Genomic DNA, 57671 nt, shown 5'->3' with positions numbered 1-57671 from the left:
AGTGACAATCTGCCCCGCTTCCGCCGAGGTGGTACCGCTCAGGGTCTGACCCGCCTGCTGCTCGGTGGTGTTGATGATGTCATCACCGGCGATGGTGTTAATGGTCAGCGTTGGCGCGACGGTATCGACAATCACCGAAGTGTTTGCAGAGACCGGATTGCCCGCCACGTCGGTGGTGCTGGCGGTGACCGTCAGCGTGCCGTCCGTCAGGGCTGCCACGTCATCTGCCGGGAGATTCACCGTCCAGGTGCCGTTGGCATTCACGGTGGTGGTGTAGGTTTCATTGTTCAGCGTAACGCTGACCGTCTGACCAGCCTGTGCGGTAGAGGTCCCGCTCAGCGTCAGGGGTTGCCCCAGTTCGGCCGCATTCAGCATGCCGCTGGCCGTTACCGGATTGATCAGCAGTGCAGGCGCGGTGGCATCCACCACCACGTTATGCGTCGCGCTGGCCGGATTGCCTGCCGCATCATTCGCACTGGCGGTCACGGTGTAATTACCGTCCGCGATCGCCGCCAGATCGGTGGCCGGTACGCTCAGCGTCCAGTCTCCGTTCGCGTTCACATCTGCGGTGTAACTTTTCCCGTTCAGCACTACCGTCACTTCGGTGCCGGTCGCCAGCATGTCGCTGCCGCCGGAAATCGTCAGGCTGGTGCCTTTTTCCGCCGCATTGATGATGTCGTCCTGCGCAATCGTGTCGATGCTCAGGCTGACCGCATCGGTATTCACGGTGATCAGATGATCGCTGCTGCCGGTGTTACCCGCGCTGTCGGTGATGCTGACAGAAATCGTGTTCTCGCCGGAGGCCAGTCCCTTAATCACATCCGCCGGAACGCCGACGCTCCAGTTACCGCTGGCATCCACTACTGTGGAATAGGTGACTCCGCCAATCACCAGCGTCACCAGATTGCCCGGCTGGGTGCCGGTGCTGCCACCGGTGATGACCTGCGCCTGCGAATGTTCCGCCGCGTTGATCACATCGTCGCCCGCCACCGTATTCACGCTGACCACCGGCGCAGTGATATCCACCAGCACAGAGCCGGTCGCGCTGCTGCTGTTGCCCGCCACATCCTGCACAGTTGCGCTGACGGAATAGGTGCCGTCAGTCAGTGCCGCCGCGTCTGCTGCCGGAACAGACGTGCTCCAGCTGCCGTCGGTGCCGACCGTGGCGGTGTAATCGTTGCCGTTTACCGTCACGGTCACAACCTGACCCGCTTCGGCAGTAGATGTGCCGCTCAGGAGCACGTCCGCGCCCGCTTCCGCGCTGTTCAGCACATTGTCACCGGCGATGGTGTTGATAGTGATAGCCGGTGCCGATGCATCCACTTCCGCCGTATTCGCCGCGCTCGCGCTGTTGCCTGCGACGTTGGTGACGCTGGCGGTTGCGGTGACGTCGCCGTCTTTCAGCGCAGTCATATCGCCCGCCGGAACGGTGACGCTCCAGCTACCGCCGGATTGCACGGTTGTGGTGTACGTGTGACCTGCAAAGTTTACGGTCACCGTCTGACCGGCTTCGACGTTTTGTGTTGAACCCGTCAGCGTCAGGTCTGCCGCTTTTTCAGCCGCGTTAATCATGTCGTCCACCGCGATGGTGTCGACAGAGATCGCCACGCTGCTCAGATCCACGGTCACGTTATTCGAAATGGTTACGCTGTTCCCCGAGGTATCAGAACCGGTCACGCTAATCGCAAGCTGACCCGCAGGCCAGTTCGCCACATCCGCTGACGGGATCGCTGCTGACCATGCGCCGTTCGCGCCAACCGTCGCCTGATAATCCACGCCATTGACGGTAACCGTCACGCTGCTGCCTGCCGCGATATCGGTGCTGGTGCCGCTGATGATCTGGTTCTGCTGGATCTCGATGCTGTTGACAATATCGTCGCCCGCCACCGTATCGATACGCAGACCCGGCAGACCGGCGTCGATCGCGATGTCACGATCGGCGCTGCCGGTGTTGCCGTGCTGATTAGTTACGCTGGCGGAAATCGTCAGGTCGCCATCGCCGAAGCCTTTCAGATCCGCAGAAGGCACGCTGACGCTCCAGCTCAGGTCGTCCTGAACGGTGGCGGTATAGGTATTGCCGCCCAGCGTAATAGTGACAACGTCACCGGCTGCCGCATTGGTGACTTTGCCGCCAATCAGCTGATCCGTATTGATTTCAGTGGCGTTGATGACGTTATCGGTCGCTACCGGGTTGATAGTTACGGAAGGCAACGCACTGTCAACCAGAACAACATGCGAGGTATTGCCGGTGTTACCCGCCGCGTCGGTGCTGCTGGCAGTCAGGGTGTAATCTGCCTCGCCAAGTTTCGCGACGTCTGTTGCCGGAACGTCCAGCGTCCACGCGCCGTTGCTGACGGTTGCGGTGTAGTTCTGGCCGTTGAAGTTCAGCGTCACGGTGCTGCCGTCCGCGCCGTCACTGGTGCCACTGACGGTCAGGGCTTCGCCTTTTTCAATGGCGTTGATCACATCGTCGGCGGCCACGGTGTTGATGGTGAGCACCGGAGACACGGTATCAACCGTCACATCATGCGTCACCGAACCGTCGTTGCCTGCGGCATCTTTCACGGTTGCGCTGACAGTGTAAGAACCGTCAGTCAGCGTGCTGACCACGTCTGCCGGAACGCCGACGCTCCAGTTGCCGTTCGCATCCACTGCTGCGGTGTAGCTGTTGCCGTCGATGTCGACAGTCACTAATCCGCCCGCTGGCACGCCGGTGCTCGAACCGGTGATCATCAGGTTCTGCCGGAGTTCCTGCGCGTTGATCACGTCGTCTGCTGCGAGGGTGTTGATGGTCAGCGTTGGCGGCGTCACATCCACCAGCAAATCATTGCTGACCGACGCACTGTTGCCCGCCACGTCGCTGACGGATGCGGTAATGGTAAAGGTGCCGTCTGAGAGTGCGCCTGCATCTGCGGCCGGAACCGTCACGCTCCAGGTGCCGTCATCCGCCACTATCGCCTCGTAATTCCCGACCTTCACAATCTGACCAGGTTCTGCCGTGGTGGTGCCGCTGATGATCACATCCGCGCTGGCTTCGGCCAGATTCAGCACATTGTCACCGGCAATGGTGTTGAGGGTAATGGTTGGCGCAACGGTATCCACCGTCACATCCTGTGCCGCACTGGCGCTGTTACCGGCAGTATTGGTGACCGAAACACGAATTTCTGCGTCGCCGTCTTTCAGGTTGCTCATGTCGGCAGCCGGAACCGTCAGGCTCCATGCGCCGCCGGTTTGCACCTGCGCGGTGTAGCTGTGACCGGCAAAGATCACCGTCACCGTCTGGCCCGCTTCGACGTTTTGCGTGGTGCCGCTCAGGGTAAGATCTGCCGCCTTCTCCGCCGCATTCAGCATGTTGTCCGTGGACACCGTGTCGATGGCAATGCTGACACTGCTCAGATCGACCGTGATGTCATGACTGATCGTCACGCTGTTACCGGCGGAACTGGTGCCGCTCACAGACACCGTCAGCTCACCGGCAGGCCAGTTCGCCACGTCAGCCGCAGGAACTGCCGCAGACCACTTGCCGCCTGCGCCGACGGTCGCCGCATAATCGACGCCGTTAATGGTCACGGTGACGCTGCTGCCCGCTGCCAGACCGGTGCTGGTACCGCTGACAATCTGGTTCTGCTGAATTTCGATGCTGTTAACGATATCGTCACCGGCAATGGTGTCGATACGCAGCCCCGGGATCGCCGCATCAATCGTGATATCGCGCTCACCGGAACCGCTGTTGCCGCTGGTGTTGGTTACGCTGGCGGCAATGTTCAGGCTACCGTCGCCCATGGCAACCAGATCGGCGGCCGGAACGGTCAGGCTCCATGAGAGATCGTTTTGTACTTCTGCGGTGTAGGTTTTACCGCCCACCGTCACGGTGACGGTCTGACCCGCTTCCGCATGGGTGACGGTGCCGCTGATCACCTGATCTTGTGTGATTTCAGTGGCGTTGATGATGTCATCACCGGCGACCGTATTAATGGTCACTGCCGGGCTGTCGGAGGACGTTTGCAGCGTTTTAGCGGAAGACCCGTTGTTGCCGTAAACGTCGGTACCGCTGACGCTGACCTGATACAGCGCCTGTCCCAGATTCGCCAGATCGCTGGCCGGAATATCCGCACTCCATACGCCACCGCTGACGGTGCCCTGATAGTTCAGGCCGTTAAGCGTCACGATAACCGTCGCGCCATCTGCCAGCCCCGTCACCGTACCGGTGACAGTCAGCGTGGTCTGCGCCTCGGCGGCGTTAAGAATGTTATCCCCACCCGCCATATCATTGATGACAAAGACCGGCGCAGTGGTTTCCACCGTCACATCGCGGTTCGCGGAACCGGTATTTCCGGCCGTGTCCGTGACCTGCGCGGTGAGGGTGTAACTGCCGTCGTTCAGGCCGCTGACCACATTCGCCGGAACCCCGACGCTCCAGTTACCGGAGCCATCGCTGACCGCGCGGTAATCGACATTATTGATGGTCACCGTGACCACAGAGCCTGCATCGACACCGGTCACGGTGCCGCTGATGACCTGCGCCTGCCCGTGCTCAGTACTGTTGATCACGTCATCGCCCGCCACGGTATTGATCGTGACGACCGGTGCGGTCAGATCCACCTGCGCGGTACCGGTGGCTGTCGCCGGATTGCCCGCGATATCGCTGACACTGGCGGTGAGAGTGTAAGACCCGTCGCCCAGACCGGAGAACACGTTGTTCGGTACGCCGGTTGTCCAGGTGCCATCGGCCGCCACGGTTGCTGTGTAGGTTTCGCTGCCCAGCGTGATGGTGACGGTCTGACCCGCCTGCGCGGTGCTGGTGCCGCTGAGTGTGACCTCAGTACCCGCATTAATGGCGTTCAGCACATCGCTGGCGCTGATAGTTTGAATGGTTACTGTCGGCGCAGAAGCATCCACTTCCGCCGTATTCGCCGCGCTCGCGCTGTTGCCTGCGACGTTGGTGACGCTGGCCGTCGCGGTCACGTCGCCGTCTTTCAGCGCAGTCATATCGCCTGCCGGAACGGTGACGCTCCAGCTACCATTAGCCTGAACAGTTGTGGTGTACGTGTGACCTGCAAAGTTCACGGTCACCGTCTGACCGGCTTCCACATTCTGCGTGGTACCGGTCAGCGTCAGGTCTGCCGCTTTTTCGGCAGCGTTAATCATGTCGTCCGTTGCGATGGTGTCGACAGAGATCGCCACGCTGCTCAGATCCACGGTCACGTTATTGGAAATGGTGACAGAGTTACCCGAGGTATCAGAGCCGGTCACGCTAATCGCAAGCTGACCCGCTGGCCAGTTCGCCACGTCCGCTGCCGGAACCGCCGCAGACCACGCGCCGTTCGCGCCCACGGTGGCCTGATAATCCACGCCGTTAACGGTAACCGTCACGCTGCTGCCTGCCGCGATATCGGTGCTGGTGCCGCTGATGATCTGGTTCTGCTGGATCTCGATGCTGTTGACGATATCGTCGCCCGCCACCGTGTCGATACGCAGCCCCGGCAGACCGGCATCGATGTTGATATCGCGATCGTTGGTGCCGGTGTTGCCGTGCTGATTAGTTACGCTGGCGGAAATCGTCAGGTCGCCATCGCCAAAACCTTTCAGGTCCGCAGAAGGCACGCTGACGCTCCAGCTCAGGTCATCCTGAACTGTGGCCGTATAGGTATTGCCGCCCAGCGTAATGGTGACAACGTCACCGGCTGCCGCGTTGGTCACGGTGCCGCCAATCAGCTGATCGGCATTGATTTCAGTCGAATTGATGACGTTGTCAGTCGCCACCGGGCTGATGCTGACGGTTGGCAGCGCACTGTCAACCAGAACGGTATGCGAGGTGCTACCGGTGTTACCCGCCGCGTCGGTGCTGCTGGCGGTCAGGGTGTAAGTTGCCTCACCCAGTTTCGCCACATCGGTTGCCGGAACGTCCAGCGTCCACGCGCCGTTGCTGACAGTGGCGGTGTAGTTTGTGCCGTTGAAGTTCAGCGTGACAATGCTGCCGTCGGTACCGTCGCTGGTGCCGCTGACGGTGAGGGCTTCGCCTTTTTCGATGGTGTTGATCACGTCGTCGGCGGCTACAGTGTTGATGGTCAGCACCGGAGAAACGGTGTCGACAGTGACGTCGTGTGTAACAGAACCGTTGTTACCTGCGGCGTCTTTGACAGAAGCCGTCACGGTGTACGAACCGTCAGTCAGCGTGCTGACCACGTCTGCCGGAACGCCAACACTCCAGTTGCCGTTCGCATCCACCGCTGCGGTGTAGTTGTTGCCGTCGATGTCGACGGTTACCAGTCCGCCCGCTGGCACGCCAGTGCTCGAACCGGAAATCATCAGGTTCTGCTGATGCTCCTGCGCGTTGATCACGTCGTCAGTGGAAACGGCATTGATGCTTAACGTTGGCGCAGTGACGTCAACCAGTAATGAACCGGTCGCGCTGCTGCTGTTACCGGCCACATCCTTAACCGTGGCAGTGACAGAATAGGTGCCATCAGCCAGCGTCGCCGCATCTGCTGCCGGAACAGACGTGCTCCAGGTGCCGTCGTTACCCACCGTTGCGGTGTAATCGTTGCCGTTTACCGTCACGGTCACAATCTGACCGGCTTCCGCAGTAGATGTACCGCTCAGGACCACGTCTGCGCCCGCTTCCGCGCTGTTCAGCACATTGTCACCGGCGATAGTGTTGATAGTGATAGCCGGTGCCGACGCATCCACTTCCGCCGTATTCGCTGCGCTGGCGCTGTTGCCTGCCACATTGGTGACGCTGGCGGTTGCGGTGACGTCGCCATCTTTCAGCGCAGTCATATCGCCTGCCGGAACGGTGACGCTCCAGCTACCGCCGGATTGTACGGTTGTGGTGTAGGTGTGCCCTGCAAAGTTCACGGTCACCGTCTGACCCACTTCGACATTTTGTGTCGAACCCGTCAACGTCAGGTCTGCCGCTTTTTCAACAGCGTTAATCATGTCGTCCGCTGCGATGGTGTCGACAGAAATCGCCACGCTGCTCAGATCTACGGTGACGTTATTAGAGATAGTCACGCTGTTACCGGAGGTATCCGAGCCAGTCACGCTAATCGCAAGCTGACCCGCTGGCCAGTTCGCCACGTCCGCTGACGGGATCGCTGCTGACCATGCGCCGTTCGCGCCCACGGTGGCCTGATAATCCACGCCGTTAACGGTAACCGTCACGCTGCTGCCTGCCGCGATATCGGTGCTGGTGCCGCTGATGATCTGGTTCTGCTGGATCTCGATGCTGTTGACGATATCGTCGCCCGCCACCGTGTCGATACGCAGACCCGGCAGACCGGCGTCGATCGCGATGTCACGATCGGCGCTGCCGGTGTTGCCGTGCTGGTTGGTTACGCTGGCAGAGACGGTTAAATCACCGTCGCCGAACCCTTTCAGATCCGCAGACGGCACGCTGACGCTCCAGCTCAGGTCATCCTGAACCGTAGCCGTATAGGTGTTGCCGCCCAGCGTAATGGTAACGGTATCGCCCGCTGCCGCATTGGTGACTTTGCCGCCAATCAGCTGATCCGCATTGATTTCAGTCGCGTTGATGACGTTGTCGGTCGCCACCGGGCTGATGCTGACGGTTGGCAGCGCACTGTCAACCAGAACAACATGCGAGGTGTTACCGGTGTTGCCCGCCGCGTCGGTGCTGCTGGCGGTCAGGGTGTAATCTGCCTCGCCAAGTTTCGCCACATCGGTTGCCGGAACGTCAAGCGTCCACGTGCCGTTGCTGACAGTGGCGGTGTAGTTTGTGCCGTTGAAGTTCAGCGTCACGGTGCTGCCGTCGGTACCGTCGCTGGTGCCGCTGACAGTCAGCGCTTCGCCTTTTTCGATGGCGTTGATCACGTCGTCGGCGGCCACGGTGTTGATGCTCAGCACCGGAGAAACGGTGTCTACCGTGACGTCGTGCGTCACCGAACCGTCGTTGCCTGCGGCATCTTTGACAGAAGCTGTCACAGTGTACGAACCGTCAGTCAGCGTGCTGACCACGTCTGCCGGAACGCCGACGCTCCAGTTGCCGTTCGCGTCAACCGCTGCGGTGTAGGTGTGGCCGTCGATGTCGACGGTTACCAGCCCGCCCGCTGGCACGCCGGTTGAACCGCCGGAGATCATCAGGTTCTGCTGGAGCTCCTGAGCATTGATCACGTCGTCAGTGGAAACGGTATTGATGTTTAACGTTGGCACAGTGACATCAACCAGCACAGAGCCGGTCGCGCTGCTGCTGTTACCGGCCACATCCTGGACAGTTGCAGTGACAGAATAGGTGCCGTCAGCCAGCGCCGCCGCGTCTGCTGCCGGAACAGACGTGCTCCAGGTGCCGTCGGTGCCGACCGTTGCGGTGTAATCGTTGCCGTTTACCGTCACGGTCACAACCTGACCCGCTTCCGCCGTCGATGTGCCGCTCAGGACCACGTCTGCGCCCGCTTCCGCGCTGTTCAGCACGTTGTCACCGGCGATGGTGTTGATGGTGATAGTCGGTGCCGACGCATCCACTTCCGCCGTATTCGCCGCTGTTGCGCTGTTGCCTGCGACGTTGGTGACGCTGGCCGTCGCAGTCACGTCGCCGTCTTTCAGGCTGGTCATATCGCCCGCCGGAACGGTGACGCTCCAGCTACCGCCGGATTGCACGGTTGTGGTGTAGGTGTGACCTGCAAAGTTCACGGTCACCGTCTGACCGGCTTCGACATTTTGTGTCGAACCGCTCAGCGTCAGATCCGCCGCTTTTTCGGCAGCATTAATCATGTCGTCCACCGCGATGGTATCGACAGAGATCGCCACGCTGCTCAGATCCACGGTGACGTTATTGGAAATGGTGACAGAGTTACCCGAGGTATCCGAGCCGGTCACGCTAATCGCAAGCTGACCCGCAGGCCAGTTCGCCACGTCCGCTGCCGGAACCGCTGCTGACCATGCGCCGTTCGCCCCAACCGTTGCCTGATAATCCACACCATTAACGGTAACCGTCACGCTGCTGCCTGCCGCGATATCGGTGCTGGTGCCGCTGATGATCTGGTTCTGCTGGATCTCGATGCTGTTGACCACATCGTCGCCCGCCACCGTGTCGATACGCAGCCCCGGCAGACCGGCGTCGATCGCGATGTCACGATCGGCGCTGCCGGTGTTGCCGTGCTGATTAGTCACGCTGGCAGAGACGGTTAAATCACCGTCGCCGAAGCCTTTCAGATCCGCAGACGGCACGCTGACGCTCCAGCTCAGGTCATCCTGAACCGTAGCCGTATAGGTGTTGCCGCCCAGCGTAATAGTGACAACGTCACCGGCTGCCGCATTGGTGACTTTGCCGCCAATCAGCTGATCCGTATTGATTTCAATCGCGTTGATGACATTGTCAGTCGCCACAGGGCTGATGCTGACGGTTGGCAGCGCACTGTCGACCAGAACGCTGTGCGAGGTGCTACCGGTGTTGCCCGCTGCGTCGGTGCTGCTGGCGGTCAGGGTGTAATCCGCTTCGCCGAGTTTCGCCACGTCGGTTGCCGGAACGTCCAGCGTCCACGCGCCGTTGCTGACAGTGGCGGTGTAGTTTGTGCCGTTGAAGTTCAGCGTCACGGTGCTGCCGTCGGTACCGTCGCTGGTGCCGCTGACGGTCAGCGCTTCGCCTTTTTCGATGGCGTTGATCACGTCGTCGGCGGCCACGGTGTTGATGGTCAGCACCGGAGAAACGGTGTCGACAGTGACGTCGTGCGTCACCGAACCGTCGTTACCTGCGGCGTCTTTCACGGTTGCGCTGACGGTGTACGAACCGTCAGTCAGCGTGCTGACCACGTCTGCCGGAACGCCAACACTCCAGTTGCCGTTCGCATCCACTGCGGCGGTGTAGCTGTGGCCGCCGATCTCGACGGTGACTAATCCGCCCGCTGGCACGCCCGTGGAACCGCCGGAGATCATCAGGTTCTGCTGGAGCTCCTGAGCATTGATCACGTCGTCAGTGGAAACGGTATTGATGTTTAACGTTGGCGCAGTGACATCAACCAGCACAGAGCCGGTCGCGCTGCTGCTGTTACCGGCCACATCCTGGACAGTTGCAGTGACAGAATAGGTGCCATCAGCCAGCGTCGCTGCGTCTGCTGCCGGAACAGACGTGCTCCAGCTGCCGTCGGTACCCACCGTTGCGGTGTAATCGTTGCCGTTTACCGTCACGGTCACAACCTGACCCGCTTCCGCCGTCGATGTGCCGCTCAGGACTACGTCCGCGCCCGCTTCCGCGCTGTTCAGCACGTTATCACCGGCGATAGTGTTGATGGTGATAGCCGGTGCCGACGCATCGATTTCCGCCGTATTCGCCGCGCTCGCGCTGTTACCCGCCACGTTGGTGACGCTGGCGGTTGCGGTGACGTCGCCGTCTTTCAGGCTGGTCATATCGCCTGCCGGAACGGTGACGCTCCAGCCGCCATTGGCCTGAACAGTTGTGGTGTACGTGTGCCCTGCAAAGTTGACGGTGACCGTCTGACCCGCTTCCACGTTCTGCGTGGTACCGGTCAGCGTCAGATCCGCCGCTTTTTCGGCAGCGTTAATCATGTCGTCCGTTGCGATGGTGTCGACAGAGATCGCCACGCTGCTCAGATCCACGGTCACGTTATTGGAAATGGTGACAGAGTTACCCGAGGTATCGGAGCCGGTCACGCTAATCGCAAGCTGACCCGCAGGCCAGTTCGCCACGTCCGCTGCCGGAACCGCTGCTGACCAGGCGCCGTTCGCGCCAACCGTCGCCTGATAATCCACGCCGTTGACGGTGACTGTCACGCTGCTGCCTGCCGCGATATCCGTGCTGGTGCCGCTGATGATCTGGTTCTGCTGGATCTCGATGCTGTTGACGATATCGTCGCCCGCCACGGTGTCGATGCGCAGACCCGGCAGACCGGCGTCGATGTTGATCTCACGATCGGCGCTGCCGGTGTTGCCGTGCTGATTGGTAACTGACGCACTAATCGTCAGGTCGCCGTCGCCGAACCCTTTCAGATCCGCAGAAGGTACGCTGACGCTCCAGCTCAGATCGTCCTGAACTGTGGCGGTATAGGTATTGCCGCCCAGCGTAATAGTGACAACGTCACCGGCTGCCGCGTTGGTCACGGTGCCGCCAATCAGCTGATCCGCATTGATTTCAGTCGCGTTGATGACGTTGTCGGTTGCCACCGGGCTGATGCTGACGGTTGGCAGCGCACTGTCAACCAGAACAACATGCGAGGTATTGCCGGTGTTACCCGCCGCGTCGGTGCTGCTGGCGGTCAGGGTGTAATCTGCCTCGCCGAGTTTCGCGACGTCTGTTGCCGGAACGTCCAGCGTCCACGCGCCGTTGCTGACAGTGGCGGTATAGTTTTGACCGTTGAAGTTCAGCGTCACGGTGCTGCCGTCCGCACCGTCGCTGGTGCCGCTGACGGTCAGCGCTTCGCCTTTTTCGATGGCGTTGATCACGTCGTCGGCTGCGACAGTATTAATAGTCAGCACCGGCGACACGGTATCAACCGTGACGTCGTGCGTAACCGAACCGTCGTTGCCTGCGGCGTCTTTGACAGAAGCCGTCACGGTGTACGAACCGTCAGTCAGCGTGCTGACCACGTCTGCAGGAACGCCGACGCTCCAGTTACCGTTCGCGTCGACCGCTGCGGTATAACTGTTGCCGTCGATGTCGACGGTTACCAGTCCGCCCGCTGGCACGCCGGTTGAACCGCCGGAGATCATCAGGTTCTGCTGGAGTTCCTGCGCGTTGATCACGTCGTCAGTGGAAACGGTATTGATGCTTAACGTTGGTGCGGTGACGTCGACCAGTAATGAACCGGTCGCGCTGCTGCTGTTGCCCGCCACATCGCTGACAGTTGCGATGACAGGGTATGTGCCGTCAGCCAGCGCCGCTGCGTCTGCTGCCGGAACGGACGTGCTCCAGCTGCCGTCGGTGCCGACCGTTGCGGTGTAATCGTTGCCGTTTACCGTCACGGTCACGACCTGACCCGCTTCCGCCGTCGAGGTGCCGCTCAGGACTACGTCCGCGCCCGCTTCCGCACTGTTCAGCACGTTGTCACCGGCGATGGTGTTGATGGTGATAGTCGGTGCCGACGCATCCACTTCCGCCGTATTCGCCGCTGTTGCGCTGTTGCCTGCGACGTTGGTGACGCTGGCCGTTGCGGTCACGTCGCCGTCTTTCAGGCTGGTCATATCGCCCGCCGGAACGGTGACGCTCCAGCTACCATTAGCCTGAACAGTTGTGGTGTACGTGTGCCCTGCAAAGTTTACGGTCACCGTCTGACCGGCTTCGACGTTTTGTGTCGAACCGGTCAGCGTCAGATCCGCCGCTTTTTCGGCGGCATTGATCATGTCGTCCACCGCGATGGTGTCGACAGAGATCGCCACGCTGCTCAGATCCACGGTGACGTTATTAGAGATAGTCACGCTGTTACCCGAGGTATCGGAGCCGGTCACGCTAATCGCAAGCTGACCCGCAGGCCAGTTCGCCACGTCCGCTGCCGGAACCGCTGCTGACCATGCGCCGTTCGCCCCAACTGTCGCCTGATAATCGACGCCATTAACGGTGACAGTCACGCTGTTGCCTTCAGCGATATCGGTACTGGTGCCGCTGATGATCTGGTTCTGCTGGATCTCGATGCTGTTGACGATATCGTCGCCCGCCACCGTATCGATACGCAGACCCGGCAGACCGGCGTCGATCGCGATATCACGATCGGCGCTGCCAGTGTTGCCATGCTGATTGGTGACGCTGGCTGAGATGGTTAAATCGCCATCGCCGAAACCTTTCAGATCCGCAGACGGTACGCTGACGCTCCAGCTCAGGTCATCCTGAACCGTAGCCGTATAGGTGTTGCCGCCCAGCGTAATGGTAACGGTATCGCCCGCTGCCGCATTGGTGACTTTGCCGCCAATCAGCTGATCCGCATTGATTTCAGTCGCGTTGATGACATTGTCGGTCGCCACCGGGCTGATGCTGACGGTTGGCAGCGCACTGTCGACCAGAACGCTGTGCGAGGTGTTGCCGGTGTTGCCCGCCGCGTCGGTGCTGCTGGCGGTCAGGGTGTAATCCGCCTCGCCGAGTTTCGCCACGTCGGTAGCAGGAACGTCCAGCGTCCACGCGCCGTTGCTGACGGTTGCGGTGTAGTTTGTGCCGTTGAAGTTCAGCGTGACAATGCTGCCGTCGGTACCGTCGCTGGTGCCGCTGACGGTCAGGGCTTCGCCTTTTTCGATGGCGTTGATCACGTCGTCGGCTGCGACAGTATTAATAGTCAGAACCGGAGAAACGGTATCAACCGTGACGTCGTGTGTAACAGAACCGTCGTTACCTGCAGCGTCTTTGACAGAAGCCGTCACAGTGTAGCCGCCATCGGTCAGCGTGCTGACCACGTCAGACGGAACGCCGACGCTCCAGTTGCCGTTCGCATCCACTGCTGCGGTGTAGCTGTGGCCGTCGATGTCGACGGTGACTAATCCGCCCGCTGGCACGCCGGTGCTCGAACCGGTGATCATCAGGTTCTGCTGAAGTTCCTGCGCGTTGATCACGTCGTCTGCTGCAAGGGTGTTGATGCTTAACGTTGGTGCGGTGACATCAACCAGCACAGAGCCGGTCGCGCTGCTGCTGTTACCGGCCACATCCTGGACAGTTGCAATGACAGAATACGTGCCGTCAGTCAGTGCCGCCGCGTCTGCTGCCGGAACAGACGTGCTCCAGGTGCCGTCGGTGCCGACCGTTGCGGTGTAATCGTTGCCGTTTACCGTCACGGTCACAACCTGACCCGCTTCCGCCGTCGAGGTACCGCTCAGGATCACGCCTGCGCCCGCTTCCGCCAGATTCAGAACGTTGTCACCGGCGATAGTGTTGATAGTGATAGCCGGTGCCGACGCATCCACTTCCGCCGTATTCGCCGCGCTCGCGCTGTTGCCTGCCACGTTGGTGACGCTGGCCGTCGCAGTCACGTCGCCGTCTTTCAGGCTGGTCATATCGCCCGCCGGAACGGTGACGCTCCAGCTACCATTAGCCTGAACAGTTGTGGTGTACGTGTGCCCTGCAAAGTTTACGGTCACCGTCTGACCGGCTTCGACGTTTTGTGTCGAACCGGTCAGCGTCAGATCCGCCGCTTTTTCGGCCGCGTTAATCATGTCGTCCGCTGCGATGGTGTCGACAGAGATCGCCACGCTGCTCAGATCCACGGTGACGTTGTTCGAGATGGTTACGCTGTTACCGGAGGTATCAGAGCCGGTCACGCTGATATTCAACGCACCCGCTGGCCAGTTCGCCACGTCCGCTGCCGGAACCGCTGCTGACCATGCGCCGTTCGCCCCAACTGTCGCCTGATAATCGACGCCATTAACGGTGACAGTCACGCTGTTGCCTTCAGCGATATCGGTACTGGTGCCGCTGATGATCTGGTTCTGCTGGATCTCGATGCTGTTGACGATATCGTCGCCCGCCACCGTATCGATACGCAGACCCGGCAGACCGGCGTCGATCGCGATATCACGATCGGCGCTGCCAGTGTTGCCATGCTGATTGGTGACGCTGGCTGAGATGGTTAAATCGCCATCGCCGAAACCTTTCAGATCCGCAGAAGGTACGCTGACGCTCCAGCTCAGATCGTCCTGAACCGTAGTGGTGTAGATATTGCCGCCCACCGTGACAGTGACCACATCTCCGGCGGCGGCGTTGGCCACTTTACCGCTGAGGGTCTGGTCGGTGTCAATTTCGGTAGCGTTAATGATGTTGTCGCCTGCCGTCACTGCGATGCTGACGGTCGGCAGAACGGAGTCAACCACCACGTTGTGGGTGGCCGCACCGCTGTTGCCTTCGGCATCTGTGCTGCTGGCGGAAAGGGTATAGGTCGCTTCACCGAGTTTTGAAACCTCGCTGGCAGGGACGGTGACAGACCAGTGGCCGCCGCTGACGGTGCCGCTGTAAGTCACGCCGTTCAGCGTCAGCGATACTGGCGTGCCATCGGCGCTGTTGCTGGTCCCGCTGATTACCAGCGCGTTGCCCTTCTCAATGGCATTGATGATGTCGTCGGTTGCCACAGTGTTGATGGCCAGTTCCGGCACTTCTGAAGAGATCAGCACTGTCGTTGACTGCGAGCCGGTGTTTCCGGCTTTGTCGGTAATGCTGACGCTGACAGTGTAGCGGCCATCCGCCACGGAACTGAACACGGACGCCGGTAAACCGATGCTCCATGAGCCATCGGCGGTGAGTGTCGTGGTGTACGTCTGTCCGTTAACTAACAGGGTGACCGTGTCGCCCGCTTCCCCGCCGGTACTGGTGCCGCTGACGATTTGCGCCTGGGTTTGTTCCGCGCTGTTGAGGATATTGTCACCGGCGATGGTATCGATGGTGACGACCGGAACGGTGGTGTCGACGCGCAAGTCATGGGTGGTGGAGGTGCTGTTGCCCGCTGCATCGCTGACGGATGCGCTGATCGTGACATTGCCGTCCGCCAGTGCGCCTGCCTGTGCCGCAGGAACGGTCGCCGACCAGTTGCCGTCCGCACCCACTGTCGCGGTGTACGTCTGGCCGTTCAGGTTCAGGGTGACGACTCGTCCGGCACCAGCATCCGAGGTGCCGCTGAGCGTCAGGTCTTTGCCCGCTTCGGCCGCATTAAGCATGTCATCGCCCGCCAGAGTGGCGATGGTCAGCGACGGAGGGTGCGTATCAACCGCCAAAGAAGAGCTGGAGGTAATGGTGTTGCCCGCGCGATCCACACCGCTGACCTGTACGGTATACACGCCATCGGCCAGTGCCTGCGCGTCTGCCGCCGGCACCTTCACCGACCAGGCGCCATCAGCGCCCACGGTGGTTTGCCAGCTTGCGCCATTGAGAGAGACCGTCACCGTGGTGCCTGCGGCCAGATTGTCGCTTTTACCGGAAATCGCGACATCGCTGCCGGCTTCGGCGGCGTTCAGGACGTTATCGCCCGCCATCGTATCGATGCTCAGGACGGCTTTGGCGGTGACGACGGTCAGGGTGATGGAACCCGCGCTGGTGGTCGAACCGTTGCTTTCCTGCACCACAATGTAGGTATGCGAACCGGCCGCCTGCGGCGCCAGCTGGGCGGTCCATTGTCCGTTGCTGTCGACCAGGGCGGTGGCAATGATATTGCCGCTGGCATCGACGATGGCGATATCCGCGCCCGGATAACCGGTGCCGGTAAAGGTCGGACGGGTGTCGTCTGTGACCGCCTGATTGGCCAGAATGCCCTGACTGTCGCCCTGTGTATCGGTCACTAGGAACGTTGGCTGCGCCACTTCAACCGCTTTGGTGTTATCAATGACTTTCGTTTTTTCGTCCGATCCCCCGCCGTGCGCCAGCAGTGCACCCACTGCGCCGACGCCCAGCGCGCCACCCAGCAGGTACGGCCATTCCAACGTGACTTCCGTGGTGCTGAGCAACAGCGATTCGATGCCAGCCAGCGGGGTTTCAACCGCATGGAGGGCAAACACAGGTGCGTCATGAGCAACGGCAGCGTCCGTGAAGGTGACTTCCGTCAGCTCCTGCTTGCCATCCTGAAAGACCAGTTTATTTTCGTCTTTCTCACCCATATTCTCGAAATATCCTACACAGCGAATGACTGAGCCATCCTGCATATGAATAATCAGGTCATTGCCGCTGCGTTCATAACTGGCGACATTTTTCACCGAGTCATGAATAACCACAATGCCCGATTCATTCATGGCAACAGCCGTATTTCCCTGTGCAGTGAATTCATTTTTCAACGATGTTTTACGAGAGATAATATCCATGGTTTTGCGCATGCTATCTTCCTTAATCCTTGTTATACCTGTGGGGCGTTATTCCAATACCGTTGCCAGTGATTGGATTTATTGTTAAATGCAGATTACTTAAGGTCAGGTAATGGCTGACCTGCTCCCTGACTGATCCCAAGCTGGGGTAATAAATCGTTAATCGCTGTGGCATAATTGACCAGCGAATAACGGCTGTCGTATTTCGCGCTGATTTGCGAAAACTTTGCCTGAAACACGTCTTGTTCGACACTCAGCAAGTCATTCAATGTGCGCTGACTGAGTTTATATTCACTTTTGTACACATCGCGCGAACGTATGGAATCCTGTAACTGGTCAGCACTGGCCTGTGCCTGACCTTCCGCACCAGCCCAGTTGGCGTAGGCCACCGAAGCTTTTTGCAGAACGTCGAGCTTGGCCTGATCCACCACCGTGCCCGCGATGTTTTTGCGTCCTTCGGCCTGCCTGACTCTGGCGGAAACCGCCCCTCCCTGATACAGCGGCGCATTGACTTGAAACTGGATTTGGTTATTCCAGTACGGATCGTTTTTGGTTTCATAACGCGTCCGGTTCGCCTGCAAACTCAGCGTCGGCAAATAATCGGATTTGGCTTTATTCACGTCAAATGACGCAGATTGTTGTTGCGCCTGCGCATATAACACCGTCGGTATTGTCGAATAATCGATATTATCCGGCGCAACCGGCGTGTCGAATTTATCTGTCATGAAAGGTTTATAATTAGTCGCCCTCACACCGGTCAGTGACGTTAACTGCGCCTTCGCCGCCGCTAAGTTCGCCTGATATTGTTTCAGTGTCGATCGCATACCGGAAATACGTGACTGAGCCTGTAATACATCGGATTGCGTCGTTAATCCGGCATCGGAACGTAAGGACGACATTCTTCTCACGTCTTCCAGTGCGCGAATATTTTCTTCCACTGCTGCCGTCAGATCCTGATATTTCAATACATCCAGATACGCCGTGGCAGTTTGCTCTGCGACGTCCGACAGGGTTGCCAGTAATTTATAGCGATAACTTTCCTGGGCAGATTTCTGCTGGCTGATGCTGGCATTGGTTTTGCCGAAATCATAAATCAGCTGTGACAACGTCAGGCCGTAAGCCGCCGCGTTGTTCATGCTGTTGGAGAAATCCTGTTGCGTCGAGCTGCCGGTATTGGCAGTCAGCCCGATCTGCGGAAACCACGCACTTTGCGCCTCGCGGATCTGCGCCTGGCCGATCCCCATCTGATACGCCTGCTGGGTGACCGACGGGCTGCGTGAAAACGCCTGCAGGATGGCGGTTTTCAGATCCACTGAGTCCAGCCCTTTCATCGAAGGTGCTGCGGCCCAGTCCCCGTCACTTTTTGTTACATCTGCATGACCGGCAAGGGGCAGCGCCAGACACACTGTCAAAATACTTAACTTACCTGCGACTTTTCTCAGCGTTTTTTTCATCTGACACTCCTGTCATTATCCTTACCGGAAACGTCCTCGCGCCATGCTGACGCAGTTTCCAGAACCCACATTCCTTCTGACTTGCAGGGGTATTATTACAACCTTCTGTCCTGTGCAAAAGTGGCCCACAGAGAGGGGCACGGTTTGAAATACATTGATTTAAGGCGAAATATCCTATTAAAAACATTGATGGCGTGAATGGAAAAATCTTAAAAATCAGGCCGTTGTTTTGTTGCCAGAAAGGAAAAATCTGATCACCCGGAAGGCGGAAATGAAGACAATTTGATTACAACAGACCCATTAGCCTTACAAAAGTCAGTCACTTCCTAGGGAAATTTGCAAAATCCTTACAAAGAAATGCGGGGTAATTTGCGTTTTTGTGGCTTTTTACAGGGCGGGATGAACGCACGGGGTGAGATTATTCTGAGACAAATTCCCGGAACTTTCACCTGAAAGACTTCAGGCGAAAGTGAAAAAACAGCAGGGCAAGGGAGAGATAAACAGTTAAGAGAATTTTATGCTTAACACGGGATCACAGTTCAGCGTTACCCGGATTATCAAATCCGACGCGTCCGACAAACGGCAACCGCAAAGCCGGATCCTTCACATCAATGCCCAGATTCAGCCCTAACACATTGACCTCTACCCCTTCTTCGACGCCCAGCGTCACGCCAAGCAACCCGAGCACGGAAATTTGCACGCCGCGCCCTGAGGGTGGCAACCCCACCGGATGGGTGATTGCCCGGTAATCTTTCCCGAGGGCATTGGATGGCAAATCGAGATGTAAATCAGGCACTTCACGCCCTATATGGGCGATAAAGGTATTGCTGTTCGGCCCCGGCCACGCGTGATAAGTGTGCGGATAGGGATAGCTTTTGATCGCCGCAGTGAGCTGCGGGATCATCGCCTGCGCCGCTGCACCACGGTGATCCACCAGCACCCGCGGCCGCGAGCCAAACCAGTAACCGTCCGGGACGGTGTAATTACGCCTGACCACATTGGTGCTGCCCCAGCTGATGACGTCATAACGGGTAAATTCCGTTTCACCTTCACGTTTGAAAATAATCCACGGATGCACGGCCACCAGCCCGCGCCAGCCATAGGTCGGGGCGGCATAGATCTGGATAATCGCGGTGTTTTTGAATTTAACCGGATCCGGCGCAATACCGGCGGAATCCCGCCGTGCCGTGGACCAGCTCTCTCCGGCGGGTTCTTCCCGGGTCTGCGTAGCTTTGGCGTAGCTGTATCCGAAAGACAGTAAGAGTACGAGAACAAATCCGAGACTTATCCATTTAAAGGCGAGCATGCTTTTCTTCTCCTTTGAAAGATTTTTGGACAACGAGCCGTGGCAAATTACCGGCGGCATGAACGAAAGCCCGGCTTGTCTGTACACCGGATGCACCGCCACCAGAGGGTTATACAGCACACCGGAAACGCTTATCGACGTTTTTCAGGCTGTGGAACACAATAATTTTGTTGGTCAGCGCCAGAGGGGGCATATAACACAAGGTGTAACCAAACAGCAGCGTGATCAGCAAGGTGCCGTTGTCATTGATTATCCCCTGCCCCATGACAAATTTACGAGTCCGGTCACGATGATTTTTTCAACAAAAAGCCCGGCTGGGAAAATCAGACTCCAGCCCATTGTTGCTGGCGTCCGGCTGTCACATACTGCGGTTAACCATGAAATACGTTTCACCGGTTTGATAAAAATAACGAACTGAAGTTAACGCATTGATTAAAAAGGATGAATATGACTGACTCTAAGAAAGCATTGATCATCGGCGCATCACGCGGTATCGGTTTGGGTGTGGTGAAAACGCTCGCGGAACGCGGCTGGAAGGTCACGGCCACCACGCGTGACGCGGTTCCCGCAGGCGCTTCGGGTTCTGCCGACTGGCTGAAACTGGATATCAACGAAGCGGAACAGCGCGAAGCGGTTAAAGACGCGCTTTCAGAAAGCCGTTTTGACCTGATTTTTGTCAACGCCGGGGCGTTCGGGCCGGATCATCAGGATCTGCATCAGGCCAGCGATAAAGAAATTGTTCAGCTGTTTATGACCAATACCATCTCCCCTGTGCGCATTGCCTCTGCGTTGCTGCCGCTGTTAAATCACCGCACCGGTGTGCTGGCATTAATGACCTCTGAACTGTCCAGCCTGAATGAGAACGAAGTGGCGACTTATCCGCTTTATTCCGCCAGTAAAGCGGCACTGAACATGCTGACCCGTGGCTTGCTGGAGCAGACAGAGAAGCAGGAACTGACGCTGCTTTCCGTGCATCCGGGCTGGGTACAGACGGATATGGGCGGCGAGAATGCCACCCTGACCGTGACGGAAAGTGCCACCGGGATTGTCGATCAGTTCGATGCCTGGCGTGGCAAAGGCGGCCATCACTTTGTGGAATATTCCGGTCGCGAACTGCGCTGGTAAACCCGCCGTGATTTGACAAACGGCTTGATCCGTTTCTGTGTTAATGCCACCATTAGGAAATTAACGTTTCCTAATGGTGGCATTTTTATGACATCCGCTTCACCTAAAGATCGCGGCCGTCCGCGTGAATTCGATACCGGACTTGCGCTGGATAACGCCATGACGGTGTTTCGGGAAAAAGGCTTCCATGCCGCCTCCGTCAGTGACCTGAGTCAGGCGATGAACCTGACCGCAGGCAGTATTTACAAAGCTTTCACCGATAAACGCACCCTGTTTCTTCACGTATTTGAACGCTATACGTCGCTGCGTAATGCCCAGTTGCGCCAGCAGATTGAGCGCGTCACTACCGGCCGTGAACGTATCGCCGAACTGCTGCGTTTTTACCTCACCTCTTCCCATGAAATCGAAGGCCGTCGCGGCTGTCTGGTGGTTGTCGGCGCCGTCGAATTACTCACGCTGGACGAGGAACTCGCCACACTGGTTCGTCAGGCCATTATGCGCAACAAGTCCCTGCTCACGGGCCTGATTGAACAGGGTCAGCGCGACGGTTCAATATCGCCCAACCTCGACGCTGCCGCCGCCACCTCGCTGCTGCTGTGCATTGCACTGGGCATGCGGGTTGCCGGTAAAGTGGAAAACAATCAGGACATGGAGGCGACATTGCAACTGGCCCTGAAAATGCTCGATTAAAAATTTTTTCCCATTTAGGAAACAAATATTTCCTAATTATCCTTTTTACGGAGACTGACTATGACTGATAAAACGCGCTCTTCTGTGGTGTCTGCCGACCCTTTCGCCGTGGCTGACCCCTCATTGCCCGGCTTTACCCATCGCTATGCCAGCGTCGAAGGCGTGCGCCTGCATTACGTCAGCGGCGGCAATCCTGAAGGTAAAGTGTTGTTATTGCTGGCTGGTTTTCCGCAAACCTGGTATGCGTGGCGCGGCGTGATGCAGGCACTGGCGAACGATTTCTGGCTGATCGCGCCGGATCTTCCCGGTCAGGGGGATTCTGACCGGCCGGAAAGCGGCTACGACACGCAAAATCTGGCGCAGAAAATTCACGGCCTGATGCAGCTTCTCGGGCATTCACATTATTCGCTGGCGGCACACGATGTCGGCGCATGGGTGGCTTATCCGTATGCGGCGATGTATGGCGATGAAGTCCGGCGGCTGGCGCTGCTGGATGCCGGGATCCCCGGAATTACCTTGCCGGATGCCCTGCCGGTGACGCCGGATACCTCGTGGAAAACCTGGCATTTCGCCTTCCATACGCTGCCTGATTTGCCGGAGGCGCTGATCACCGGCAACGAACGGGTGTATCTCGACTGGTTTTTACGCCGTAAAACCGCCGCGCCGGATGCGTTCAGCGAGGACGATATCAGCGAGTATCTGCGTGTTTTCCTCAAAAGCGGCGGTCTGCGCGCCGGGCTGGCGTATTACCGCTCGGTGACGAAATCCGCTGAACAGAACCGCGAGCTGAACCGGCGGGGAAAACTGCCAATGCCGCTGCTGGCGGTCAGCGCCAGTCAGGGATCGATTCCGGATATGGCTCTTCCCCTGCGCGCTTTCGCTGAAAACGTCACCGGCATTATCATTGCTCACAGCGGCCACTTTATCCCCGAAGAACAGCCTGTGGTCTTAGCCCGCGAGCTGCACAATTTCTTCACAATGTGAGATGAAGATTTGCTGAACTTTTTATGATAAAAAGACGACTCAGATTGTTTGTTAATTATTTGTATACACAATAATTGCCGCGCTAACGAGTCGTCACTGACCGCAGACACGGCATCTTTCATTTTTCAGGGATTTGTCATGTCTGCTCCTGCCGTCGGTCCGGATTCACTGTTACAGCACCGCTCGTTTGTCGCTTTCTGGATCGCCCGCGCCGCATCCAGTTTTGGTTTCCAGATGCTTTCCATTGTGGTGAGCTGGCAGATTTATTCGATAACAGGCCGCGCGTTTGATCTCGGGCTTATCGGGCTGGTGCAGTTTTTACCTTCCGTGTTGCTGGCATTAGTCGCCGGACACGTGGCCGATCAGTTTGACCGCCGCCGCGTGGTACTGCTCGGGCAAATCGCTGAATGGGTGGCGATTGCCGCACTGGCTTATCTGACGCTGACGCATCACGTTAATGAAGTGATTGTGCTCGGCCTGATCTTTGTGATTTCAACCGCTAAAGCGATGGAAGCGCCGTCGTTGCAGTCCATGTTGCCCGCGCTGGTGCCGCCGAATTTACTGGCACGCGCGATGGCCGCCAACAGTGTCTCCGGACAGGCGGCGGCCATGGTCGGTCCGGCGCTCGGCGGTTTTCTGTATGTCGCGGGCGCGGGAGTGGCTTACGCGGTATGCGCCTGTCTGTACCTGCTGTCGATCGTGATGGTCAGCCGTTTACGTTATGAGCAGACGCCGCCACGCCGCGTACCCGCCACCTTCAAAACATTATTCGCCGGTATTGGTTTTATTCGCGCCCGGCCGGACGTGCTGGGCGTTATTTCCCTCGATCTGTTCGCGGTCCTGCTCGGCGGGGCTACCGCGCTGCTGCCAATTTTTGCCCATGATATTCTGCACACCGGTCCGTGGGGTCTGGGCTTATTGCGCGGCGCACCGGCGGTCGGCGGCCTGATTGTCGGGTTCTGGCTCAGCCATCGGGCACTCAACCGGAATGTCGGGAAAATCATGTTCGCCGCTGTCGCCGGGTTTGGTGCCGCCACGCTGGTATTCGCCTTTTCCACCTCGCTGTGGTTATCCATGCTGGCGTTATTTGCCCTCGGCGGTTTCGACATGATCAGCATGGTGATCCGTGGCGCGCTGGTGCAACTCGATACGCCGGACGACATGCGCGGCCGCGTCAGCGCCGTGAATTCCATCTTCATCAATACCTCGAATCAGCTCGGCGAATTTGAATCCGGCCTGCTGGCAGCCTGGGTTGGCGCAGTGCCTGCTGCGGCCATCGGCGGTGTCGGCACGCTGATCGTGGTGGGATTATGGATGACCTGGTTCCCCGGTCTGCGTAAACGGCAGAAACTGGAAAATGACATCGCCGCATCCTGATAATGTTGCGGGGATTTTCGGCACTGGAACAAATCGAAAATCCCCAATATAATCAGCTCATTCATTCACCAACGTTATATATAAGGAGGATTGCCATGCTGACCCGTGAAGTTTTTTTAATTTCACTCGTCCTTAGCGATCGTCACTGCTCAGGTGTTTCCGGCTCCGTGCCGCGATAACCTGCCTGAGCGAAGCTAACTGACATCCTGAGAACTTCCCTCCGGCTTACCGGTTATCGTCGGCTATTTTGACGATGGGCATTGCTATGCCTTAAACCTGAGTAAGCATCATGACGACATTGTTATCTGCACAATCCTTATCTTTCGATAATGCCTTCGGCCCTTTGCTGGCTGAGATTTCCTTCGGCCTGAAAAAAGGCGACCGCATCGGCCTGATCGGCCATAACGGCTGCGGTAAAAGTACCCTGCTGAAAATCCTCAGCGGTGAACTGGCGGCCACCGCCGGCACCGTCACGCTCGCGAATCACTGCCTGATGGCGCGTGTCGAGCAACATCTGCCCGCTGAACTCAATGACCACAGCCTGCTGGACGCGGTGTTCAGCCTTCTGCCCGACAGCCTGCATCAGCCGGAAGCCTGGCAGGCGCAGGTGCTGCTTTCCAGCCTCGGGTTTGATGAACAGGCCCTGAAACTGACGGCCGGAACCCTCAGCGGCGGACAGCATACCCGTCTGCTGCTGGCACGCGCGCTGATCCGCCAGCCGGATGTGTTGCTGCTTGATGAACCCAGTAACCATCTGGATCTGACCACTCTGTTATGGCTGGAACAGTTTCTGAAAAACTGGAATGGCAGCTTTGTGCTGGTTTCCCATGACCGCCGTTTGCTCGACAGCGTGACCCACAGCACCTGGATCCTGCGCGATAAAACGCTGCAATTTATCCGTTTGCCATGCACGCAGGCGCGACAGGCGCTGGATGAAAAAGATATCGCCGACGCCCTGCGCCGTAAGTCCGAGCAAAAGGAAATTGACCGCGTCACGCGAAGCGCAAAACGGCTGGCCGTGTGGGGCAGCGTTTACGATAACGAAGGGCTGGCGCGCAAGGCCAAACAAATGGAAAAACAGGTCGGCCGGATGAAAGACGACCAGACGGAGGTCACGGCGGGAAATCAGTGGACGCTGCGGCTGAACGGCGAGGCGCTGGCGGCGGACCGTGTGCTGGCACTTTCCGGTTTGCAGATACGCCCGGCGGCAGAGGCGCCGGTGCTGTTTTCCCTCAATGACCTGCGGGTGAAAAGCGGTGATCGCATCGCGCTGGTCGGGCGTAACGGCTGCGGGAAATCGTCGCTTTTACAGGCTTTATGGCAGGCGTATAGCCAGCCGCAACCCGATGACGGAGGCATTATTTTTCACCCGCGCGTGCGGACCGGCTATTACGATCAGAACCAGCATCAGTTACAGGATGATGATTCGCTGACGGATGCGCTGTCGCCGTTTGCACCGCTGACGGAAGAACAGCGGAAAATGGCCCTGATCGGTGCCGGATTCCCGTTTATCCGTCATCAGCAAAAAGTCAGTACCCTCAGCGGCGGCGAGCGGTCGCGGTTGTTGTTTATCGGCCTGACGCTGGCGAATTATTCCCTGCTGCTGCTCGATGAGCCGACCAACCATCTGGATCTGGAAGGCAAAGAGGAACTGGCGCAGACGCTGAAAACCTTCAGCGGCGCGGTATTGCTGGTGTCGCATGACCGGACGCTGATCGAAGAAAGCTGCAACCGCTTCTGGCTGATCGACCAACAGCGTCTGGAGGAGTGGCACGCGCTGGCACCGGTGTATGCCCTGCTGGCTGGGGCGTCTTCCGTCCCTTCCCTGACGGTAACGGCACCCGCAACCGAAACAGCGGAAGTGGCGGAAACCGAGGAGGAACGGCTGCTCGCCCTGCTGCTGGATCTGGAAAGCAAGCTGGAAGAAGACCGGGCGCGGAAAACGAAACATCAGAAGCCCGAACTTCAGCAGCAATGGTTGCAAAAGATTGCGCAACTGAATGCGTTGCTGGATCTGGTCTGAAGACATATGTTAAGAAATGGTATCCGAATTTTTACTGACGCAATGCATTCCTGTCCCTGCCGGAGATATTATGTTTAACGTTTTACGTGCTGAGCCTAAAACCACATTCGAATATGGCCCGTTTCGTATCCGCCGTATTCGCCCCGGGCAAATCCTGCCTGAAAATGGCGATGATGCTTTCGGGCCGCTGAGTGTGATTGATCATGCCAATCTGGAACCGGGTACGCTGGTGAAGATGCATGAGCATAACAATGACGAGATCCTCAGCTATATGTGGCGCGGATCGATGGTGCACGAGGATTCGGCGGGTCACCGTGTGCCGCTCTCGCCGAAAAAGCTGATGATGATGAATGCCGGTGAAAGCTTCTGGCATGAAGAATCCACGCCGCTGGTACCGGCCGAAATGTTGCAGATTTTTATCCGCCCGCGTAAGGCAAATCTTGAAGGTCGCGTGCAGTTTATGGATCGACCGGACGGGGTGAAACAAAACGCGTGGACGCTGCTGGCCGCGCCGGAAGGCATTGAATCACCGCTGGAAATCCGTCAGGCGGTGTATGTGTACGACATCCGCTTGGACGCTGACAGCACCACGGAAATCCCCGCGCATCCCGGTTTTGCGCAATGGCTGTATGTGATGGACGGTGAAATCAATATCGCAGATGTCAGCCTGTCGAAAGGCGATGCGATCAGTGATGAGGAAAGTACGTTGTCTGCCGCCACGGCGAAGAAAGAGACCACACTGGTGTGTTTTCTGGTTTGTCTGGGCGCAGAAGCGATTCTGGAAGGCACCATCAGCGGTAAGTAATAACCTGCTGTCATAAAGAATGGCATCTTAATAATGAAAAAGCCCCAGTCGTTAAACCGGGGCTTTTAAGGTACTATCAAATTAATATTTAACATTCATCAACTTAATTACATATTACTGCTTTTAAAGATGTACATCGTTTCACAGGATATATTTTGCTGTCTGGTAACGCTATCCTCCTATAATTTCGTGGAATAACATCGGTATCCTGTTCATTTCACTTAAGCCGGTTTTCAGTCGGGATAAATGAGTACATCACCCTCGCGATATAGACTCTTTGATGCGTGACCTTACTCTCGTCGCGATATTCTCGATTTCAGACTTAACGTACCCAAATCGCGAACATTACTCTGACTAACAAGGCGTTACATCATCGCGTTGTGTTCCACATCATGCGATTGCACAGCTTTACTGCGTGGCCTTAAAGCGTCATCTCACGGGTTTGAAATTACCACCCGGTGTTGAATCACCCAAACTAAAATACTTCGTGGCCTTTATCGCATCTCATTACTTGCAAGTTTATCAACCTGCTAAATGCACCGCGAAATAAAATTTTCATTCCACTTCTCTCTGGTGCTGAGTTCTAATTTACTCGTAATAAACTCGCTGTCAACCCTGTATTTACGAACAGCTTTTTTATTTGGCGTAATAGGATAAACCCTAATGAAATCTGTGATCTGCGCTGGAAATATTCATTACCCGATTAACCTGAAAATTGCACAAAAATAATATTTTGTACACATTTTCGGCGTTATTTCCCTTTGGGGGTGGTTAATGCCCCTTTTTGTACCAGTAAACTAGTTCAACGGTGTACATTCCGCTGGCGATCCACTATATTGCGGCGCTCAAGGCCAAAGACGCAGCATAAACGCGCATCTGATGACCATTTTTCCTGTCACTTCTTTTACAGCAATTCATTTACCGAATCGTGATAAAAGCCACGCGAGGATACGCATTATGGCGACGCTTTCCGTGACCGCCCCGCAACGTTCTGTTTTGGGCGGCGCAATGATTATCGGAGGCACCATTATCGGCGCCGGGATGTTCTCTTTGCCGGTGGTCATGTCGGGTGCCTGGTTCTGCTGGTCAGTCGCCGCACTGATTTTTACCTGGTTCTGCATGCTGCATTCCGGTCTGATGATCCTGGAAGCCAACCTTAACTACCCGGTCGGCTCCAGTTTCAATACGGTGACCGGCGATTTGCTGGGCAAAAACTGGAACCGGCTGAACGGCATCACCATCGCCTTCGTGCTGTATATCCTGACGTATGCCTATATTTCGGCCAGCGGTTCGGTGATCCAGCATACGTTGCGCGAAATGTCGGTGAGTTTCTCCCCGCGCCTCGGCGGCCTGCTGACCGCGCTGGCCGTGGCGTTTATCGTCTGGCTGAGTACCCGCGCCGTGAGCCGCATGACCGCTGTCGTGCTGGGTGCCAAAATCATCGCGTTCTTCCTGACCTTCGGCAGTCTGTTGTGGCATATCAAACCGGTGAATCTGCTCAACAGCGTGGAGCTGAACCCGAGTTACGCGCCTTATGTGCTGGCGACGCTGCCGTTTTGTCTGGCGTCGTTTGGCTATCACGGCAACGTGCCGAGCCTGATGAAGTACTATGGCAAGAACCCGCAGATCATTAAAAAATGTCTCCTGACCGGCACGCTGATGGCGCTGGGGCTGTATATCATCTGGATGCTGGGGACGATGGGCAACATTCCGCGCCCGGAATTTATCGGTATCGCCGAACGGGGTGGCAATATTGACGTGCTGGTGCAGTCGCTGAGTCAGATCCTCAACAGCGCCGGGCTGGATTTGCTGCTGACGATTTTCTCCAACTTCGCCGTCGCCTGCTCGTTCCTCGGTGTGACACTGGGATTATTCGACTATCTTGCCGATCTGTTTAAGTTCGATGACAGCCGTACCGGTCGTTTTAAAACAGCGCTGATAACCTTTGTGCCGCCGGTGATTGGCGGTGTGATTTATCCGGATGGTTTTATTTACGCGATTGGTTTTGCCGGTCTCGCCGCCACGGTCTGGGCAGTGATTGTGCCTGCGCTGATGGCCCGTGCCTCCCGCCAGCGTTTCGGCAGCCCGCAGTATCGCGTGTGGGGCGGCAATAAGATGATCGTGCTGGTGTTGCTGTTCGGTATTCTGAACGCGGTGGTGCATATCCTGTCGGCTTTCAGTTTACTGCCGGTTTACCGCTAAACCGCCCTGCTTGCCCCTGATCAGGCCATGCGCCAGCGCATGGCTTTTATTTTTCTTCCTGCTAATCACAATTCCCCTACAGTCTGTGATTTATTTGCCGATTATTTATTGCAATAATCAGGGCAGATGCAAATAACCTCCTCTTCGACCGTATTCAATATCAGGAAAAAAAATGTTAGAAATTTTTGATGTCAGCTACAACGACCTGACAGAAAGACGTTCGCAAGACCTGTATAAACTGAGGAAGAAAACCTTTAAGGACCGTCTGGATTGGGCCGTTAATTGCAGCAATGGCATGGAGTTCGACGAATACGATAATTCGGATACGCGCTACATGCTGGGAATTTACGACAACCAGCTGGTGTGCAGTGTCCGTTTTATTGATTTGCGCCTGCCTAATATGATCACCCACACGTTCCACGCATTATTTGGCGACGTGACATTACCTGAGGGTGATTATATCGAATCGAGCCGTTTTTTTGTCGATAAGAACCGGGCGAAAGACCTGCTGGGCAGCCGTTATCCCATCAGTTATGTGCTGTTTTTGTCGATGATCAACTATGCGCGTCATCACGGCCATACGGGGATTTACACCATCGTCAGCCGGGCGATGCTGACGATTGCCAAACGCTCAGGCTGGGAAGTCGAGGTGGTGAAAGAAGGCTTTGTCGCTGAAAATGAACCGATTTATCTTCTGCGTCTGCCAATTGACCGCCACAACCAGCATCTGCTGGCGAAGCGGATCAGTGAGCAGTCTGAGTCAGATATCGCCGCCCTGTGCGAGTGGCCTATGTCTTTGCAGGTGACACCAGTACAGGCTTAATCAGCTCAAGTTCAACGCCAAGCCGGATAGCCTGCTTGGCGTTAATCACGCCCAGTTTCCTGACGACATTCCCCATGTGATATTTCACTGTGCGGGTGGTGATATTGGCAATCTGGGCAATTTCGTCATAGGTTTTGCCCATACTTGCCCAATGCAATACTTCATTTTCCCGCGCGGAGAAAATGGGTTTGCTGGTATTCATCGTGGTATTTGCCGAGGCCGTCGCCGCGCTCTGGTTAAGCATCAGCATTTTTTCATGGGTTTTAATCAGCAGACACTGCAATTTATCCATGTCCTGAGCCACTTTACTTTCCGGACCTTTTTCCTGACCGGATTCCATAATCAGCGACAACATGCCGAGGTTATTCATATGGTCATGAAGCACGAACGTGTAGCCATTGGCGATGCTGAACTTCTTCGACAATGAAAAAATCTTCGACGATTTGAGATCAGAAAGTACTGTCAGGTTTTCATCCCAGGCGAAAGGGGAAACACGCTTGAAGGCAGTGAGAACCACAGGATCAATATGGTGATAGTTATGCGTGGTATAAATATTGACCCATTCATCCGGATAGCTGGTCACCACAAAAATATTAGTAGGATTTTTTTTATTGATGACCATATAGGTGTATTTTAAAGGCCCGTACGAAACTAATTTCCGCTCGATATAGTCGCGCAACGTTTCTATTATTTTCTGATCATTTCTTACACGAGAATGCATAACTGTCTCCCCCCTGGCTAAAGCCCGTTCCCTTTTGATTTTCGTGGAGTTTCTGTCATAAAGTACAGTATCCCATTACACCTTAGTACAACTATCCGGATGCGCCTCCACCCGTATAATCACCGCATAACAATTAATTAGCAAAAAAAAACCTGACCAGCAGAGTCAGGCGGCAACATTAGCCAACACCAGGGAAATTTAAACGTGTGTAGTACCTAAAATGCTACAGAATTGCATTTGTTTCAACAAATGGGAGTTCTGTAGCATTTATTATTTCGGGCGGATGTTGGCCTCGCCGCCCTGTTATTTCCCCATATGACCTTTCTTTAATGCCCTGCCCGTCAGCTCAATTCCGTATTCGCATTCAGAGGTTCACCGGTGGCGTAAAACTGGCCGCCCGCGATGTAATGCAGACTGCGCAGCGCAGGATCCGCCTCTTCGAAATGCCAGTGGCCGTCGCGGAACACGCGGGTATCCGCCCATGCTCCGACAATTTCCCCGATAAATAAGTCATGCGCCTGCTGGTTATGCGGTTCCGGGATCAGCCTGCACGCCAGCCATGCAGTACAGCCCGCCACAAACGGCAGATCACCGTGCCCTTCCATGCGGAACAGTTCCGCGCCGCAGTGTTGCAGTTTTTCCGGATCGTTTCTCAGCGTGCGGTTACCGAGGTCATAGGTCATTTGCAACTGCGCCACCGTGGGCACCTGAATCACAAAAAATCCGCTTTCTTCGATAAGCTCGCGCGTGCGGGCGATTTTATCCAGCACCACGGTGAGTTTTGCCGGTCTGAAATCCAGACCACACACCCAGGAAGCCGACATCACATTGTCCACGCCCGCATGGTGCGCGGAGACCAGCGCGGTCGTGCCGTGGTTGATCAGACGGTAAGCTTTTTCCAGTTCGACAGGCGCAAATTGTTGAGTCATCAGAATCTCTCAGGAAGGGAACACGGCGTGCAGCATGACAAACCTGCCGTGCCGGTACTACGCATTCGGTGCGGCATGGCGGGGTTTGACGGATTTACGCAATAAATGCAGGGCAAGCGCCAGCAGAAAGAGCGCTGCCTGCACCAGCACAATCGTCGGGCCGGTCGCCGCATCGATATAAAAGCTGATAAAGGTGCCGCTGATGGCGGCCAGCATTGACGCGGTCACCGCGACCAGCAGCATCTTCGGTAAAGTTTTACACAACAGAAACGCCGTGATACCCGGCGTGATCAGCATTGCCACCACCAGCACCACACCGACCGCCTGTAGCGCGGCCACGATGGTCAGCGCCAGCATGCATAACAACGCATAATGATAGAAACGTACCGGCAGCCCGATAACTTTAGCCTGTACCGGATCAAAACAAAACAGCATCAGATCTTTGAATTTAAGGATGATTGCCAGCGTCACCACCGTGGCGATGATCAGCGTTTGCAGCATTTCGCTGTCGGTCACGCCCAGCACGTTGCCAAACAGGATATGACTGAGATGCTGTTCGGTGTTGACCCGCGAGAACAGCACCAGTCCGGCGGCAAACATACCGGAGAAGACGATGCCCATCACCGAATCTTCTTTTACCCGGCAATGCTCTTTGATAAAACCGGTCGCGACGGCGCAGAACAGGCCGGAGCCGAAAGCGCCAATCACCAGCGGGATCCCCGCCAGATACGCCAGCACCACGCCGGGCAGCACCGCATGCGAAATGGCATCGCCCATCAGCGACCAGCCTTTCAGCACCAGAAAGCAGGAAAATATCGCGCAGACAATGCTGGTCGCCACGGCGGTCAGCAACGCACGTTGCATAAAATCAAAGCTCAGTGGCTCCGTCAGCACTTCAAACCAGGACATCATGCGCGGCTCCGTTTTTTAATACGGAAATGGTTCACCAGCCAGCCGTGTTTCGGCGCGAACAGAAACGCCAGCAGGAAAACGGTGGTTTGCAGGCAAACAATCACCCCGCCGGTGGCACCATCAAGGTAATAGCTCAGCCATGCCCCTGCCGCACTGGTGACAGCACCGATCGCCACCGAAATTATCAGCAGATGGGAGAAGCGGTCGGAGAGAAGATAGGCCGTCGCGCCGGGGGTGATCACCATGGCGATCACCAGAATCGCGCCGACGGTTTGCAATGCAGCCACGCTGCAGGCGCTGAAAATGGTGAAGAAGATGACTTTCAGCCACAGCGGGGAAAGCCCGACCGAAACGGCATGCGCCTCATCGAAAAAGACCGCCAGCAGATCCCGCCAGATCACACATAACACCAGCAGCGACACCCCGACAATAATCTGCACCTGCAAGATATCGGCATCATCAATGCCTAAAATGTTGCCAAACAGGATCGACTGCACGTTAACCGAGGTCGGATTGAGCGACACCAGTAACAGGCCAAGGGCAAAAAAGGTGGAGAAGACGAAACCGATAATCGCGTCTTCCCGCAGTTTGGTGAAATGGCGTAACAGCGTCATGGAAAGCGCGGCCAGAATACCGGTACCGAACGCGCCAATGGCGTACGGAAAACCCAGCGCATACGCCCCCGCCACGCCCGGCACCACGGAATGCGACAGCGCATCGCCCATCAGCGACCAGCCTTTAAGCATCAGGTACGCCGATAAAAAAGCGCATACCGCGCCCACGCCGGCACTGACCCAGATCGCTTTCACCATATAGTTGTACTGAAACGGCTCAAGCAGAAATCCGATCATATCACCCGCCTCACCGGTTCCTGCGGGACCAGATAACCAATATTGCGCAACGCGCCGCCGAAGGTATTTTCAAGATTCTGATGGGTAAAGGTGCTTTCCAGCGGACCGGCGGCCATTACCGTGCGGTTAATCAGCACCACGCGGTCGCAGAAATCCGGCACGCTGGCGATGTTATGAGTGGACACCAGGATCAGATGCCCTTCATCGCGCAACTGGCGCAGGAGATCAATAATCGCATTTTCCGTTTTGATATCGACACCGGTGAACGGCTCATCGAGCAGCATGACCCGCCCCTGCTGAGCCAGCGCCCGCGCCAGAAAGACACGTTTTTTCTGGCCGCCGGACAGCTCGCCAATCTGGCGGTGCGCCAGTTCGGTCAGGCCGACCCGCGCCAGTGCCGACGCCACCTGTTTTTTGTCCTCCGCTGACGGGATGCGCAGAAACGACATTTTTCCGTAACGCCCCATCATCACCACATCACGCACCAGCACCGGGAAATTCCAGTCCACTTCTTCAGACTGCGGTACATAAGCAATCAGGTTTTGTTTCAGCGCCTTCGCCACGTTCAGGCCATCCAGCGTTACCCGTCCGTGGGTCGGACGGATAATCCCCATGATGGTTTTAAACAGGGTGGATTTACCGCTGCCATTGACGCCGAGCAGCGCGCAAACCGAGCCGCCGCGCAGCGTAAACGAGGCATTTTCAATCGCCGTATGACCGTTGTTGTAGGTCACCGAGATATCGTCAACGTCGAGTTGCAGCGCAGCATCATTCATTGGCCGAATCCTTCTGCAATGGTGCCCACCGTGACTTTCAGCAGGTCAATATATGTCGGCACCGGTCCGTCTGCGGCGGAAAGTGAATCGACATACAACACGCCGCCGTACTTCGCCCCCGTCTCTTTACTGACCTGTTTCGCCGGTTTGTCTGAGATGGTGCTCTCACTGAACACCACCGGGATCTGTTGCTGACGCACCAGATCGATGATTTTTTTCACCTGCTGCGGCGTACCCTGTTCTTCGGCGTTGATCGGCCACAGATAAGCTTCCTTTAAGCCGTAATCTTTCGCCAGATAACTGAACGCGCCTTCACTGGTCACCAGCCAGCGCTGACCTTCAGGAATTTTTGCCAGACGTTCACGCAGCGGTGCATCAAGCAGGCTGATTTTTTCGGCGTAACTTTTCGCGTTACGGTCATAGACAGCGGCATTTTCCGGATCATATTTCACCAGCGCCGCACGAATATTCTCGACATACACCAGTGCATTTTTGGCCGACATCCAGGCATGCGGGTTCGGATTGCCGACATACGGCCCTTCCTGAATAGGCAATGGCGCGATGCCGTCTGTCACGGTGGCGGAAGGCACATTTTTAATGTTGGCGAAGAAGCGGCCGAACCAGCGTTCGAGGTTAAAACCGTTCCACAAAATCAGATCAGCAGACTGCGTTTTTACGATGTCACGCGGTGTCGGCTGGTAATCATGGATTTCCGCGCCGGGTTTGGTGATCGACTCCACCGTCGCTGCATCACCGGCGACGTTTTGCGCGATATCCTGGATCACCGTAAAGGTGGTGACGACCTTAAACTTTTTTTTGTCTTTTTCCGCCGCCTGCGCGTGGCCGGTGATCAGCGCCACGATCATGCCAACCAGCATCAGCCGTAAACGGAACGGCGACTGACTGAATAATTTTACGATGTTCTGTCCATTTCCCATGAAAGTTCTCCTGTCACACTGCACATCAACCGGCGGTTTATTACTCAGGTATAGCACAGGCTATACTCCATAGCCAAGGCAAAGTTTTCAGAAATTGGTAGATGTGTGCACTTGGTTTACAATGCGTGAGTTGCCGTGATGTACGCGGGGGCGGAAAAACCATTGAGTTAGCAAGAGGCAGGCGTAGTGAAAGAGAAAAAAATAAATCCATTACTGGATGTGGAAGAACACGCTCAGGGTTTTTTACAGGTGCGCGAGGCGCATCGCCGGGAATTAATGGACGATTACGTTGAGCTGATTTCAGACTTAATTCATGAATTTGGCGAAGCCCGTCAGGTTGATTTGGCGGCGCGTCTCGGGGTTTCCCAGCCTACCGTAGCAAAAACATTGAAACGTCTGGCCAACGCCGGATTGGTGCATCAGTTGCCTTATCGCGGGACGTTCCTGACACCGGAAGGCGAAAGACTGGCCGCCGAAAACCGCGAGCGCCATAACGTGGTGGAAGCGTTTTTCATCGCACTGGGGATCAGCGCGGAAACCGCGCGTCTCGATGCGGAAGGGGTTGAACATCATGTCAGTGACGAAACCCTTGATGCGTTCCGTCGTTTTACCGAAAGCCGCAAAGCCACCCTCTGAACAAAATCTGTTCTCATCCGCCGGGTTCCCGGCGGTTTTATTAATGACAAAACTTTCGTTTTAAAATACAAATGAAAGTATTAAGCGTCTTGTACACTTCATCATCATTTTCCTATATTGTTTATTGTATAATCATGTCAACTTTATGGAGTAGTCTAGGATTATTTAAGTATTAGATATAGAAATGAAAAAATAATCCTAAACGGGTAATACCAATCATTACAAAAATTCCTATTTGATTCTAATTATCAAAGAGTTATGCCTGCAAAGTCGGAATATTTAATTACATAAACCTTAATCAATAAATTTCGGTTACGTTGACGACGAGAACCAGACTATATATTATGATTACAGGCATATTTGATGATAATAACGGAGGGATATCATTGAATATATGCAATGTCTTTTACGGAGAATAAGTTCATTTAAAGGAATGAATTAATGATGCGCATTGCACTTATTGACTCATGCACATTGACGTATATCGGATTAAAGCATTTATTTTCTTTAGCCCATACACCAAAGAGCATCACTTTCAATCAAATCAGTGCGGAAGATGCGCTTGATACAAAGAAGGGAACGTACGACATTTACATTATTGAACCCGGAGAAGTGAAATCCGAGTTTAATATTGATAAGTTTATCTACAATTTAAAGTCGTTACTTCAGGGAGAGGCGAAATTTGTCATCCTGAGCGACAATGTGATCGTCAACAGCCGGCTGGCAGACTTTCATTTATGCAAAGAGCATTCGTTTTCAAAGATTTTCTTCTTCTTTGATAGCTTACTGAAAGCCCGTTATGACGCGCTGCGGCCCTTCGTCGAGGACTATGTTCTGACGAAAAACGAAGCGATTTTGCTCCGTTGTTTATCTCAAGATCCGACAATGAGAAATATCGAAAAAGCCACCTCGATCCCCTTGTCGAATCTTTATTATTATAAATACAGCGCCATGCGAAAACTTAAATTAAAGAATACCAAAGAACTGTTCAATTATCTTAACCGGGTACTGAATCACTCACTCTGAACCTCAACCTGGCTGATCGTAGCCAGGTTATTGCATCAGGTATTTGTACAATTCAATCGAATTTTTCAACCCCAGTTTCTTCATCGCATTTCGCTTGTGAGTACTGATCGTCTTACTGCTCTTTCCCATTTTCTCCGCCACACTGGCATTGGTTTTCATGGTTTTTATTTCGTTTAATACTTCCCATTCCGTTGCCGTCAGGCACTGTTGTGCCGACTGTACTGAAGCCATTTGCTTTTGCTGTAAATAAGGGCTGATCGCCATCTGATAATTCAGATCAGCGGCACCGGTAATGAGCATTTTCCTGAGCACAGGCAACGCTTCCTGTTCGGAGATCAGCATATCAATCCCCTCTTCCGTGAGCAGGGCCAGCTTATCAGTTTGTTCAATTTTGGTGACGACGATAAGCCGCGGGGGAGTGTATAAAAAATCCATTCTGCGGATAAATTTCATCACCGCATTGAAATTTTCGGGCGAGTCTTTCACCTCGAGAATAATACTATCAACGCCCATCCCTACCCCTGAATTGTAAAATTCATTGAGCGACATAAAAGGGTGCGTTTGTAAGTCAAGATGATTAAGTACTGACGAAATAGTCAGCCTCTCATAATAACCAGAGTGGATAATCACTGTATGTTTCATTAATCATTCCGTTGGTATCACTTTCCGTTTTGCCCTTTTCAGAAGAAAAATCCTAAAACTCCCGAATGCCCGGCAATCTTAATTCGGGATATTTCCTATGTCGATATTTTGGGATAACAATACAAACAGTTAGGAATTTTAGAGTTATGTCATAAAAAACCATAAAAACATAACAATACCTGTTTAAATGATGGCAGTTATCATTCCATGCGGGAGAAAATTCCGAAACGTTCTGCGCGCATAGCGGTATATCCTTTATTATTTTTTCATGCCTTATTTACACCGTCTGATTGACTTTATTGACATCAATTTTCCGGCCGCGCATTCAGGGTGTTTTTTGCAAAAAAAATCACCACAAGGCAGCTTGCGTCAACGTTTTGGTTAATGGCAGTAGGAATTTTAGAGGCTGTTCATCGATATTTCTGAATTGTGGCGCAGCGAGGGTTTTCAGCACAAAATGTTTGAAGCATGCCACCCGGAAACGCTGTCCGGCGGGTGGCATGGGAGGGATCAGGCGCTTTCGCTGAAAGGTGGCTGGTTGTTCAATACGTCATCAATAATCTTCAGCACGCCTTCTTCACGGTGTGAGGGCGCGGTGTATTTTGCCGCGGCTTTCGCCGGTTCAGAGGCATTTTCCATGGCAAAACCAAAACCGGCGTAACTGAGCATTTCCAGATCGTTGCCGCTGTCACCGAATGCCAGCACTTCGTCGTCGCGGATCCCGTAGATTTGCTGAATTTTCCGCAGGCCACTGGCTTTATGATTGCCGGTAATGATCAGATCCACTGAACCATGTCCGCTGGTCACCGGCGACACGATGCCGCCCAGGCGGGCATTGATTTCACTCATCAGCGGATACACGTCATCTTCCACATAGCTGAGGGCAAATTTAAAAATCGTGTCATCGATATCGGCGTAATCAGAAACGGGGCTCAGGCGATGATAATAGCGGCGCATGCGGCTGATATAAGCGTCGTCGGTACCCTTAAGGACATACGCGCCCTTTCGCCCGCAGACGATAGTGTTGATGCCAGGGGTGCGGCTGATCCAGTCCAGCACGTCGGCGACCTGCGCCGGTTCCAGTTTACCGCAGTAAATTTCCTGTTTTTTATCGACCACATAGCCACCGCCTTCGGCCACATAAGCGATCTGTTCATCGATATCATCAAAGAAGGATTTCAGCTGGTAATACTGGTTACCGCTGGCCACCACGAACTTGATGTCACGCGCCAGCAGTTGCTGATATTGCTCGCGGAAGCGGGCTTTATTATATTCGCCATGCTGATTAAGGAATGTACCATCCATGTCGACGGCAATAAGTTTTACAGCCATTACAACTCCTTACAGGGTCGGGTATCGGATTAAAAATACAAAGTTAAGAATAAAAAAAGGCTGACGGGGTTCAGGCGTCAGCTGGCAAGGTTGCCACTCAGTTTTAAATCGTTTTTCACGCACCTTCAGTACTTCAGTTTATAAGCCCCAAACGTAATGACAAGAAATGCCGCCGCCACCGCCGAAAACGCCACATACAGGCTGGAAAGATGGGCAATAAACCCGATCAGCGCCGGACCGCCCAGCACACCGAGATAGCCCAGCGTCGCGACCATTGCCACGGACATGTTCACCGGCATCACTTTTTCCTGACCGGCGAGGGTGATCAGCACCGGCACGATATTCGCCGCGCCGATCCCCACCAGGGCAAATCCGCACAGTGGCAGGATCCAGCCCGGCAACAACACCACCATCAGATAACCTGCAATACCGAGCACGCCGCCGACTATCAGAATACGTTTACGTCCGAGCGCACTGACAATCGCATCACCGGTCAGACGCATCAGCGACATCGCCACGGCAAACACGGCAAATCCCCAGCCCGCATGTTCCAGCGCCAGACCGCGTTCGCGGGTCAGAAATACGCCGCCCCAGTCAAGCACCGCGCCTTCTGCCATAAAACAGATCATCGCCATAACAGCCATCAGCATCAGCCTGAAATTGGGTCTGGCTTTCGGTTTCCCTTCGCCCGCGTCTTCTTCATGCGCGCCAAAAGGCAGCATGCCGCGAAAGGAATACGCCGTGACCACAGCGACCAGCGCCACCGCGCAAAACGTGCTGCCAAGGGGCGACACCCCGGCACTGAGCAACAGCGCCCCGCCACCGGCTCCGGCGATGCCTCCGACGCTCCACAGGCAATGAAAACCGGACATCAGCGGTTTATCCGCCGCCTGTTCCACCAGCGTGCCCTGCACATTCACCGCCACATCGGCCAGCCCGATACCCATGCCGAAAATAAACAGGCTGAGCGCCAGCAGCCAGATATCGCTGAAAAACGCCAGTAATGGCAGCATCAGGCAGTACAACACCACAGCGGCGATGATCACGGCGCGGCAACCGAACCGGCCAATGATCCGTCCCGATCCGAGCATTGACAGCAGCGAACCGGCTCCCAGACACAGCAGCAGCAAGCCGAGATCACCGGCCTCCGAGTGCGTACGCATTTGCGCGTAAGGCACCAGCGCCGCCCATAGCCCCATCGCCATGCCGGTGACAAAAAATATCGCCCGCGTGGCGACCCGTCTGGCCGGACTTCCGGCGTGCGCGTTCAGACTTTCCATCTCAGAGGACAATGACATCGGCTTCTCCCGGCAGGTAAATTACTTATTAAAAGACTTTTAATAAGTGGCGAGTATAAAGGCGCGCTCAAAACAAAGTCAATGCGGATCACTCGCCGAAAGCGACGTGCAGGTTGTAATTTCTCAGGGTCAGTTCCGTGATGCCTTGCAGATAATCCTGACGCATCGACGGACGGTAAATCAGTGCGGGCATATGTTGCGCCGGGATATGTTGCAGGCAGAGAGCGGTCAGTTCAGGGATCAGCGCCTCGCTGATTTTAGGGCCGGAGAGCGCGATGGTCGCTGGGTTGATGATTGCCGCCAGAGAGATCACCACCTTCGCCATCTCTTCGGCCACCGGCAGTTTATCCATATCCCGATAAGGCAGATTGGAGACTTCACCGGCAAACTGGCTGGCACCGTGCAAAACCTGACCGTTGACCACCATGCCGCAGCCCAGACACGGCACCGCCGGTTTGAACAGATAGGCCACCGGCGCGGTCACACCGGCGCAACTGCTGCGGTAAAATCCCCAGGCGGTGTAGTTCATGTCGTTGTCGGCCTGCACGTAAATCCCCAGCCGCTCGCGCAACTGCTGCTCCACAGGCACACCGGCGAAGGCACTGATGTCACAGGTCGCGACGGTGCCTTTTACCACCACCCCCGGCAACCCGATACCGAGGGCTTTGATGTTGGGATACTCCGCCAGCAGACGCTCAATTTGCTGATAAAACCGGGTCAGGGTCAGTGGCAGAAAACGCACCTCGCCCTGCGCCAGACTTTCGCCCGTGGCGGTATTCACCGACCAGATAATCTGCGCGCCCGCATCACTGCCCTGCGCATACAGACTCAGCACGGAGAAGAAATCCGGGTTATAGGCATAACGCTGTGCCGGACGGCCGCCGCGTGACACTTCCCGTTCCAGCGCCAGCACTTCGCGGCTCAGGCTCAGATCGTTGAGCACCGCGCCGCAGGTGGCAATACTCAGCCCGGTCACCCCCGCCAGATCTGCTTTGGTCGCCGACCCCAGCGATTTCAACGCACTGGTGACCAGCACCACATTGTTGATCTTCATTTCACGGGTGGTACGGTTGAGCGGAGTGATCATGTTGCCTCGGGAATGCCGGTAAGAATGTCGGCTAATTTAGCACAAAGTGGCTTCAAAAAGAGGCCATTACCTTACGCCCTTGCCAGCCTGCCCGCTTCCGACTCCACACTTCCCTCATGATCGCCTTCGGCAAAACAGGCAACGGTCATGGCATCGGGCAGATCCGGAAAATGGTACACCGCGTTGACACAGGAAGGGCCGCCGCCGGTATGGCCGGCAACGCGACCGCTCCCGCCCATCGCGCCGCACATCAGCCCCAGCGCATAGCCGCATTCGGTCCACGGACGCCCGGCAATCGCGCCGCCGAGCGGATACGTCACCTGCATTTCCGCCAGCGACGACGCGCTGAGTAATTGGCCGGAAAATAGCCCATGCAGCAGTTTTGCCGCGTCCGGTGCGTTACCCGCCAGACAGCCGTGATACACCCAACCCGGATGATAATGTCCGGCCGCCGGGCAATGAAGTTCTGCGAACTGTTCGCGGGTGGTGACGTGAAAAACACTGGTCAGCCCGAGCGGCTGGCTGATGAAGTCATTCACCAGTTGAGCAAAGCTTTTGCCTGACACCGCCTCGATAAGTTCACGTACGAACATGTAACCGATATTGGAATACGACCAGCCTTCACCGGGCGCAAACAATCTGCCTTTGGCGAAAGCGGCGGCGAGTAATGTCTCACGCGGCCACGGCTCTTCTCCGGCGGCAACCGCGTCATGATAGCGGCCCAGTGCGCCATAATCAGGCAGACCGGCGGTATGACTGAGCAGTTGGCGCAGCGTAAAGTTTTCCCCCTCCACAGGGTGATCCAAATGCAGAACACCCTGCTCAGCCAGTTTCAGCGCGCAGATCGCGATGGCGGTTTTGGTAAAACTCCAGTAAGGGAAACGCGCGTTGAGATCGCCGCTTCCCGTTTCTTCGCCGGTGGAGGAAATGCAGTAAGAATGGAATTGCGGCACGGACAGCCCTCGTCAGGGTGAGAAAACGGGCGCAGCACAGTGCGCCCGGGAGGATTACAACACTTTACTCAAAAATGCCTTCGTACGGGGATTTTCAGGGGCGCTGAACAGTTGCTCTGGCGGCCCCTGTTCCTGGATCACACCCTGATCGATAAACACCACGCGGTCGGCCACTTCACGGGCGAAGCCCATTTCGTGGGTGACGATCACCATCGTCATGCCTTCCAGCGCCAGTTGTTTCATTACTGCCAGCACTTCGCCGACCAGTTCCGGATCGAGCGCCGATGTCGGTTCATCGAACAAAATCACTGACGGTTCCATCGCCAGCGCACGGGCAATCGCCACGCGCTGTTGCTGCCCGCCGGACAAACTGGCAGGCCAGGCATCGATTTTGTCGATCAGCCCGACTTTTTGCAGCAGCTTTTCTGCCCGTGATACGGCTTGCGCTTTGCTCAGCCCTTTCAGTGACATCGGCGCCATGATCAGGTTTTCCAGCACGGTCATGTGCGGGAACAGATTAAAGCGCTGAAACACCATACCGACGCCGGAACGCAGCGTGTTCAGATTGGTTTTCGGGTCATGCACGGCGAAACCGTTGACCACCACTTCACCGCCATTCGGCTTTTCCAGCGCATTCAGGCAGCGCAGAAAGGTGCTTTTGCCGGAGCCGGACGGCCCGATGATGCACACCACTTCCTGCTCTGCGATATCGCACGAGATGCCGCGCAAAACATGGGTTTCGCCAAACTGCTTCTGTAAATCCTTAACGTGAATCACTTTTGCCAAACCTCTTTTCCATGTGTTGAACCAGTAGACGGGTTAAAGTTGTGTAATTGCATGATTATTAGTAGTTATTGTTGGTTTTTGTTGTGTAAAAACAGGTAAAAAGCGGGGTTTGCAAGTCTCTGAATTCACGATGAATTAAATTAGTTTTGCAGAAGGGGTTTTGGAAGGCAATCCATTTCTTAACTCAGGATAATGAGAGCAAATATCCGGGGGTTCAAATCCCCCCAGCTCCACCAATTTAGATAGGACAGTGGCAGGACAAGCTCATATAAACCAGTAAGTTATGAGCGGAGTTAGGACCACGCGCTGACACCATCTGGACAGAAAAGGATACGTAAAAGATACGCGGCTCCTTCTGTTAAGAGAACCTCCGTCACCAACGGAGGTTTTTTTTCGCCCTTATAAATCACCAGCCACAAATCAAAACACCACGGTGTCATCGAACACTTCATTCCTTGCGTCGTAGATGATGAATGTCACCACACCTTCGATAATTATCTCGTCGTCTAAGAACTCATCACCAAAAGCAATGAAGTCGTTTTGGTCGATCAATGATTCCAGCCCACGGCGCAGGATTGTCACCAGCCGCCAAACATCAAGATCCCCGTTAATTCGCGCAAGCAGAAGATTACCGTCGACCGGCTTGATTGCCGGATCTATCAGCAGCATCGTGCCGGAGTTGATATGTTTCCCATGGTACCGCTCGGCGATGTACAGGCGAGATGCCGGCCCGGTGCAATTGCAGACTTTATTCAGGTCGATACGCGATTCAATGTAGTCACCTGCAGGTGATGGAAATCCCATAGCTCCTCCTTATCGCACATAGCCCATATTTTGCAGAAAATATCGCTTATCTTCCCTGTCATGATCTGAGTAATCGCGGAAGTACGACTGATAGTGCTCTATCCACTCATTGGCCTGCTGAAGCGTCCAGTGATGATTCACCTTCCCCAGCTCCTCTACGAAGCGGGCAGTTGTCACTATCTGCCCACGCTTTGGATCAAGGGTGATGCTTTTGATGAATGCACCTTTGATGTCGGAATATCTTGGCATAGCCACCTCACGAATACTGGTTATGCATACAGTATAATCATGGTGGGTTGGGATTGTGAAGGTCTGATGGGGAAGTAAATCTTAGGGGGTTGATCTTAGAGAAAATAAACTAGCCTTAAAGGGAAGTCATGAAATGATTGATGTCGTTAAACCATTCACATTTCGTAAGCAAGCCTTAGAACACGCATTCTGCCCACTCTCTACCGAAAGTGGTTTTTTTGCTTTCAATCTGGAAAACACCAGGCATAAGACTATTCTTAGAAGAGCTGACGAAAGAGCAGCAAGCCTGCCAAGGCATAAAGTATTCCTATCCTTGAATAGCCCACCTAGCCGGTGGGTTCTTTTTGTCCAAAAAATAGCTTTTATACTGTCTTAAACTAAAATTAACATTGGATGGAGTGACTACCTTCCAGTACTAAGTAATGTTGATAACTTTGATATTAGCCCGCTGTCCGAGCGGGCTTTTTTTATTCGTAAAACATCCCAGAGTTTCTTTAATTACGAAACCTTTTTTCTTAAGCGAAATTCCTCAAAGCCACTAATATCTCTTCGGGAGCATAGCTCTCGTTCCGAAACTAAATTTGGTGATGTTCACTGGCCCTCTTGCGAGGGCTTTTTTATGACATTGAGATCAGAAATTCGATGGCGTGCTTGAACCTATCTTTATGATGCAGATGAACTACTTTTTGCTGTTTCCGCTCCAGCTGCGTAATTATTGTTTCCACACTCACTATCTTACCTTGTTCAAGGACAACAGCGACCGCATCACCGATCTCCTGACGTATTAACAAATGTTCTTCGTCTGTAAGCATAATAACCTCTCAATTTTCTTTGAGATTATCACACCTATACAAAAATGAAGCTCAATGCTTAAGAGTCAGTTTCTTCTTCGCTGATCACCCCATCAACAGCAACTGGCGGCATCAGCATACGGACATCAATCCAGGAATTGGCTGGTACATCCATCGATGCGCCAGCAATCAGATCAATATCACCAGTTTCCTCATTCAGCTTATAACGCTTTTTGAACAGCTTAATTGTCAGCGTGCCATCTTCTGCCTGTTCGCCTTCAACGATTGCTAAATCCCCATTCCCAGCAGGATCAGCAGGTGCTTTGAGATGCCAGCTGTCCTCTGCAAAACCGAGGCTACCAGCGACCGTATAAACGCCGACATCAACCCGAGTGATAGTGATGCCCCGGGCTTCTTCATTCGCGACCCCTGCACCGCACCATTCAAATGAGTCTTCTGCAATATCAGGGCGAGTACATGCTGATTTTGACTGCACTACTCTGGCAACTGGTGACGCTGCTGACAGAACGCCGTTTGATGCTTTTGTTGTGTTGCCGGTCGTGTACACCGTGAACCAATTTGACCATGTTCCCTGGTTACTCGTTGTAGCGCCAACACCTCCGCGAATACCGAAAGAGCCAGTTTGTGTGATTTGCATCTGGGCAATATAACCACCCGCAAAACGGCTCATGGTCAATAGTGGAGAAAAACCATCAAAATGGTTAATTGCGCTAACTCCGGCACCGCCATACCAGCCATTGAGCGCCATATAGTTCGCATTATTCCCATAACTGCCGATTGGTACCCCGTTACCTGCACCACCGATACCACCAATACCGTAATCCCCATTTCTTACCGCCACGCCCGGCGTTACATCAACAACTGAAGCCGCTGCATTTGCGGTTGAAATTGACCCCAAGCCAAACGCGCTTCTGGCTGATGCTGCGGTATTAGCACCTGTACCCCCTTGCTCAATTGTCAGCGCCGTCGTCAGTCCGGAAATAGATGTTATGTCGGTATTTGCGCCTTTTGCAGCCTTATTATTGAGTGAAGTAGTAAGGCTGTTCCAGGCTGGGCCGGAATACGTTGAGCCATCTGGCAACGTGACCGTAATTGTTCCGGTACCGCTGAATACCTGCTGCCAATTGGCCTTATCAAGGTTCAACCCTCGAATAGCTTTTGCAACATCTGCGGCTACCTGTGCGGTGATACCAACCAGTGTCGCATTCGGTACCGCAGTCCATGCGTTACCGGTGACAGTCGGTCCACCATATGGGGTGATTAACGTTAGTGATGTTGCGGATGCTGTTGCTTTGACCCCAAGGGTATATGTCACTCCGCCAACAATAACGACGATAAAGTCGTTTGCTTTTAAGTCAGTGGTAAAGGCGGTACCAGTCCCCGTCACGGTTGCAGAGTTATTGGTTAATGAGATAGTTCCTGCCGACATGTTTTGCTCCAGGCATAAAAAAACCCGCCGAAGCGGGTTTATGAGAATTTGCGAGGTTATTTATCGCATGTTGTACTGATGAAATTCGTCTTACTTACCCAGCGCCAGCCGAACGGATCACCAGCCTTATACTGGGTCTGACTGCCAACTTGCCGAACGCCATAAATCTGCACATGGGCTTCCTGTCCTCCGATAAGGGCAGTACCAGAACAAACAGATTCCTGCTTTTCAAGCACACCGGCACAGCCGGATGCCAGCAAAACAATGGTCAGCACCATCAAAATATTCTTCATGTTTTCGTCCCTTTTAACGTAGATAAAAGGACAGTAGCAATGAATATTACGGCGGGATAATTGGTTAAACAGATCAATTATTTAAGATTGATCGTTTTTAACGATCGTTTATGTTACTGATTGATTAATAACGGGAAACGTCTATTGCAAATATTTGGTCTCTTGAATTTGAATACCCAACATTATGTAATTCTTCACCAGGCGCATCCCGGGTCCCTGCGCGCAGCCTCGTAGATGACCCGTTATAATACGCAGAGGTATCAATGGGAGAAGTCCAGGGCCGTGGCTGAGTGGTGCCTAAAACCCCCACCACAATACCCATCACGCGCGGCAGAACCGCCCACTTTCCTGCAACGGTCTTATCAACGAGATAGCCAATGTCCGTGGTTGACCCAATCGTTCCGTACCCAACCGGCGGGTTCATCACCTTTGTTTCATTGGTTAAAATGCACTGCCCGGCAGCGTTCCATATAGCAACGCCCCATTTCGGTAAAGGCTGCGGGATGACGTATCCAAAAATATAAATTGTCACCGTGCCCGGACTTCCGCCGACACCTGATACTGAGTAATTTAGGGTATAAGTCGAACCAACCTTTCTGATATAGAAAAGCGTATTTGCCACCGTGGCGTGGCAGGCAATAATAAACGGCGAAGATGAGTTCACCGGCAAATTGTAGGATCCCCCCGTCGACGGTGTTAAAACAATCTTCTGCACAAGACACATCGGCGTTGTGTCCGGTGTAATCCACGGATTTCCGTATTGATCAGTAAATAGTGCGCCCCAGGTTGCCATTATACTTTCACCAAATAAATGATTAACCAGCACTCATCAGCGGTATATGTCCCGGCTGAATAGTCTCCATTCGCATCGCTGATTGTTATCGTGCCACCAGTGCCAGTAACTTTTCGGCGTGATCCAGAATATGCATCACCAGTAATCGGTGACTGAATTGCGGCAACTTTAAATCCTGTCGGCACGCTGTGAGAATACGTGCCGGAAACCTGCCCGGCACTCAAATACACGGTGGCCACAACCAACACCGGCACTATACCGGTGTTGTTCGGGTTTCCGTTTGCATCCCACGTCTGAATACCCCAGTTAGCCATTACCAGACCCCCGTAATTAAGCCAACCTGAACGCGAAGAACACCGTTTTCATCTTTCACGCTGTCCGTTACGTTTGTAGATTTCTTGCCACCATTGCCGGAAGTCCCCATATTGATAAATGTGCCTCCTTTATCAAGCCTCCAGCCAGTAACGCCTGCCACATAGTTATTCGACTGGATGTAATCGCCGATCATCGCATTGGTGATCCAGCCATTTCCTATAAAACCTTGAGAGATGAAGACCTGGCCGTTTTGTACCGTGAAAGGAGAGTAAATGTTATTGCTACTCCCACTGGCAATAACAAATTTATCTGCGTTGATGGCAACACGGGTATCAACGGTTGAGCCATTAATAGTGACCGCAACAGACAGGCCAGCGTCATAATTAACACCACCATATTTCAAACCGGTTTTCAGCGTGTAAATAGCTGAGCCGCCTGAGGCATCCGCGTATGCTGTAAACTTTTCCTGAAGCGCCGCTTCCGTTTCGGCAAACTGAGCCACCACATCCGTTTCTAACTGAGCCACAGAACTTTCGGCATCAGCCGCGACTTTTTGTGCCTGAATGATCCCCGCTTTATTGTCGCCATACTGAGCCCATTGTTGATTCACCGTATCGTAAGTTGCCATCACGTTTTGCAAAATGGCTTCAGGGCTGGTTTGTAACGGCGCCAAGAGCGCCTTTCCATCTTCTGAGTTCATGAAGTCTTCAATGATATCGCCGAGGATGTCATCGGCGTCGGCATTACTCGCGCCTTCAATAAAACCAGTCCAGTCACCGGTGTTTCCGATGCGGTCAATAAGGCGTGCCCGGTACCAGCGTCTCACACCTGCCGGCATTGGCCCGTGCTGGTAGCTCACCCCCGGATACGGAACGTAGGCGAGGAACTGCGGGTTAAGTCCGTCCGCTGTTGTGGTTACCTCGAGTTCGGTGTAAGCCGTATCACCAGATCCCGCCGGGAAACCCCAGGTGATATCAATATTCCACACGACATTGTTGGTTGCCAAAAGATTGGTTGGTGTTCCCGGCTTGCCTACCTTGCCGTTCAGTGTGGTCGAATCAGCGTATCCCCACGGAGAGGACACATCGACGGCGTTGATAGCCCGGACGCGCACATCGTACACGCCCGCATAAATTCCCTGAACGGTAAAACCCTGCGCACTGGTCTTGCCAATATTTACCCAGTCACCGTTATCTTTGCGCCATTGGGCGGTGTAATTTATTGCGCCCTCCACTTTATCCCAGGCTGCCTGAAGCGATGCCACTGTGAGACCTTGTGCAACGTGGTCAACTTCTGTAATCAGGATATTGGCAGGTGCTTTCATGACGTTGGTAGGCGTCACGGTGATCGGCGCAGAGTCGACTTTTACGCCATCATCGATATACCGGTATTTATTCGGGTCGTGCTGAACACCGGCAACCGTAAAGGTGCCGTCATCATTCGACGCGATGGACGTGATCCGGAAATATTGTATCGCTAAGTTATCGCTGTCGATGGCCCATACAGCGCCAGCGACCGGCGTCATCCGGTAAGCTGTTGCCACCGTGAACGTTTTCTTGTCGGTGCTCACGGCGCTGATTGTCCGGGTCTGCGCTGTACCATCCGGTAAATTCACCACAAGACGATCGCCGATCCCATAATCAGCTGTACGGTCAAGCGTGACGTTTCTGCCATTCACCGCACTGATGCGGCCACCGTTGGCTTTCCCGGCTCTGAACGGATCGGCAATCCCGATAATCTCAGCGGGCATCGGAATGTAACCATCAAGACCGACGCCGAACGAGACCGTGCCGTCTTTCGCATTTGACAGGATCACCCAGCGACCGCGACGGTGTGCCTCACTCTGTGAGGTGCACCCAATTGCCGTCAGCTGAGTTTCATTCCAGTTATAACGCTCTACCAGTTCTGGCTCGTAAACACTTTCAATGGTGTCGGAAAAGTGATTACCCGGATCAGACCAACTGACCTGACAGGATGAAAACCGGTTTTTATAGGAACCACCAGCGTAGGTGAACAGGCCGTCGACTACGTTAGAGCTGTGGTATGTGAAATCAACATCATCCTGTGGCACATCAGCGCGCACAAATATCTGGTCGTTTCCCCAGAACGTAATCCCACGGAAGATGGCGGCAAGATCTCGCAAAACGGTATAAGCGTCCTGCTGGTTCTGAATGAAAACGTTACAGGTAAAGCGTGGTTCGGTGCCGCCGGCGCCGTCGGACACTGCCGCGTCGCAATATTGCGCGATGCTGTAAAGCTCCCATTTGTCGATCATGGTTGCGTCTACGCGGTTGCCCATGCCGTAAATTTCATCCAGCACCAGGTCGTAAAATATCCATGCTGGATTATTGCTGTAGGCAATTTTGAAATCACCTGCCCACGTCCCGCTGTAGGTTCTGGTTACCGGATTATAGGTGGTGGGCACCCGGATCAGTTTCCCCTTTGGCTTGCAGGTTGTTTTCGGCACGCTTCCGTTGAACTGGCTGGAATCCAGTTCGATATAGAGCAGCGCAGTATTCGGGTACCGCAGCTTGCTGTCGATCACCTCAGCAAATGAAAATACTTTGAAGGCATTGATGAGTTTGGTCGAAGTCGAATCGGCGGTGATGCGCCGGACACGTATCGTCCAGCCAGTAGTGGCAGAGGGGAGATCAATACGGTGATCTCGCTGATACTCCGATGTGGTTTTCCCATCGAATTTGCCGTTTACCACTGTCTTGTAGGCGGCGCCATCAGTAGAAAGGTCAATTGCATACTGGGTGACGGTCCCCACCATGTCACCGTTGTCTTTGTACTGATACTGAATAGGCAGGCTCAGCTTGATACGGATGGCATCAAGCGTGAGGTTTGAAAACTGACGTGTCCACGGCGAGGCTTCTTTGACTTCAATGCCAACGGAAGATTCGTTGTCAATTTCCGGCATGCCTTGCAGATAGGTTTGATCCTGCGTTCCTTTGCGGTAATCCCACTTTACACCGGTGAAGTTATACGTGCCGTCGTCGTTAGCCAGCTGGGTATCGTTAAGGAAAATTTGCTGAGCAACCAGGTCACCCTGAATCTCACCCTCTGAAAGGGCGATAACCATTTTTAGCTTTGCTTCAGACAGCAGATCATCGGCCTGTTCGACCGGTGTATGGGCGCTGCCACCGCCACCTTTTGCACCCTGGATAATGGTCTCACCGTCAAGAAGTCGCATATTTCACCCATTAAAAAACCCGCCGAAGCGGGTTAATTAGAAATTGTATTTTTTTCACTGCTGATCGCTGGAGAAAATCCCCGCGCTGATGATTGCACCGCCGATTTCACGCTGACCATAAAGCAGCGGTACCGGATAACCCATAGCCACCGTATTCACTGGCGAGCCGAACGCATAGTTGGCTTTGTTATCAGTGCTTGAGGAAGATCCAACATTGAAACCCGGCTGCGGCGTCAACATTTGAACTACACCACCGAGCATCATGCTTAAACCAACCCCCGATAAAATAGTCGCCGCAGCCATAGAAGCGGTCGCGGTGCCCGCTGCTGTGGCCGACACTGCAGCTCCCCACGCAGCCATAGTCGTCCCTGCTGTAAAAAATGCTGCAACTAAAGCCACTGCACCAATGACGAGTTGTAAGGTCCCTCCACGCTTTGCGCCTTCAATGACTGGCACCATGGTGTATTCGGTAGCTGCCGCTGACATGTCGAATTCTTCGATCGAGATGTTGTTCTTGCCGTTATAAAAAGCGAATTTCACCCCGTTGAGGTGAGCATTCGATACGTACTTTTTGAATCCCTGCACCTGCGAGCACATCGCGCGCAGAAACTCGTTTAGATCCGCCACGTGGAACCGGTGAACTTTACCGAATTTCTTCGCAAGACCACCTTTCAGCGTCATTGTCTTAAACATGCATTAACTCCTTACGGCGGACGACCCGCACCGTCCGGTCACGATAATATTTGCCGTACGGAACGCGGGCAGAAAGGTTGCCAAACAGGTGGTGAACCATGATGTTTTCGCCAAGATAAATCGCCGCGTGATTGGTCACCGGCGCCTGAACGCGCATCATGATCATGTCTCCCGGCCGCATGCCGCTGGCGTCAACCTCTACGAACCCCTCCGCCTGCCAGTTATCGTCATAAAGATTTTCCTCTCCATTAACCCACCATTCACGGTCAACCGAGTAGTTGTTTACGATAATGCCGTGTTCCGTCCGGTAGTAGTCCATGATGAGTGACCAGCAGTCAGCATGCCCCAGCACCCAGCGCCGCCCCGCGAGCTCACGATCGCCGCGCGGTGACAGCGTACAGAAATCACCGTCCGGCCACGACATGATCCCCCACTCAACGCCGGAGTGGTCGCACTGGATGCGGTCCATTTCTGACGGCACCAGCTGCACCACATCGGGGTGCGAGTGGATCACCATAATGACATCACCCAACTCAGTGGCTGCCAGGTAGTCATCGGGCGAAAGCGTGAAAGTATCAGCAGGTTTATCAGCGATATTTCGGCTGGGTATGAACCGCTGACCGGTACCGGTTTCAACGATCAGGCCGCAGGCTTCGTTTGGATATTCGGCTGATACATGCGCACGGATTTCATTCATCAGTTTTTCGCGCATGGTTATTTACCCTGTAAGTTTGCCGCCGGAAACCCGCCGAATGGCAGCGGGTTTTCTGTACCGAAACGCAATTTGCAATCTGACATTCGCCCACCACAAACGTCGAGCGCCGGATTATTTGTTGGCGTGCCATCTTTGAGGAAGTAATTTGAACCCGCGTAATCACACCCGGTGCCAGTGCGGTACCAACCTCGCATGCACCAGGTGCACACTGGGGTTATCTGGCGGGTCGGCAGTTGTAGGCTCTGGACATCGAAAGGAGAACACAGCTCGAAGTCGACCTGAATGCGCGTCTCGGCTTTTTTGGCGTTGATATAAAAGAGTTGAACCCGCTCTTCCGTCTGGCTGGCTGTGGGGTTACCCGATGTCCAGTTAGCCGCATCGAGGTATTTCGCCAGCGTCGTGTGAACTTTGACTTTCGCCTTCACCATATCGTCATACTGCAGGCACAGCGCCGTGACGTAATTGCCTACGTTACCGATAGAAAGCGTGGGTACAGGCTGAGAACCCGTACTGGTCAATTCAAGACCGGTAAGCTCATAAGGATGGGGATCATATTCATTGCCCTGCCAGATAATGGAGGGCAGGTTTTCCGAGGCAAAAGCATTCCAGCCTTCGAAGTCGATATTGTGCGCATGGAAGCGCAAAACAGTATCCAAACCAAATTGAGTACCATCAATCTCAATAAGCTGGATCAGCTGCCCCGGCTCAAGCGCCTGTACATCCTGCGTAAAGCTCATGGTTTCTCCCAATAAAAAAAGCCGCCCGCAGGCAACCTTTCAGGACTGTATTCATATTAAGGCGCAAAGGCCCTTTCAAAGGTAAAAGTCAGCGTGGCTTTATTACCGGCGGGAAAACTGACCGAGAGGGAGTCAGATTTGACACGCCATAAATATTTCTCTCCCCAGGGATTTGTCCACCAGAACGATGAAATTACGTGGCTCAGTAAGAATTTCCGGATCGTAGCCGCATCCGTTTTTTTTCCGGTCCAGCTCAGGCTCCAACTTTCGTCGTTCACGTTAATGCCGCTTTCGGCAACCTGCTTATAGCCATCGCCAAACTGTGCCTGCAGCGTTCTGACCGTGTCGGTACCCTGTGCACTTTTTTGCGTTCGCCAGGTAAAGGTATCAGTCGCCATATCTCACCCATAAAAAACCCGCCGGAGCGGGTTGATGATATTGAATAGGTTTATTTAATTATCTTTATCAAGTTGGAAATGCAAACTAGAATGCCATCTCACTTTTACAACTTAGGAATAAAAAGTATTGAAATTATTACAACAAAAACGACGCCAACTATAATAAAAAGATATTGTGGATAATTAAAATCAGACATCTCCTCTTTGTTAATTACCTCTTTTTCAGAGATCTTCTCTAAAGATATTTCACTCCCGCAATGTTTGCATTTTTTAGCTTCTATATTAACTAGCTCAGCACAATATGGACATTTCTTAACACTTACAGCATTGATTTTTATTCTATCTCCAAATATAGCCAGCAATAGGCCACAAAGAGTAATAAAACCACCTGCTATTATTCCGTTCTGCCTGGTTGAAATCAGGCCTATATTATTCACTCTATAACCAGCCTCAGTGGCAACACTAACGTCCATTAAGGTGGCTGAAATGATAATAACCATGCCAATAACAAATGCTACGAACCCTATAATTTTCACAACAATTCCCCAATTCTTTATGAATAATCACATCCTACCATCAGGGAAAATCAACACAATTACTTTCAAATCATCAATAATTCATTCATTTTTTATACAACAGCCCCCCCGGCGACATTTCCTTCCTGAGCCTTTCAGATAGAACCTGCTGAACGATGCCCTGCAGCTGTTTGGCAGTATTTGTCGTATCACTGATGCTGGTTTCACCCGCAGCTGACTGTTGGTCGATGGTCACCGGCGCATAAACGCTAATGCCGGAAGATCCAAATCTTCCCCCACCCAACTCTGAATTACCAACATAGCCACCCGTTGCATACCCTTTCATCAAGCGATAAAGATTGGCTATGCCCAGACGGCTGGTCGCCTCCTTGGTGAAAACGAACTCTCCGCCGTGAACGATGCCTTTAGGTTCATACTTACCGCCGTGCCCGGTGTAGCCGCCCACGTCAAACTCCCGGATGTAGCCGCCGTTATAAGCCAGCTGTAAATTACTGTAGGCGCCCGAGGAAAAGGATGTGTTTGAGGAGGATTTGACACTGCCTCCACTTATCCATCCCATCGCAGACTGAATCGTATAGGCAACAATCAACCGGCTGATAACCTGACTGATCATTTTTAAAATTGAGACGCCAAACTCTTTAAAGCTCGCTTTACCGGTAGTCGTCAGACTTGTCAGGCTGTCAGCAAGACCATTGAATCCCGCCTGTGCGACCTGCTGAACAGAAGTGAAAACATCCGTTGCTGATTCGGCATATTCTGCCCAGCCCTGTTTCGCGCCAGCCACCCAGTTTGACCGCAAAGCGTCCTCTGCATCATACGTTTTCTGTTGTTCCTGCAGAACGCGTTGCTGGGCAGAGGGATTAAACACATAGGTTTCCTGCAGACGCTGCAAGGTGGCCGCGCGGTCAGCCTGACGAGAGGAAACCCCCTCCGCTTGGGCATCCAGTGCGGCGCGTTTTGCCGACTGCTGCTGGGCAAATTTATCGGCCTGATCGGAAAGCGCATTTAGACGTTGCTGGGCAACGACCTTATCGCCCAGCGCAGCCAGTTGCCTCTTGTACTCCAGCGTTTCATCTTTATGTGCCAGCAGGGATTTTTCCTGTGCAGACAATTGTCGGCTGCTTTCCGCCTGCTCGAGTACTGCGTACTGATTTTCGGTTTGCCACAGATCTTTGCGTTGCTGGCTGATAACATCGTTTACGCTCGCATGCTGCTGCAACACGTTCAACTGTGCCTGCAGAGACAGTAAATCGCCCTGGGCGCTGTCTTCTGCCCGGTCTCCCGCAGAAGTGGTGACCCGCGTTTTTTTCGGTTCTTGCCGTTTCTTGGCCTGCTCAACTTCTTTTTCACGCAGGACAATGAGTTTTTGCGCATTCGCGATAGCGGTAGCATCACCCGAGAAGGCAATTCTCCGCGACTGTTCCCTGGCGTCTTTGAGTTTAGCTTCAGCTCCTGCAACAGCATCCGTAGCCAGATATTCCTTATTTATCCATTCCACTGATTTCTGTGTTGCAAGGTTACCGTCTATCGTGGCTTTTGTGAGGTCCCCCCTTAACTGCTTCGCCTGCTCAAGAACGCCAACGATGGGATCAATAGCCCCCCCTAATGCGACGTTTTGCTTGCCTAAGTTCACACCCGAATAATAATTTCTGACAGCCACTTCCGCGTCGGTCCACGCATCCGGAATACCGAGAACCTTAAGTCGGTGCGCTTCGATCTGGGCATTGAGGCTGGTAAAGTCAGATGATCCTTTGTATTCACTGACCTTAGCTTTGGCGTCGAGATAACTGAATCCGACTGCAATCATTTTCTGCGTTGCTTCGTCAGCGCCATCTTTCGTGGTGATGAAGAGATCGGCGACACTTTTAATCGAGTCGCCAGACGAATCAGCAATAGCGCGAATATTTTGCGCCAGCTTTTCCGCAGCACTGCCACTTAACCCTAACGATCCCTGAATGATTTTGCTGGCTTCTGCAATCTCCTGCCGGCTTTTATATACAGCCATGCCAAGGCTACCAAAGACCACGGCGCCAACGCCGATCGCAGCATTCAGCGGGGTGATATATGTCAGCAGTATTTTGGCAACATTCGCGACTCCACCAAACGAATCTTTAATCTGCCCTCCCTGCTGAAGTAGAATTAGCCATGGGCTTTGGCCGCCCGCCAACTGGGTAGCAATATCGGTAAACTGTGCCGGCAACATACGCATGGCCGCTTTATATTGTCCGATAGAAATACCGGCCCGTTGTGCAGCAAGTTCCTGTTTAGAGAATGCCTGCTGGACCTGCGTCCCGGCTTTCGTCGAGTCCGCCCCTAAGCCGGTAAATTGCTTGCGGACATAACTAACCTGTTCATTAAATTTTGCGGCATCAACATCAAGGCTGACAACCAAATCACCCACGGGCTGGGCCATAGCGAACTCCTCCTGACAGACCTTCTGCGATAGCCATTAATTGTTCATCATCGAGATCCGGCTGCTCCTCCACCACATGAGGTTTTAGCAGACTGAAATGGCCCAGGTTAATATCGGTTTCCCCGCATACCAGCGACAAAATATTAAGGTTCAGCGCGGCGAAATGTGTATCAAGCAGCGCATCTTCGAAGTAATGGGACTCATAAAAGCGGTGCCATTCCTCCAGATCGCTGGAGGACATATCAGAAAGCATGGCGCGCCAGTCAGGTCGTTTGAACTCACGTGCCAGCTTCATGACAAAATCCTTTCCACGGGTTAGCGCTTTTCCGCTGTTTCCCCGGTATTGTCGGCGTTTTCAGATCCCTGAGTATCCTGTTCGTTTACCTGAAGGTTTTCGATCATGCCCGACAGCACCTTGACCTGAGTATCCGCCTTCCCGATGGCCTCTACCGGCCATGTGCTCATCACCTGTTGCTGGAGGTCTTGAATATCCGGCTTCGGTGACTCGCTGTGCCACAGTGACATGGCGACCACCATCGCACCCGCGCGGATATTCAGTTCTACAAGCGAGGCGGACAGGATTTGTTGGTCGGGTTCATCTTTGGGCAACGTTTTTTCCTGCGCGGCCAGATAATGCAACAGCTCGACGCGCTGCAGAGCCGACAGTTCGCAGAGCGTGGTTTTTGCCCCATTAAACTCAAACAGTTCCGTTTTTAAAAACATGCTCGCTCCGTTATGCCGCCGTGACGGTCAATGTGCAGATAGCTACTTTCTGGCCATTATTGGTCATCACGATGATTTGTGTAGTGCCCACTTTGAGGCCCTTCGCTGTGACTGTATTACCCGATACCGTCAGCGTGGCGACGGTCTGATCTGCAGACGCAACATTAAACGAGCCGTTTGTCGCCCCGTCAGGAAGAACCGCCACAGTTATCACCGCATTTTGTCCGACCACCACGCTGGTTGTTGACGGCGTGACGGTAACGCCGGTCACCGGTAAAGCGGCGGTCTGATTGCTTTCGGCCAAAGCAGGTTTGCCCGTATTGGTGATCTTTACCGTCCGGGTAATCACCTCTTTTACCGGGACCGCCTTACCTAGGCTACTGATCCAACCACGGAAGACATCGACAGCAGTATTGGGATAACGGATTTTGTACCCGCGCACCGTGCCATCGTAAAACCAGTTAACCAGATCCTGCTGGCCGCTTTCTCCTGGCTTCCAGGCCAGTGTAAAAGATGTGTCGCCGGAGGATTTAGCCCCCTGCGCTGTGCCGTTCCAGTCGGCGTCGGCATCATCGAGATATGTGTCGTCATAGGATTCGGCCGTCATTTCACCCGGCGTCAGCTCCTTGATTTTTGCCAGCCGTGTCCAGTCCTGATCCGATAACGGATTGGCATAGGGATCACCGCTGCCGGTGTAAATCCAGAGTGTTGTGCCCGCGCCTTTGGTCGGTTCGAGTTGTGTGGTCATAAATTCCTCACATTATGTAAGTCAGGGTGTAACGCAGGTCAGCGGAGCCCCACGTCGACATTTCATCATCGCGCTGATACTCATAGCCTTCGGGCGTGATGTTTTCGATAAGGTCTGAAAGTGCCGGGATGTCACCCACTACGGGGTAAATGTTTTGTTCCATCCACAGGTCGAGATCGGTGTCAGGACTCACCGCCTTAAGAAATACCTCGACGTGAAGCGTTGCCCGCCACTCATCTTCATCAAGGGTTTCGCCGGTGGGTTCAGCACCGGAAAGGTAGACAGCTACGGCAGGCAGGTCTTCAGCGGTAAGAAAACTTGGGCGACCGTCATACCAGGTGACGGAAGGATCGGTCACCGAAAGTTTCAGCGCATCCAGCACGGCTTTGCGGATTTTGGGGTGCTTTATCATC

Annotated in this window: 44 protein-coding genes and 1 pseudogene (2 of these 45 running past the window's edge); 10 read left to right on the top strand and 35 right to left on the bottom strand. The window is 54.3% G+C overall.

Going from position 1 to position 57671, the window contains the following annotated elements; genetic code table 11:
* The 4 genes and pseudogenes from EDF78_RS00790 to EDF78_RS25670 form a co-directional block, all read right to left on the bottom strand.
* A protein-coding gene (locus EDF78_RS00790) for an Ig-like domain-containing protein (protein WP_133822273.1) crosses the window boundary here: on the bottom strand, window positions 1-16740 show its 5' portion. 4824 nt of this gene lie to the left of the window's left edge; the window shows 16740 of its 21564 coding nt (coding positions 1-16740); the start codon lies at window positions 16738-16740; its stop codon lies off the left edge, out of view.
* Between the two features lie 83 nt (window positions 16741-16823).
* On the bottom strand, window positions 16824-18182 hold the full coding sequence (locus EDF78_RS00785; protein ID WP_208294453.1) for a TolC family outer membrane protein: 1359 nt from the start codon (window positions 18180-18182) through the stop codon (window positions 16824-16826).
* A 532-nt stretch (window positions 18183-18714) separates the two neighbouring features.
* A complete protein-coding gene (locus tag EDF78_RS00780; protein ID WP_133822272.1) occupies window positions 18715-19488 on the bottom strand; it encodes a DUF3750 domain-containing protein in 774 nt (257 codons plus the stop codon).
* 124 nt (window positions 19489-19612) lie between these two features.
* Window positions 19613-19759, bottom strand: a pseudogene (locus EDF78_RS25670) (MFS transporter); the annotation flags it as partial.
* A gap of 176 nt (window positions 19760-19935) precedes the next feature.
* Here EDF78_RS25670 and EDF78_RS00770 point away from each other — a divergent pair.
* The 8 genes from EDF78_RS00770 (at window position 19936) to eagI (ending at window position 29517) form a co-directional block, all read left to right on the top strand.
* Window positions 19936-20613 carry an SDR family oxidoreductase gene (locus EDF78_RS00770; RefSeq protein WP_095925698.1) on the top strand — a complete coding sequence of 226 codons (678 nt, stop codon included), beginning with the start codon at window positions 19936-19938 and terminating at the stop codon, window positions 20611-20613.
* A gap of 87 nt (window positions 20614-20700) precedes the next feature.
* A complete protein-coding gene (locus EDF78_RS00765; RefSeq protein WP_133822271.1) occupies window positions 20701-21303 on the top strand; it encodes a TetR/AcrR family transcriptional regulator in 603 nt (200 codons plus the stop codon).
* Between the two features lie 60 nt (window positions 21304-21363).
* Window positions 21364-22287, top strand: coding sequence for an alpha/beta hydrolase (locus EDF78_RS00760; protein WP_133822270.1), 924 nt, complete (start codon window positions 21364-21366; stop codon window positions 22285-22287).
* 138 nt (window positions 22288-22425) lie between these two features.
* Complete coding sequence (locus EDF78_RS00755; RefSeq protein ID WP_095925695.1) at window positions 22426-23664, top strand: MFS transporter; 1239 nt, start codon at window positions 22426-22428, stop codon at window positions 23662-23664.
* A 289-nt stretch (window positions 23665-23953) separates the two neighbouring features.
* A complete protein-coding gene (locus EDF78_RS00750) occupies window positions 23954-25687 on the top strand; it encodes an ABC-F family ATP-binding cassette domain-containing protein (protein WP_133822269.1) in 1734 nt (577 codons plus the stop codon).
* Between the two features lie 70 nt (window positions 25688-25757).
* Window positions 25758-26492 (top strand): pirin family protein, encoded by a 735-nt coding sequence (locus EDF78_RS00745; RefSeq protein ID WP_131693060.1) that lies wholly within the window; start codon window positions 25758-25760, stop codon window positions 26490-26492.
* Between the two features lie 957 nt (window positions 26493-27449).
* Complete coding sequence (mtr, locus tag EDF78_RS00740; protein ID WP_133822268.1) at window positions 27450-28694, top strand: tryptophan permease; 1245 nt, start codon at window positions 27450-27452, stop codon at window positions 28692-28694.
* Between the two features lie 172 nt (window positions 28695-28866).
* Complete coding sequence (eagI, locus tag EDF78_RS00735; RefSeq protein WP_095925691.1) at window positions 28867-29517, top strand: acyl-homoserine-lactone synthase EagI; 651 nt, start codon at window positions 28867-28869, stop codon at window positions 29515-29517.
* Here the strand turns inward: eagI and EDF78_RS00730 are convergent.
* The 6 genes from EDF78_RS00730 to EDF78_RS00705 form a co-directional block, all read right to left on the bottom strand.
* Window positions 29483-30238: a LuxR family transcriptional regulator gene (locus tag EDF78_RS00730; RefSeq protein WP_131693058.1), complete on the bottom strand. Its 756-nt coding sequence runs from the start codon at window positions 30236-30238 to the stop codon at window positions 29483-29485. The genes eagI and EDF78_RS00730 overlap by 35 nt on opposite strands.
* A gap of 341 nt (window positions 30239-30579) precedes the next feature.
* The gene (locus tag EDF78_RS00725; protein ID WP_133822267.1) at window positions 30580-31167 is read right to left on the bottom strand and encodes a flavin reductase family protein; all 588 of its coding nucleotides are present in this window, start codon (window positions 31165-31167) and stop codon (window positions 30580-30582) included.
* Window positions 31168-31224: 57 nt separating this feature from the next.
* Window positions 31225-32079, bottom strand: a complete 855-nt coding sequence (locus EDF78_RS00720) for a metal ABC transporter permease (RefSeq protein ID WP_095925688.1) — start codon at window positions 32077-32079, stop codon at window positions 31225-31227.
* A complete protein-coding gene (locus EDF78_RS00715; RefSeq protein ID WP_133822266.1) occupies window positions 32076-32930 on the bottom strand; it encodes a metal ABC transporter permease in 855 nt (284 codons plus the stop codon). The genes EDF78_RS00720 and EDF78_RS00715 overlap by 4 nt, the downstream gene beginning before the upstream one ends.
* Window positions 32927-33706 carry an ATP-binding cassette domain-containing protein gene (locus EDF78_RS00710; RefSeq protein ID WP_095925686.1) on the bottom strand — a complete coding sequence of 260 codons (780 nt, stop codon included), beginning with the start codon at window positions 33704-33706 and terminating at the stop codon, window positions 32927-32929. The genes EDF78_RS00715 and EDF78_RS00710 overlap by 4 nt, the downstream gene beginning before the upstream one ends.
* The gene (locus EDF78_RS00705) at window positions 33703-34572 is read right to left on the bottom strand and encodes a metal ABC transporter substrate-binding protein (RefSeq protein ID WP_232770905.1); all 870 of its coding nucleotides are present in this window, start codon (window positions 34570-34572) and stop codon (window positions 33703-33705) included. Before EDF78_RS00705 ends, EDF78_RS00710 begins: the two co-directional genes overlap by 4 nt.
* A 258-nt stretch (window positions 34573-34830) precedes the next feature.
* Between EDF78_RS00705 and mntR the strand changes: the two genes are divergently transcribed.
* Together mntR and EDF78_RS00695 are read left to right on the top strand one after the other, a co-directional pair.
* Window positions 34831-35280, top strand: coding sequence for a manganese-binding transcriptional regulator MntR (gene mntR / locus EDF78_RS00700; protein WP_095925684.1), 450 nt, complete (start codon window positions 34831-34833; stop codon window positions 35278-35280).
* Between the two features lie 441 nt (window positions 35281-35721).
* A complete protein-coding gene (locus tag EDF78_RS00695) occupies window positions 35722-36306 on the top strand; it encodes a hypothetical protein (protein ID WP_095925683.1) in 585 nt (194 codons plus the stop codon).
* A gap of 27 nt (window positions 36307-36333) precedes the next feature.
* On the opposite strand, the gene EDF78_RS00690 is transcribed toward EDF78_RS00695, so the two are convergent.
* The 25 genes from EDF78_RS00690 to EDF78_RS00570 all read right to left on the bottom strand — a co-directional run.
* Entirely contained in the window at window positions 36334-36948 is a 615-nt protein-coding gene (locus EDF78_RS00690) for a LuxR family transcriptional regulator (protein ID WP_119824419.1), read from the bottom strand.
* A 510-nt stretch (window positions 36949-37458) separates the two neighbouring features.
* On the bottom strand, window positions 37459-38280 hold the full coding sequence (locus EDF78_RS00685) for a Cof-type HAD-IIB family hydrolase (RefSeq protein WP_133822265.1): 822 nt from the start codon (window positions 38278-38280) through the stop codon (window positions 37459-37461).
* 125 nt (window positions 38281-38405) lie between these two features.
* Window positions 38406-39578, bottom strand: coding sequence for an MFS transporter (locus tag EDF78_RS00680; RefSeq protein WP_095925680.1), 1173 nt, complete (start codon window positions 39576-39578; stop codon window positions 38406-38408).
* 88 nt (window positions 39579-39666) lie between these two features.
* A complete protein-coding gene (locus EDF78_RS00675; protein ID WP_133822264.1) occupies window positions 39667-40665 on the bottom strand; it encodes an ROK family protein in 999 nt (332 codons plus the stop codon).
* A gap of 71 nt (window positions 40666-40736) precedes the next feature.
* Window positions 40737-41618, bottom strand: a complete 882-nt coding sequence (locus EDF78_RS00670; RefSeq protein ID WP_133822263.1) for a serine hydrolase domain-containing protein — start codon at window positions 41616-41618, stop codon at window positions 40737-40739.
* A gap of 54 nt (window positions 41619-41672) precedes the next feature.
* Window positions 41673-42395: an amino acid ABC transporter ATP-binding protein gene (locus tag EDF78_RS00665; protein WP_095925857.1), complete on the bottom strand. Its 723-nt coding sequence runs from the start codon at window positions 42393-42395 to the stop codon at window positions 41673-41675.
* 429 nt (window positions 42396-42824) lie between these two features.
* Window positions 42825-43208: a hypothetical protein gene (locus tag EDF78_RS00660; protein ID WP_133822262.1), complete on the bottom strand. Its 384-nt coding sequence runs from the start codon at window positions 43206-43208 to the stop codon at window positions 42825-42827.
* A gap of 9 nt (window positions 43209-43217) precedes the next feature.
* Window positions 43218-43457, bottom strand: a complete 240-nt coding sequence (locus EDF78_RS00655) for a hypothetical protein (protein ID WP_133822261.1) — start codon at window positions 43455-43457, stop codon at window positions 43218-43220.
* 617 nt (window positions 43458-44074) lie between these two features.
* Window positions 44075-44269, bottom strand: a complete 195-nt coding sequence (locus tag EDF78_RS00650) for a hypothetical protein (RefSeq protein WP_131693142.1) — start codon at window positions 44267-44269, stop codon at window positions 44075-44077.
* A 58-nt stretch (window positions 44270-44327) separates the two neighbouring features.
* A complete protein-coding gene (locus tag EDF78_RS00645; protein WP_133822260.1) occupies window positions 44328-45698 on the bottom strand; it encodes a phage tail protein in 1371 nt (456 codons plus the stop codon).
* A 56-nt stretch (window positions 45699-45754) separates the two neighbouring features.
* Window positions 45755-45991 carry a cor protein gene (locus EDF78_RS00640; protein WP_133822259.1) on the bottom strand — a complete coding sequence of 79 codons (237 nt, stop codon included), beginning with the start codon at window positions 45989-45991 and terminating at the stop codon, window positions 45755-45757.
* Window positions 45992-46115: 124 nt separating this feature from the next.
* Window positions 46116-46784, bottom strand: a complete 669-nt coding sequence (locus tag EDF78_RS00635) for a hypothetical protein (protein ID WP_133822258.1) — start codon at window positions 46782-46784, stop codon at window positions 46116-46118.
* Window positions 46784-47098, bottom strand: coding sequence for a hypothetical protein (locus EDF78_RS00630; RefSeq protein WP_133822257.1), 315 nt, complete (start codon window positions 47096-47098; stop codon window positions 46784-46786). The genes EDF78_RS00635 and EDF78_RS00630 overlap by 1 nt, the downstream gene beginning before the upstream one ends.
* Window positions 47098-50295 carry a host specificity protein J gene (locus EDF78_RS00625; protein WP_133822256.1) on the bottom strand — a complete coding sequence of 1066 codons (3198 nt, stop codon included), beginning with the start codon at window positions 50293-50295 and terminating at the stop codon, window positions 47098-47100. Before EDF78_RS00625 ends, EDF78_RS00630 begins: the two co-directional genes overlap by 1 nt.
* Before the next feature lie 54 nt (window positions 50296-50349).
* A complete protein-coding gene (locus tag EDF78_RS00620) occupies window positions 50350-50988 on the bottom strand; it encodes a tail assembly protein (protein ID WP_131693148.1) in 639 nt (212 codons plus the stop codon).
* A complete protein-coding gene (locus tag EDF78_RS00615; RefSeq protein ID WP_133822255.1) occupies window positions 50981-51700 on the bottom strand; it encodes a C40 family peptidase in 720 nt (239 codons plus the stop codon). Before EDF78_RS00615 ends, EDF78_RS00620 begins: the two co-directional genes overlap by 8 nt.
* Window positions 51701-51702: 2 nt before the next feature.
* Window positions 51703-52440: a phage minor tail protein L gene (locus EDF78_RS00610; protein ID WP_131693150.1), complete on the bottom strand. Its 738-nt coding sequence runs from the start codon at window positions 52438-52440 to the stop codon at window positions 51703-51705.
* A gap of 56 nt (window positions 52441-52496) precedes the next feature.
* Window positions 52497-52838, bottom strand: coding sequence for a phage tail protein (locus EDF78_RS00605; RefSeq protein ID WP_131693151.1), 342 nt, complete (start codon window positions 52836-52838; stop codon window positions 52497-52499).
* A gap of 104 nt (window positions 52839-52942) precedes the next feature.
* Window positions 52943-53374 carry a zinc ribbon domain-containing protein gene (locus tag EDF78_RS25665; protein WP_133822254.1) on the bottom strand — a complete coding sequence of 144 codons (432 nt, stop codon included), beginning with the start codon at window positions 53372-53374 and terminating at the stop codon, window positions 52943-52945.
* An 85-nt stretch (window positions 53375-53459) separates the two neighbouring features.
* Entirely contained in the window at window positions 53460-55787 is a 2328-nt protein-coding gene (locus tag EDF78_RS00595; protein WP_133822253.1) for a phage tail tape measure protein, read from the bottom strand.
* Window positions 55768-56082 carry a phage tail assembly protein T gene (locus EDF78_RS00590; RefSeq protein WP_133822252.1) on the bottom strand — a complete coding sequence of 105 codons (315 nt, stop codon included), beginning with the start codon at window positions 56080-56082 and terminating at the stop codon, window positions 55768-55770. The genes EDF78_RS00595 and EDF78_RS00590 overlap by 20 nt, the downstream gene beginning before the upstream one ends.
* Before the next feature lie 20 nt (window positions 56083-56102).
* On the bottom strand, window positions 56103-56510 hold the full coding sequence (locus EDF78_RS00585) for a phage minor tail protein G (protein WP_133822251.1): 408 nt from the start codon (window positions 56508-56510) through the stop codon (window positions 56103-56105).
* A gap of 10 nt (window positions 56511-56520) precedes the next feature.
* The gene (locus EDF78_RS00580; RefSeq protein ID WP_133822250.1) at window positions 56521-57258 is read right to left on the bottom strand and encodes a phage tail protein; all 738 of its coding nucleotides are present in this window, start codon (window positions 57256-57258) and stop codon (window positions 56521-56523) included.
* A 7-nt stretch (window positions 57259-57265) separates the two neighbouring features.
* A complete protein-coding gene (locus EDF78_RS00575) occupies window positions 57266-57670 on the bottom strand; it encodes a phage minor tail U family protein (RefSeq protein ID WP_133822249.1) in 405 nt (134 codons plus the stop codon).
* Window positions 57667-57671, bottom strand: the final stretch of a protein-coding gene (locus EDF78_RS00570) for a phage tail protein (RefSeq protein WP_133822248.1). 550 nt of this gene lie beyond the right edge of the window; 5 of the gene's 555 nt are visible here — the last part of the coding sequence; its start codon lies beyond the right edge, outside the window — the gene reads right to left on this strand; its stop codon occupies window positions 57667-57669. The genes EDF78_RS00575 and EDF78_RS00570 overlap by 4 nt, the downstream gene beginning before the upstream one ends.

It is taken from the genome of Rahnella sp. BIGb0236, assembly GCF_004364755.1.
Taxonomy (GTDB): domain Bacteria; phylum Pseudomonadota; class Gammaproteobacteria; order Enterobacterales; family Enterobacteriaceae; genus Rahnella; species Rahnella victoriana.
Note: the sequence above shows the minus strand (reverse complement) of the source record. Positions and strands in the feature narration are given on the sequence as shown.

Bases quoted from the DNA above. Each gene is read 5' to 3' on its own strand.
- EDF78_RS00785 (WP_208294453.1), bottom strand. From the start codon at position 18,182: ATGAAAAAAACGCTGAGAAAAGTCGCAGGTAAGTTAAGTATTTTGACA.
- EDF78_RS00780 (WP_133822272.1), bottom strand. From the start codon at position 19,488: ATGCTCGCCTTTAAATGGATAAGTCTCGGATTTGTTCTCGTACTCTTA.
- EDF78_RS00770 (WP_095925698.1), top strand. From the start codon at position 19,936: ATGACTGACTCTAAGAAAGCATTGATCATCGGCGCATCACGCGGTATC.
- EDF78_RS00765 (WP_133822271.1), top strand. From the start codon at position 20,701: ATGACATCCGCTTCACCTAAAGATCGCGGCCGTCCGCGTGAATTCGAT.
- EDF78_RS00760 (WP_133822270.1), top strand. From the start codon at position 21,364: ATGACTGATAAAACGCGCTCTTCTGTGGTGTCTGCCGACCCTTTCGCC.
- EDF78_RS00755 (WP_095925695.1), top strand. From the start codon at position 22,426: ATGTCTGCTCCTGCCGTCGGTCCGGATTCACTGTTACAGCACCGCTCG.
- EDF78_RS00750 (WP_133822269.1), top strand. From the start codon at position 23,954: ATGACGACATTGTTATCTGCACAATCCTTATCTTTCGATAATGCCTTC.
- EDF78_RS00745 (WP_131693060.1), top strand. From the start codon at position 25,758: ATGTTTAACGTTTTACGTGCTGAGCCTAAAACCACATTCGAATATGGC.
- mtr (WP_133822268.1), top strand. From the start codon at position 27,450: ATGGCGACGCTTTCCGTGACCGCCCCGCAACGTTCTGTTTTGGGCGGC.
- eagI (WP_095925691.1), top strand. From the start codon at position 28,867: ATGTTAGAAATTTTTGATGTCAGCTACAACGACCTGACAGAAAGACGT.
- EDF78_RS00730 (WP_131693058.1), bottom strand. From the start codon at position 30,238: ATGCATTCTCGTGTAAGAAATGATCAGAAAATAATAGAAACGTTGCGC.
- EDF78_RS00725 (WP_133822267.1), bottom strand. From the start codon at position 31,167: ATGACTCAACAATTTGCGCCTGTCGAACTGGAAAAAGCTTACCGTCTG.
- EDF78_RS00720 (WP_095925688.1), bottom strand. From the start codon at position 32,079: ATGATGTCCTGGTTTGAAGTGCTGACGGAGCCACTGAGCTTTGATTTT.
- EDF78_RS00715 (WP_133822266.1), bottom strand. From the start codon at position 32,930: ATGATCGGATTTCTGCTTGAGCCGTTTCAGTACAACTATATGGTGAAA.
- EDF78_RS00710 (WP_095925686.1), bottom strand. From the start codon at position 33,706: ATGAATGATGCTGCGCTGCAACTCGACGTTGACGATATCTCGGTGACC.
- EDF78_RS00705 (WP_232770905.1), bottom strand. From the start codon at position 34,572: ATGATCGTGGCGCTGATCACCGGCCACGCGCAGGCGGCGGAAAAAGAC.
- EDF78_RS00695 (WP_095925683.1), top strand. From the start codon at position 35,722: ATGATGCGCATTGCACTTATTGACTCATGCACATTGACGTATATCGGA.
- EDF78_RS00690 (WP_119824419.1), bottom strand. From the start codon at position 36,948: ATGAAACATACAGTGATTATCCACTCTGGTTATTATGAGAGGCTGACT.
- EDF78_RS00685 (WP_133822265.1), bottom strand. From the start codon at position 38,280: ATGGCTGTAAAACTTATTGCCGTCGACATGGATGGTACATTCCTTAAT.
- EDF78_RS00680 (WP_095925680.1), bottom strand. From the start codon at position 39,578: ATGTCATTGTCCTCTGAGATGGAAAGTCTGAACGCGCACGCCGGAAGT.
- EDF78_RS00675 (WP_133822264.1), bottom strand. From the start codon at position 40,665: ATGATCACTCCGCTCAACCGTACCACCCGTGAAATGAAGATCAACAAT.
- EDF78_RS00660 (WP_133822262.1), bottom strand. From the start codon at position 43,208: ATGGGATTTCCATCACCTGCAGGTGACTACATTGAATCGCGTATCGAC.
- EDF78_RS00655 (WP_133822261.1), bottom strand. From the start codon at position 43,457: ATGCCAAGATATTCCGACATCAAAGGTGCATTCATCAAAAGCATCACC.
- EDF78_RS00650 (WP_131693142.1), bottom strand. From the start codon at position 44,269: ATGCTTACAGACGAAGAACATTTGTTAATACGTCAGGAGATCGGTGAT.
- EDF78_RS00645 (WP_133822260.1), bottom strand. From the start codon at position 45,698: ATGTCGGCAGGAACTATCTCATTAACCAATAACTCTGCAACCGTGACG.
- EDF78_RS00640 (WP_133822259.1), bottom strand. From the start codon at position 45,991: ATGAAGAATATTTTGATGGTGCTGACCATTGTTTTGCTGGCATCCGGC.
- EDF78_RS00635 (WP_133822258.1), bottom strand. From the start codon at position 46,784: ATGGCAACCTGGGGCGCACTATTTACTGATCAATACGGAAATCCGTGG.
- EDF78_RS00630 (WP_133822257.1), bottom strand. From the start codon at position 47,098: ATGGCTAACTGGGGTATTCAGACGTGGGATGCAAACGGAAACCCGAAC.
- EDF78_RS00625 (WP_133822256.1), bottom strand. From the start codon at position 50,295: ATGCGACTTCTTGACGGTGAGACCATTATCCAGGGTGCAAAAGGTGGC.
- EDF78_RS00620 (WP_131693148.1), bottom strand. From the start codon at position 50,988: ATGTTTAAGACAATGACGCTGAAAGGTGGTCTTGCGAAGAAATTCGGT.
- EDF78_RS00615 (WP_133822255.1), bottom strand. From the start codon at position 51,700: ATGCGCGAAAAACTGATGAATGAAATCCGTGCGCATGTATCAGCCGAA.
- EDF78_RS00610 (WP_131693150.1), bottom strand. From the start codon at position 52,440: ATGAGCTTTACGCAGGATGTACAGGCGCTTGAGCCGGGGCAGCTGATC.
- EDF78_RS00605 (WP_131693151.1), bottom strand. From the start codon at position 52,838: ATGGCGACTGATACCTTTACCTGGCGAACGCAAAAAAGTGCACAGGGT.
- EDF78_RS00595 (WP_133822253.1), bottom strand. From the start codon at position 55,787: ATGGCCCAGCCCGTGGGTGATTTGGTTGTCAGCCTTGATGTTGATGCC.
- EDF78_RS00590 (WP_133822252.1), bottom strand. From the start codon at position 56,082: ATGAAGCTGGCACGTGAGTTCAAACGACCTGACTGGCGCGCCATGCTT.
- EDF78_RS00585 (WP_133822251.1), bottom strand. From the start codon at position 56,510: ATGTTTTTAAAAACGGAACTGTTTGAGTTTAATGGGGCAAAAACCACG.
- EDF78_RS00580 (WP_133822250.1), bottom strand. From the start codon at position 57,258: ATGACCACACAACTCGAACCGACCAAAGGCGCGGGCACAACACTCTGG.
- EDF78_RS00575 (WP_133822249.1), bottom strand. From the start codon at position 57,670: ATGATAAAGCACCCCAAAATCCGCAAAGCCGTGCTGGATGCGCTGAAA.